Source organism: Nostoc sp., assembly GCF_036917375.1.
Lineage (GTDB): Bacteria > Cyanobacteriota > Cyanobacteriia > Cyanobacteriales > Nostocaceae > Nostoc.
Genome location: NZ_JBALDN010000051.1, coordinates 1 through 46,727 on the forward strand (window position 1 = coordinate 1; position 46,727 = coordinate 46,727).

38 protein-coding genes are annotated in these 46,727 nt (G+C 41.8%); 13 read left to right on the forward strand and 25 right to left on the reverse strand.

What is annotated here, in order from left to right:
• The first annotated feature begins 625 nt into the window (after window positions 1–625).
• Window positions 626–1,456, forward strand: a complete 831-nt coding sequence (locus V7K45_RS13450) for a lectin OAA family protein (RefSeq protein ID WP_335004109.1) — start codon at window positions 626–628, stop codon at window positions 1,454–1,456.
• Window positions 1,457–1,641: 185 nt separating this feature from the next.
• On the opposite strand, the gene V7K45_RS13455 is transcribed toward V7K45_RS13450, so the two are convergent.
• On the reverse strand, window positions 1,642–1,998 hold the full coding sequence (locus tag V7K45_RS13455; RefSeq protein ID WP_335004111.1) for a Spx/MgsR family RNA polymerase-binding regulatory protein: 357 nt from the start codon (window positions 1,996–1,998) through the stop codon (window positions 1,642–1,644).
• A gap of 208 nt (window positions 1,999–2,206) precedes the next feature.
• Entirely contained in the window at window positions 2,207–2,884 is a 678-nt protein-coding gene (locus tag V7K45_RS13460) for a class I SAM-dependent methyltransferase (RefSeq protein WP_335004113.1), read from the reverse strand.
• 238 nt (window positions 2,885–3,122) lie between these two features.
• Between V7K45_RS13460 and V7K45_RS13465 the strand changes: the two genes are divergently transcribed.
• On the forward strand, window positions 3,123–5,297 hold the full coding sequence (locus V7K45_RS13465) for a DEAD/DEAH box helicase (RefSeq protein ID WP_335004115.1): 2,175 nt from the start codon (window positions 3,123–3,125) through the stop codon (window positions 5,295–5,297).
• 321 nt (window positions 5,298–5,618) lie between these two features.
• Here V7K45_RS13465 and V7K45_RS13470 read toward each other — a convergent pair whose 3' ends face one another.
• The 4 genes from V7K45_RS13470 to V7K45_RS13485 form a co-directional block, all read right to left on the reverse strand.
• Window positions 5,619–8,312, reverse strand: a complete 2,694-nt coding sequence (locus V7K45_RS13470) for a PAS domain S-box protein (RefSeq protein WP_335004117.1) — start codon at window positions 8,310–8,312, stop codon at window positions 5,619–5,621.
• Window positions 8,313–8,903: 591 nt separating this feature from the next.
• Entirely contained in the window at window positions 8,904–10,082 is a 1,179-nt protein-coding gene (locus V7K45_RS13475) for a DNA double-strand break repair nuclease NurA (protein WP_335004119.1), read from the reverse strand.
• Window positions 10,083–10,545: 463 nt separating this feature from the next.
• On the reverse strand, window positions 10,546–11,331 hold the full coding sequence (locus V7K45_RS13480) for an HAD family hydrolase (protein WP_335004121.1): 786 nt from the start codon (window positions 11,329–11,331) through the stop codon (window positions 10,546–10,548).
• A gap of 138 nt (window positions 11,332–11,469) precedes the next feature.
• Window positions 11,470–12,036: a Rieske 2Fe-2S domain-containing protein gene (locus tag V7K45_RS13485; RefSeq protein ID WP_335004123.1), complete on the reverse strand. Its 567-nt coding sequence runs from the start codon at window positions 12,034–12,036 to the stop codon at window positions 11,470–11,472.
• 326 nt (window positions 12,037–12,362) lie between these two features.
• Here V7K45_RS13485 and V7K45_RS13490 point away from each other — a divergent pair, with 326 nt between their 5' ends.
• Complete coding sequence (locus V7K45_RS13490) at window positions 12,363–12,692, forward strand: hypothetical protein (protein WP_335004125.1); 330 nt, start codon at window positions 12,363–12,365, stop codon at window positions 12,690–12,692.
• 1,179 nt (window positions 12,693–13,871) lie between these two features.
• On the opposite strand, the gene V7K45_RS13495 is transcribed toward V7K45_RS13490, so the two are convergent.
• Complete coding sequence (locus V7K45_RS13495; protein WP_335004127.1) at window positions 13,872–15,311, reverse strand: RtcB family protein; 1,440 nt, start codon at window positions 15,309–15,311, stop codon at window positions 13,872–13,874.
• 419 nt (window positions 15,312–15,730) lie between these two features.
• Here V7K45_RS13495 and V7K45_RS13500 point away from each other — a divergent pair, with 419 nt between their 5' ends.
• The 3 genes from V7K45_RS13500 to V7K45_RS13510 all read left to right on the forward strand — a co-directional run bounded on the left by V7K45_RS13500 (window position 15,731) and on the right by V7K45_RS13510 (window position 18,798).
• Window positions 15,731–15,925: a heavy-metal-associated domain-containing protein gene (locus V7K45_RS13500; protein WP_094350009.1), complete on the forward strand. Its 195-nt coding sequence runs from the start codon at window positions 15,731–15,733 to the stop codon at window positions 15,923–15,925.
• Between the two features lie 328 nt (window positions 15,926–16,253).
• A complete protein-coding gene (locus V7K45_RS13505; protein ID WP_335004129.1) occupies window positions 16,254–18,551 on the forward strand; it encodes a heavy metal translocating P-type ATPase in 2,298 nt (765 codons plus the stop codon).
• Between the two features lie 19 nt (window positions 18,552–18,570).
• Window positions 18,571–18,798, forward strand: a complete 228-nt coding sequence (locus V7K45_RS13510) for a hypothetical protein (RefSeq protein ID WP_335004131.1) — start codon at window positions 18,571–18,573, stop codon at window positions 18,796–18,798.
• 6 nt (window positions 18,799–18,804) lie between these two features.
• Here V7K45_RS13510 and V7K45_RS13515 read toward each other — a convergent pair whose 3' ends face one another.
• On the reverse strand, window positions 18,805–19,230 hold the full coding sequence (locus V7K45_RS13515; protein ID WP_334716486.1) for a heavy metal-responsive transcriptional regulator: 426 nt from the start codon (window positions 19,228–19,230) through the stop codon (window positions 18,805–18,807).
• 346 nt (window positions 19,231–19,576) lie between these two features.
• Between V7K45_RS13515 and V7K45_RS13520 the strand changes: the two genes are divergently transcribed.
• Window positions 19,577–20,665 carry an aromatic ring-hydroxylating dioxygenase subunit alpha gene (locus V7K45_RS13520; RefSeq protein ID WP_335004132.1) on the forward strand — a complete coding sequence of 363 codons (1,089 nt, stop codon included), beginning with the start codon at window positions 19,577–19,579 and terminating at the stop codon, window positions 20,663–20,665.
• Between the two features lie 409 nt (window positions 20,666–21,074).
• Here the strand turns inward: V7K45_RS13520 and V7K45_RS13525 are convergent, their stop codons facing one another.
• From V7K45_RS13525 to V7K45_RS13535, 3 genes are all read right to left on the reverse strand, one after another.
• On the reverse strand, window positions 21,075–21,278 hold the full coding sequence (locus V7K45_RS13525; protein WP_335004134.1) for a hypothetical protein: 204 nt from the start codon (window positions 21,276–21,278) through the stop codon (window positions 21,075–21,077).
• A gap of 142 nt (window positions 21,279–21,420) precedes the next feature.
• On the reverse strand, window positions 21,421–22,098 hold the full coding sequence (locus V7K45_RS13530; protein ID WP_335004136.1) for a hypothetical protein: 678 nt from the start codon (window positions 22,096–22,098) through the stop codon (window positions 21,421–21,423).
• 95 nt (window positions 22,099–22,193) lie between these two features.
• Window positions 22,194–24,188, reverse strand: coding sequence for a heavy metal translocating P-type ATPase (locus V7K45_RS13535; RefSeq protein ID WP_335004138.1), 1,995 nt, complete (start codon window positions 24,186–24,188; stop codon window positions 22,194–22,196).
• A gap of 570 nt (window positions 24,189–24,758) precedes the next feature.
• Between V7K45_RS13535 and V7K45_RS13540 the strand changes: the two genes are divergently transcribed.
• Window positions 24,759–25,142 carry a hypothetical protein gene (locus V7K45_RS13540; RefSeq protein ID WP_335004140.1) on the forward strand — a complete coding sequence of 128 codons (384 nt, stop codon included), beginning with the start codon at window positions 24,759–24,761 and terminating at the stop codon, window positions 25,140–25,142.
• 241 nt (window positions 25,143–25,383) lie between these two features.
• On the opposite strand, the gene V7K45_RS13545 is transcribed toward V7K45_RS13540, so the two are convergent.
• From V7K45_RS13545 to pipX, 5 genes are all read right to left on the reverse strand, one after another.
• On the reverse strand, window positions 25,384–28,059 hold the full coding sequence (locus tag V7K45_RS13545; protein WP_335004142.1) for a DEAD/DEAH box helicase: 2,676 nt from the start codon (window positions 28,057–28,059) through the stop codon (window positions 25,384–25,386).
• Window positions 28,060–28,300: 241 nt separating this feature from the next.
• Window positions 28,301–29,119 carry a pyrroline-5-carboxylate reductase gene (proC, locus tag V7K45_RS13550; protein WP_335004145.1) on the reverse strand — a complete coding sequence of 273 codons (819 nt, stop codon included), beginning with the start codon at window positions 29,117–29,119 and terminating at the stop codon, window positions 28,301–28,303.
• Window positions 29,120–29,239: 120 nt separating this feature from the next.
• Complete coding sequence (locus V7K45_RS13555) at window positions 29,240–29,848, reverse strand: cell division protein SepF (protein ID WP_334842184.1); 609 nt, start codon at window positions 29,846–29,848, stop codon at window positions 29,240–29,242.
• 367 nt (window positions 29,849–30,215) lie between these two features.
• Complete coding sequence (locus V7K45_RS13560) at window positions 30,216–30,884, reverse strand: YggS family pyridoxal phosphate-dependent enzyme (RefSeq protein WP_335004147.1); 669 nt, start codon at window positions 30,882–30,884, stop codon at window positions 30,216–30,218.
• Window positions 30,881–31,159, reverse strand: coding sequence for a transcriptional coactivator PipX (gene pipX, locus V7K45_RS13565; RefSeq protein ID WP_069068710.1), 279 nt, complete (start codon window positions 31,157–31,159; stop codon window positions 30,881–30,883). Before pipX ends, V7K45_RS13560 begins: the two co-directional genes overlap by 4 nt.
• Before the next feature lie 177 nt (window positions 31,160–31,336).
• Here pipX and V7K45_RS13570 point away from each other — a divergent pair, with 177 nt between their 5' ends.
• Window positions 31,337–31,576 (forward strand): hypothetical protein, encoded by a 240-nt coding sequence (locus V7K45_RS13570; RefSeq protein WP_335004149.1) that lies wholly within the window; start codon window positions 31,337–31,339, stop codon window positions 31,574–31,576.
• 511 nt (window positions 31,577–32,087) lie between these two features.
• Here V7K45_RS13570 and V7K45_RS13575 read toward each other — a convergent pair.
• From V7K45_RS13575 to psaK, 4 genes are all read right to left on the reverse strand, one after another.
• On the reverse strand, window positions 32,088–33,005 hold the full coding sequence (locus V7K45_RS13575) for an energy-coupling factor transporter transmembrane component T family protein (protein ID WP_335004151.1): 918 nt from the start codon (window positions 33,003–33,005) through the stop codon (window positions 32,088–32,090).
• Between the two features lie 186 nt (window positions 33,006–33,191).
• Window positions 33,192–34,562: a ribosome biogenesis GTPase Der gene (der, locus tag V7K45_RS13580; protein ID WP_335004153.1), complete on the reverse strand. Its 1,371-nt coding sequence runs from the start codon at window positions 34,560–34,562 to the stop codon at window positions 33,192–33,194.
• A gap of 380 nt (window positions 34,563–34,942) precedes the next feature.
• Window positions 34,943–36,139, reverse strand: coding sequence for a site-2 protease family protein (locus tag V7K45_RS13585; protein ID WP_335004156.1), 1,197 nt, complete (start codon window positions 36,137–36,139; stop codon window positions 34,943–34,945).
• 276 nt (window positions 36,140–36,415) lie between these two features.
• On the reverse strand, window positions 36,416–36,670 hold the full coding sequence (gene psaK / locus V7K45_RS13590; RefSeq protein WP_335004158.1) for a photosystem I reaction center subunit PsaK: 255 nt from the start codon (window positions 36,668–36,670) through the stop codon (window positions 36,416–36,418).
• Between the two features lie 110 nt (window positions 36,671–36,780).
• On the opposite strand from psaK, the gene V7K45_RS13595 reads away from it, so the two are divergent.
• Window positions 36,781–37,425 carry a phosphoribosylanthranilate isomerase gene (locus V7K45_RS13595; RefSeq protein ID WP_335004160.1) on the forward strand — a complete coding sequence of 215 codons (645 nt, stop codon included), beginning with the start codon at window positions 36,781–36,783 and terminating at the stop codon, window positions 37,423–37,425.
• Window positions 37,426–37,503: 78 nt separating this feature from the next.
• On the opposite strand, the gene folE is transcribed toward V7K45_RS13595, so the two are convergent.
• The 5 genes from folE to V7K45_RS13620 form a co-directional block, all read right to left on the reverse strand.
• Window positions 37,504–38,211 carry a GTP cyclohydrolase I FolE gene (gene folE, locus V7K45_RS13600; protein WP_335004163.1) on the reverse strand — a complete coding sequence of 236 codons (708 nt, stop codon included), beginning with the start codon at window positions 38,209–38,211 and terminating at the stop codon, window positions 37,504–37,506.
• A gap of 100 nt (window positions 38,212–38,311) precedes the next feature.
• Window positions 38,312–39,037, reverse strand: a complete 726-nt coding sequence (locus V7K45_RS13605) for an SDR family oxidoreductase (RefSeq protein WP_335004165.1) — start codon at window positions 39,035–39,037, stop codon at window positions 38,312–38,314.
• A gap of 355 nt (window positions 39,038–39,392) precedes the next feature.
• Window positions 39,393–40,373, reverse strand: a complete 981-nt coding sequence (locus V7K45_RS13610; RefSeq protein ID WP_094349744.1) for an acetyl-CoA carboxylase carboxyltransferase subunit alpha — start codon at window positions 40,371–40,373, stop codon at window positions 39,393–39,395.
• A gap of 119 nt (window positions 40,374–40,492) precedes the next feature.
• A complete protein-coding gene (locus V7K45_RS13615; RefSeq protein WP_335004167.1) occupies window positions 40,493–41,512 on the reverse strand; it encodes a long-chain acyl-[acyl-carrier-protein] reductase in 1,020 nt (339 codons plus the stop codon).
• 162 nt (window positions 41,513–41,674) lie between these two features.
• Window positions 41,675–42,373, reverse strand: a complete 699-nt coding sequence (locus V7K45_RS13620) for an aldehyde oxygenase (deformylating) (protein ID WP_335004169.1) — start codon at window positions 42,371–42,373, stop codon at window positions 41,675–41,677.
• Window positions 42,374–42,555: 182 nt separating this feature from the next.
• Here V7K45_RS13620 and V7K45_RS13625 point away from each other — a divergent pair, with 182 nt between their 5' ends.
• The 3 genes from V7K45_RS13625 (at window position 42,556) to V7K45_RS13635 (ending at window position 46,552) form a co-directional block, all read left to right on the forward strand.
• Window positions 42,556–43,383: a carbohydrate ABC transporter permease gene (locus V7K45_RS13625; protein WP_335004171.1), complete on the forward strand. Its 828-nt coding sequence runs from the start codon at window positions 42,556–42,558 to the stop codon at window positions 43,381–43,383.
• 204 nt (window positions 43,384–43,587) lie between these two features.
• A complete protein-coding gene (locus V7K45_RS13630) occupies window positions 43,588–43,914 on the forward strand; it encodes a hypothetical protein (protein ID WP_335004175.1) in 327 nt (108 codons plus the stop codon).
• 175 nt (window positions 43,915–44,089) lie between these two features.
• Complete coding sequence (locus V7K45_RS13635; protein ID WP_335004177.1) at window positions 44,090–46,552, forward strand: two-partner secretion domain-containing protein; 2,463 nt, start codon at window positions 44,090–44,092, stop codon at window positions 46,550–46,552.
• The last annotated feature ends 175 nt before the right edge of the window (window positions 46,553–46,727 follow it).

Consider the following 46,727-nt stretch of genomic DNA (forward strand, 5'->3'; position numbering starts at 1 on the left):
CAAACACCAAATCATTGAGGAGCCGTGTGATGGGAAACCTTCAAGCACGGTTTTGAAGACCAACGGGATTGGTGACAATCTCGTTGAGTTTAATAACTTAGGCTATAAGGTTATCTTTTGTAACCCAAGTTACTAGCTGTCCAAATCTGCTGATGCTGCTATGGAGTTGGGCAGCATGAGTTGGCTTGTTGGAATTTACAAAATATTTACAAAAGTAATCGCAAGGCCTTGTGCCCTTACCGCGTGGTCTATTTACCTGAAAATAGCTGTAAAAGACCAATCATCTACACCAATAACCCTTAACCCAAGAGTATTACGGACTGTACCAAGGGATTTACTAAGTATCTCACGGCTCGGTTAGTAAAACAAAACAACATTTTTATGAAAATTTCCTTAAGTGTACTTGTCATCTTAACTACGATAGTACTAGTATAATGACGGCAGTACAAAACACTAATACTTGCTGCTTAATAACACTTTTGCCAAGGGTTTGCGATCTAGGCTTGTTCTGTGTCAAGCTTTGTACATTGGCAAAGGTAGTGTTAATTGTGCGTACTTTTTTCCGCAATCAAATCAGATTGCTACAGATTCACTTTGATTAAACGATCAAAACTTGGAGGAAAAAATGACAACGACAACAACAGCCAATACTAATAATCTATACAACATACAAAATCAGTGGGGTGGTGCTTCTGCTCCGTGGAATCCTGGTGGAGTATGGGTAATTGGAGCTAGAGCAGATCAGCGCATTGTCGAACTCAAAGTTTCATCCAATGACAACGGCAAGACACTTACTGGAACCACGACATATTCTGGTGAAGGGCCCATCGGTTTTAAGGCTACCTTAACTGGGAGCGACACCTACAACGTAGAAAATCAGTGGGGAGGCTCATCTGCACCGTGGAATCCCGGCGGGACTTGGGTACTTGGCGCTCGCGGAAATCAAAATGTTGTTGCGATTGATGTTACATCGAGCGACGGCGGTAAAACCTTGACTGGAACTATCACTTATGATGGTGAAGGCCCCATCGGTTTTAAGAGTGCTGCTGTTGATGGCCGTATCTATAGTGTTGAAAACCAGTGGGGAGGCTCATCTGCACCGTGGAATCCTGGCGGGACTTGGGTACTTGGCTCTCGGTCAAATCAAAATGTTGTTGCAATTGATATTACATCGAACGACGGCGGTAAAACTCTGACTGGAACTATCACTTATGCTGGTGAAGGGCCCATCGGTTTTAAAGGTAACATTGTCGGCAGCAACAACTACACAGTAGAAAACCAGTGGGGTGGTAATACAGCGCCGTGGAATCCTGGTGGAACTTGGCTAATCGGTAGTCGTGTGGGACAGAATGTAGTGGCGCTCAACGTCACATCTAGTGATGGTGGGAAGACCCTAACTGGAACCACAACTTATGCTGGTGAAGGCCCTATCGGCTTCCGATCGCACCAAATTTAAAAAGGCGATCGCCCTATACCGATTATCGGTTAAGTAGGTACTGAAGCCAACCCTCAACCCCCTCCCTGTTGTCTTGTGGGAGGGGGCTATGATGTAACTTGTTTTATTAGGAAACGCTATAATAATCGCCAATAATATAGTTTCCCCTAGTTTTAACTATCGGGGAACTCAACGCTTAGAACTCTTTAAGCTAAATCTAATTTTTCTCGAACTATTCCCTCATCTCTAAAGCCAACCAGCACAGCTGTTCCATCTTTGACGAAAAGTGGACGTTTGAGCAGCATTGCATCGTGAGTGAATGCATCAACCCACTGTTCATCAGTCCAAGTCTTCTTTTCATCTCCTAAAGCGCGGTAGGATTGACCAGAGGTGTTTCGCATCGGAGCAAAACCCAAAGACTTTACCCAGTTTTGAATCATCTCACGAGTCGGCGGAGTATCTTTGGTGTTGATAAATTCATGGTCAATGTTGTTGTGTTGGAGCCATGTCAAAGCTTTTTTGCAAGTACTGCAATTGGGAATTCCGTAGACTTGAATAGACATAAAATAATTAAGCAACAATCTCCATATATGACATAGCAGGTGGAACTTCTGCTACCAATGCTCTTGTTGTAGAATTTCTATGGCAGAAATTTAAGAGTAGCGATCGCTAGAAAGCAACTAAGTCCCCATTATCTACAGCACAGCTGGGTGACTGAAGTCAAGCAGTTGTAGGACAGCAGATAGTGGGAGAATAAATCTGCTTAATACTTTACTGGCGCTCAAAGACAAAAATAATTGAAATTGGTTTATTCGTCTTGGGATGACACGGCTCATATAAATTTAGCAATCGGTAATTCCAAGCATGAAACTCGTTAATCCATGATTCGAGGGTTCTAAAATACCAAGGAGTAGGGGAAAACGGCCGATCTGAAATTGCTTGCCATGAAGTTTCGCGCCACCCATTGGAATATGTAGAGTCACCGCAAGCAATTATTGGATGAAGTGTTTGAATAATTATTTTGCCTTTGTCTTCTAACAGGCTATGACCTGCCTTTGCGATCTCATCAAGAGCGGATTCGCCTAGAATTGAAAAGTTGCAGATAAAGCAAGAGAAATAGTTAATAGTACTAAATCTTTGTGATGCCAGATCCGAGTAGGAACAGACAACAAAGCGAGAATCACCACTATGCCTTGCTGCCTCAATGAGATCGGCACAAAAATCAACACCCCAGCCATCAATTCCTAAAGAAAAAAGCTGTCGAGATAACCATCCCTCACCGCATCCAATATCTAAGAATGTTCTTGGATTAAGTTGGCTTACTGTTTTGACTATAGCGGCATCAGTGGCGATCGCACGGCTTTCAATTTGCTGCTGTCGAATTGCTTGTGTCCATAACAAAGCATTCATCTGCCATGAGTCAAGGATTCGTTTTTCATTCTCGTCCATACAACGCTGCTCAAATAGCATGAACATTTTTATACTTTAAAAATATAATGACCAAATACTCAAGATACGTATATTTCTTATCCAGCGATCGCAAATTAATCGTCCTGCGTAAGTCATCCAGAGGTTTCTGAAGCTTGTTAGGGTTTAAGAGTAGCTATGTTTCCAGAACATACGGTATAGCAATGATCCTTGATAATATCCTTGATTACCTGTTACTAACGCTTTATCCATAAAAAATATGAGCGATGCCTTTAGCCGATTTGCACCCTTCATCCAAGAATATATTTATCATCACCAGTGGACTGAATTACGTCCAGTTCAAATTGCCGCTTGTCAAGTTATATTTGACACTGATGCTCACTTACTAGTTACTGCTGCAACTGCTGCGGGTAAAACAGAAGCAGCTTTTCTGCCAGTTTTGACTCTATTACATACCAATCCTGCTGCCACAATTGGCGCATTATATATTAGTCCAATCAAAGCTTTAATTAACGATCAATTTGAGCGTCTTAACGACTTACTCAAAGAAGCAGATATTCCAGTTTGGCACTGGCACGGCGATGTTTCGCAAACTCGAAAAAACAAGCTTTTAAAGAATCCTCAAGGCATTCTCCAAATTACCCCAGAATCTCTAGAAAGTTTGTTAATTAATAAAAATAACGACCTACTTCGCTTATTTGGTGATTTAAGGTTTGTCATTATTGATGAAATTCACGCTTTTATGGGTTCAGAACGCGGTTGTCAAATTATTTGCCAATTACAACGTTTAGCAACCTTGACGCAAAAACAACCGCGTCGTATTGGTCTGTCGGCAACTCTTGGTGATTACTCAATAGCTGAAAATTGGTTGCGTTCAGGAACAGATAAGCCAGTAATTACACCCAAAATTGATGGCATAAAACGGCAAATAAAACTAGCTGTAGAACATTTTTATATTACTGATGAAGTAGATGAATCAGAGGCGACAGCTGATGAACAATATATTTTTAACCTCAGCAAGTCTCGCAAATGCCTGATATTTGCTAATAATCGCACACGTACCGAATCTGTAATTGCTTCTTTACGACAAATTGCCACAGAACAAGGACTACCAGATATATATCATGTGCATCATGGGAGTATATCTGCTAGTTTGCGGCAAGCTGCTGAAAATGCAATGCGTGAACCCAACAATCCAGCTGTTACTGCCGCCACTTTGACTCTAGAATTAGGCATAGATATTGGTTATCTAGAGCGAGTGATTCAGTTAGAATCCCCTTTGTCAGTAGCTAGCTTTTTACAGCGTTTGGGACGCAGTGGTAGAAGAGGAGAAGCTGCTGATATGCGTTTTGTCTGCGCTGAAGATAAGCCATTATTAGAAGCTTCTCTGCCAGAACAAATCCCCTGGCAACTTTTACAGTGTATCGCGATTATTCAACTTTATTTAGAGGAACAATGGATTGAACCAATTAGAGCAATTAAATATCCTTTGAGTTTGCTTTATCACCAAATAATGAGTATTTTAACAGCAGCAGGAGAAATTTCAGCTAATGCCCTAGCTAAACAAATTTTTAGTCTGCCACCTTTTGCTGCAATTTTCAAAGAAGACTTACAATTATTGCTCCACTATCTAATTGATATTGGTCATATTCAGCAGACTGAACAAGGTAAATTAATCCTTGGTTTGGCAGGAGAAAAGGTGGTGAGGAAATTTCAGTTTTATGCTGTATTTGCTGAACAGAAAGAATATATTGTTAAGCAAGGCGCAACAGAAATTGGCAGTATTGTCACGCCACTTCCTGTTGGTAATCAATTTGCTTTAGCTGGTAGAACTTGGGAAGTTGTAGAAGTTGACTTTAAAAAAAAGGCTATTTTTGTTAAACAAGCTGAGGGTAAATCTAGTATTTATTGGCGTGGTGGTGGTGGTACTATTCATACTAAAGTTTTGCAAAGAATGCAGCAAGTTTTATTTGAGAATGTCGAGTATAGTTACTTGCAACCAAATGCTTTGCAACGTTTAAGTCAAGTTCGGCAGTTAGCACAGCAAGTTGGATTAAATAAACAGAATATTTTGCAATTGGAAAAAGGTAAATGCTGCATTTTTCCTTGGATGGGTACGGTTGCTTATCGCACCTTAGAAAGATTACTCAACTCCTACTGCCGAGAATCATTGGAAATTACAAGTATTGGCGGTGTAAATCCCTATTATTTGACAATTAAATTAGGCAAGGACAAATTTAAATATCTTTATCGTGAAATTGCTTCATTGTGCGAACAAAGAATTACTTCAGAAGATTTAGTCAGTACTTCAGAAGCACCGGAAATTCAAAAATATGATAGTTTTATTCCTCATCCACTTTTATGGAAAGCTTTTGCTAATGATTATTTGGATATGAGCGAACTCAAACAGCAAGTGGCATTGTGGAGAGAATAAAAACATTACCAGTAATATCAGTTCGCATAATTATTTATGATTTCCACAGTCAATCATTGCACCCCACCCCTTAATCCCCTCCGGTGTACACACAAGTCAAATTACCCCCCTTAATCCCCCCTTATAAAGGCAGGGCTGTTTCATTCCACAAGGGCAAGAAGTTTGTCAATATCATGGGAGAGAAATCTTTGAGCATTTGTGATGGAAGCATGACCATTTCGACGGAGTATATTAAGAGCGATCGCTTTCATATCCTAGCGCTAAAGAAATGTCAAAGTACAGCTTTGCATAAAATCGTGGTGTTTTTAAACCTAGAGTATTTTAAATGGGAATTTGAATGCAGAATTCTGTGCCTTTTCCTGGTTCTGATAGACAATTCAAAATTCCCCCGTGTTTTTCTACTACAATTTGGTAGCTAATTGACAATCCTAGACCTGTTCCTTTACCTACCTGTTTTGTGGTGAAAAATGGATCGAATAACCGCTTTTGAGTGTCTTCTCCCATTCCTAATCCGTTGTCAGCAATTCGGATAACAACAAATTTACTCTCTAAAACTTCAGTACGAATTACAATTTGCGGTTTATAATTTGTTTTTATCTTGACCATTGACTCTTCTAAGGCATCGATCGCATTAGTTAAAATATTCATAAAGACTTGATTAAGCTGCCCAGCATAACAATCAACTAGAGGCAGATCGCCATATTCTTTAACTATAGATATATCTAAGCCAATTCCATTGTTTTTCCAGCGATGATGCAAAATTAATAACGTATTCTCAATTCCTTCATGAATGTTAACTAATTTTTTATCTGCTTCATCATGGCGAGAAAAATTTCGCAATCCCAATACAATTTCACGGATACGATTAGTACCCATATTCATCGAGGATAGTAGTTGAGAAAGGTCACTAGTAAGGAATTCCAAATCAATTTTTTTCGTGAAATCTTCAATTTCTACTTCCGGTTGGGGATAGTATTGCTGATAAAGGTGCAAGAGAGTCAACATCTCTTGAAAGTATTCGTTAGCATAGGTTAAGTTACCATGAATAAAATTAACTGGGTTGTTGATTTCATGAGCAACTCCAGCAACTAATTGTCCTAAGCTAGACATTTTTTCGTTTTGGATCAGTTGAGATTGAGTTTGTTGCAATTTATGCAAGGTTTCGGTGAGTTTTTCAGCTTGAGTTTGAGCTTCTAAAGTAGCAGTGCGACTTTGGGTATAAAGTTGTGCATGATCGATGGCGATCGCTAGTTGATCGCAAACAGCTTGTAGTAGGCTAATTTCACTGTTATTCCAAATGCGATCGCCACTACAATGACTACAGACAATTGCCCCAATCTCTCCAGAATTACTCTTAACTGGTAGCATTAGTTGAGATGTAATCCCAAACTCAGTTAAAAGTTCTTGCATATCATAATCAAGTGGTGATTTATTATTAATATTTTCTATACAAATTAGCTCTTGAGAGAGAAGTGTTTGGGTCAAAAAATTGCTTTTTTGCAGTGGAATACTGCCTAACATACTTGCCAAATTAGGGTTTCGCGCTTCATAGGTAATAGTCAAGCTTGGTTGGGATGGATGCGGTAAGTAAGAAAGAAAGTAGCAACGATCAATTTGTAATAAGCTGCGAATTTCGTTTACAGCTGTTTCTAAGATCATATCTAGGTTAAGAGAACTGCGAATTTGGCTAGCTAAACGCAGTAATAAGGCTTCCCTACGGCTGAGGAGTTCTTCTCGCGCCCAGATTCGGTCAATAGCTACAGCAATATTATTAGCAATCCAATTTAATAGGTTATGAGTTGGTTCGGTAAATAATTGCTTGCTGAATAAAGCAATTATGCCGATTAATTGCTGCTCTACTATCAGAGGATAAGCAGAAAATCGAGAAATTGAAAATGTAGATTCTATAAGCTTTACTGAATGATTAATTGATAATTCTTGGTTAAAAATAGCTTGATGGTTTTGAATCATTAAGCCAATAGTATTATTAACTAAAGCGATATGATCTGGGAAATCTTGGGTATCGCTCAAAGCACTACAAGTAATCTCTGTGCAATGAACGCCAGCTTGTAATTGTAGCTGGTTTGTCTGGCGTTCAAATGTCCAGATACAAACAAAGCCGATATCAAGGTATTGGGAAATAGTATTTGTACAATTTTGCAGAATTTCTGGAAGTGTGCCACTTTGAGATAAAGCTAAACTGACTTCTGCACTCAAAACTGACAAGCGCGATCGCTCCAATAAAGCTAACTCTGAAAGCTTACGCTGTGTAATATCTGTACGAATAGATACATATTGATAGGGCTTTCCATCTTGTCCCAACATTGGGGCGATCAAAGTATCAACCCAATAAAAAGTTCCATCCTTGGCTTTATTTTGAATTTCTCCCTTCCATATTTTCCCTTGGGCAATAGTTTTCCATAAACTTGCAAAAAATTCTTTTGTGTGATGTCCAGAATTGATAATCCGATGATCTTGCCCTAGAAGTTCTTCTGAAGAATATTTAGAAATTTCACAAAATTTTTCATTAACATAAGTTATTCTTCCAGTTCTATCAGTAATAGCTACCAGTGAATGAGCATTTAAGGCAAATCTAAAAGCTTCTAATTCTTTGATAGATTTTTGTAGCGCTATCTCGTTCTCTTTATTAATAGTTATGTCACGAGCTACTGCATAAATCAATTGTTCTTCACTGAAAGCAGTCGCATTCCATGACAGCCATTTGTAAGAACCATCCTGACAAAGATAGCGGTTTTCAAAGCTGACTGCATCTACAGATTGTGCAATTTTCTGAGCTGCAAAAATAGTGGATTCACGGTCTTCAGGATGAACAAATTCGATAAACGGTTGAGCAACAAGTTCCTGAATTGACCAACCTAGTATTTTTGTCCATACCGGATTTAAATACTTAAAATAACCCTCAAAGTTAGCAATGCAAAATAAATCTAGAGAAAGTGAGAAAAAGCGGGAGTATTTTTCTTTAGATTTGTTGAACTCATATTTAACTAGTTTCATCAGCTTTTTAGGTATTAATCTTTTTGGAAAAATGTTAAATAAGTTAATACGTTTTTTTATTGAAGTTGAATTACCATTTTGATGTAATATATCAACCTAAAGACTCACGTAATGCCAGTTCTAACCAAGACTGTTGAGCTTACCAATAAATGGGAAAAGGTTAAAGGGTAAAGGGGAAAGGGCAAAGGGATGATGATTGTCGCGCCACAAGAGGCGAGGTTTTTACCTTCCCCATAAAATTTGGATTATTTCGCGCCACTTGCGGGCGAGGTTTTTACCTTTCCCCCTTCCCCTTTCCCCCTTCCCCTTTTTTATAAAAACGTAATTAACTTGATGTAGAGCCAATAAGTATCTAGTAATTTCTACTGAGTAAATTAGCTAGCTATTGAGTTAATTCTCTACTAAATAAAGGTTTCCCTAAAAAGCTGTAAAGTAAACATTTATATTTAAAATTTAAAATAACAAGTGTTACGTAAACTGAATTAATCAGAACTTTTATCTGTAATTGTCCTTAAGTAGCTAAGGTATTAGTACCGCAAAGCGTAATTCGTAGTTAAGAATTCAATTACGAATTATGAATTACAAATTATTTTAAGCAATACTCCCGCGCTTTCTAGCTTCTTTGTAGGAAGTTCCCACATTTTTCAAACCAGCTTTAATCATTTGTTGTTCGAGAAGAGCAAAGAAACGCGCTCGATCGCCACCTTTTACCACTGCTTGATTATGCGCTTCCGCGATCGCTACAGGATAGCCATATCCTTTTTGCACTTGTGCTAACATCAATCCCAGTGCTTGATCTAACATGGTTGTATTCTCGGCTACCCATGCCGGAACTTCAATCCGGGCAATTTCAGTGCCAACGTGGACGTAGCAAAAGTAAATTGTTTGATCGCCGTAGAGTTCGAGAATGGGGGAATTGCTGCGCCACAAGGTACTGCGTTGTCCTGGTTTGAGTCGGTTTGCCCAAACAGAAGTATCTCGCAATTGTTCAAAAATTTTACAAGGTACTTTTTCTAGCTGATTTGGGCAATGACTTTTACAGTCTGGCGCTGGATGGGGACAAGCTAATAACCGTAAAAAGTTCATTGTTTCGATGCTGCGAGAGGCGCTAAGATAGCCCATTAAAGGAATTCCAGCATCACGCATCTGCTGCCAAGCTTCTAAGATGGGGGGTAAAATGCGATCGCGTGCATCCATCGGCAATTGTTCTAAAAACCAGTAAATTAGCGAACCATCTACCATCGCTAGCGCTGGCGTTTCCTTTTGCGCTGCATCACACGCCAGTTCTGCCAACACCGTTGCTTCTGAAGCAGTACGGCGAAAACTCATCCATTCCTCGGTTCTAATTCCCCACTGCCGAGACATATATAAATCTTCTGGGCGATAAAATACTTCTGGCAAACTATCGAGTAGTGGATGGCGATTTTGTCCGTAGTGTAAGACGACTCTGCCGATATTTAAGAGATAACAGTAAGCAATTTCGTGATGATTGGGGGCAATTTGAGAACCATCGGTAGCGATGACAGTATGAATTTTCGGGGGAACTGGGATATCGATGCAGGTTTCTAGCGGCTCAATTGGGGTAGCATTAGCAAAGAGAATGCGATCGCGCCATTTTTCCTGGCGATCGATTAAATCTTGTTGACACTCGTAAGCATTTTTTAAATGTTGTTGTGCCATTTCTAAACGCTGACGACTGGCAGCAGCTTCTAATGTAAGATGCTGACTTAAACCCTGCATTTGTCGCGCTAGTTTTGTGAGGTCAAGCATAAAAATAAGTGCTAAGTGAAGAATGAATAGTTATGAGTTATTATTTCACCTAAATTTACAAAATACATAGTTTTATTTAATAGATATCTGGCAAAAGTCCCTCACACTTACCCCTTAGTAAGCGGAGGAGAGACAAAGCATAGCTTTGGCAAGGTGAGATTCAAATTTTGTGATTTATAAAGAAGGGGAAGGGGGACTGGGGTTGGGGGAAAGGAAAAAACCTCGCCTCTTGTGGGGCGAAATAATCCAAATTTTATGGGGAAGGTAAAAACCTCGCCTCTTGTGGCGCGACAATCATCATCCCTTTCCCCTTTCCCCTTTCCCCTTTCCCCTTTCCCCTTTAACCTTTTCCCTTTTATGCAAAGGGTTTAATAGACATAACCAGAAATCAAATATGCATTATTCAGAACTTTTGTAGAGACGTAGCAGTGCTACGTCTCTTTTTTACTAAATGTTTAATAGATTAAAGCCAAGCTGAGAAATCCTTAGTAAACTGAGAAAGTGATAACAACTGAATTCGCGGATCGTTTTGGGCAAATTCCCGTTCTGCTTGGGTATTATAGCCCCAGTCTGCAAGAAAAAGTTTCACATCCTCAAGGTCTGCTTGCTGTTGGACTAACTGTAACGCCTTGAGTCTATCTTCTACAAACCAGAGACTAACTGGCTTATCACCTGCTGACTGGATTAATTCTCGTAAAATCTCATATTTGGGACGCTTGACTTCTTTGCCAAAAATTACCTCCGGTGGTAAATTCACCCCTTCTTGTTGCAACAACTGTTGCACAAAACGCCCTTCTTTAGTTGTCACAATAAATAGCTTAACTCCACTGTCAACAGTTAATTTGATTTTTTCTACTACACCCGGATAAAATTTATGTAGACTCAGCCAACCACCTAAATCTGTGGTAATCCATTCATCTCGCTGTTGATCTAATTTCGCAGCAATTTCTCTTGCTTGTAGTTTGTCATCTAACAAAAGTTGTGGGGCGATACTTGTCCACTCATGAAGAATCTTATCATCAGGAATTCCATCTAACAAAGCTTTAATTAAAACGGGCATTTCCCAACCAGTTTCAATAACAGGGCGTAGACGATAGAATCTTAAAGCTAAATCATCTGGTGGTGTGTCATTAGTAGGAGACCAAATTTCACAGTAGGTACGCCATGCTACCTCAAAATATTCAATTAGTCCGTCGCAAATCACTCCATCAAAGTCCAGGGCTAAAATTTTGGGACTACTTGCGGTCATTGGTTTGAGAATAAAACTGCTGTTGTCAGCTTACCCGACAAATTTAAATCGTGCAGTAATTTTTGTTAGTGTTTTATAATTCACAAATTTGCTGAAAAAGTATGATGGCATTGTGACATTTGATTGGTTATTAGTAGGTTAACGAGGATCTACAGCAGGTTTGCGATCGACTAAACGAATTTGGTTTTGCTTGACTACTACGGTAATTAGTGGTAGGGAACGTTTAGCTGGGCCATGAACAACTCGACCCTGAGAATCGTATTGAGATCCATGACAAGGACAAATAAAGTGATTCTTCTCAAGATCCCACTTGACTGTACATCCTAAATGGGTGCAGATTGGATTGATAGCGTACTCAGCAATCTGTGGCCCGTCTTGAATAATTAGATAATCAACGCTACGATCTGGCAAGCCTTTTACGAGAATCGGAATTCCTGGCTTTGCGGTTGCTAATAGTGCATTAGCTTCAATTTGTTTGCCGTCTTCAGCCAGTGCCACCGATCCTGGCAGATAATTTTGACAGCGTGAATTCTTGGGATAAAGTGAGCAAAGGGTTTCTAGGTCTATCTCACGACTTTGGCTGACTTTGGGAAATAGATATCCGATAGCTACTGATGCAACTGTAGTACCTAGCATATAGGTCAAAAAATCCCGGCGCGTTTTTATTCTCACTGGAATTTTGCCATTAGTAGAAGAATGTTCCATGATGATTCGATTTATCAAGAAAGGTCTACTAATATACTACGGTGCGATCGCATTAGGATTAATGAAAATTTGTGTTTGCTATGGGTTCATTTTCATAAAATTGCTTTTTTAAGAGCTGTTCCTGAACTGTAATTTTTATTTATTATTTATTTCTGGAGTGGGAGGTTATTTATAAACCTCAGAGCTAGGCTATAACCTAAGATATGTTCCTCACAAAATCTCTTCAAAATATATTCTCAAACTCTCCCCAGAGAAAGAACTCTTTATACCCTTGATTTTTTAAGCTGTTGTTAGTCGAGTTCCATTTTTTAATAACTGAAAGCGCCATGAGTAATAAAAATCAAGAAAATCAAATCGATCAACCAGTAACTGAAGACCGGGATTCTCGTGAGTTAGACGTGAACAAAGAAAATTTAACCGCGAATCCAGGAGATAGAATTTCTGATAAGCCTCAATCAGTTGAAGAGAAGGCTAAACAGGCAGCTGTTGATGATGTACCAGATATTACAGGCGATCGAATCACAGTCCCGACTTACTTCGTTGTGGATGAACCCGACGGCGAAAAGAAGGCACTCCATCACGTTAAAGACGCTGAAGAAATCTCCGACGTAATTCGGCAGGCAAGACTTGACGAAAATGGAAATCGAATTTGGTAGTAGTTGTTTATTAAAGACGCAGAGACGCGGAGAAGTTATTAAATACTCTCTCCGTTTCTTTGTGTCTCTTACCCACTGTATCTTCTTTGTGCAAGCACAAATTTCTCATCTGGATGGGCTTCGGCAAATGCCCGCACATACTTGAAGTTGCGAACCGGAATCCCTTCATCTCTGGAAAAGCTTTCTGCGAGTCATCTGCGCCCCAACCCTGCTGCTATTGTTGATTAAAAATATTTCGAAATCATGGTTTCCATGCTCAAAGGCTGCGACGGGAACTAAAATTTACTCTTTATCAGAAGGCATCGCAATAATCCAAATGAGTTAAATTTGCCAGTATTTACACAAAAGCAAGTGCCACAACTTCAAGATATTTTCATGTAAAACATTTTTTTGCGCCCAAAAATTAAAAATTATAAGAAGTCGCCACTTCTACCTTTGACATCAGAGTGTATAGCTTGAATAATGTTCTTACGTAAAAATCCATACTTATATAAGACTTATATTTGATTTTTGCTATATAGACTCAGAGCAAAACCCGATCCGGCTTGCTCTCAGTTAACTTGGCTTTTAAAAATCAAATGTGATTGTTATATAAACTGGTATTAATAGGGTTGCATTATGCATTTCTCGAATTCAAGAACCAGCTTAAAAACTCGTCAAAAAAACAAGAAAATAGGTACATTTATTTTGACTCATAGCAACATTGTACTGCTTACTGCATATTTAATCACTCTACCGATTTGTACATTAATAATTTTATCTTTATTATTACCCTTATTCAGTGCTAGCTTATTCGCTTCCATTGGAAACTCGTATCACTCTACATCGATTCCTTGGATAGATAATGCATCTGAATGCGAACATACTGGCAGAAATTGGAGCGATCGCAAGTGTTGGGATAATGAACACAATCCCATGTTTTGAATGAAGATTGTACTCAGAAGGTATACAAACAATTAGAACTATTGCCTAATTTGACAAAAAAGCGTATGCGTAGACATCGCTCTCATCGATGAAACTAAGTAAATTCCTAATCTAACTCGCAAATTGCAAAATAATCATCGCCAATATGCAATTATTGCATTAATACGGATTTACTATAGCTTCATAGATGCGATTCTAAATGAGGGAATAAAGATGGATACCCCTGGTGTTTACCAGGGGCTTTTTATTTGGCAGCTACGCCTTAAACGTCAACACCGGACTCAACCGCGCCACAACGTCTACCATTTCTGCTTCAACTTGCACATCAATCACAGACTGAATCGGTTTGTAGGCAGCAGGTGCTTCCTCAATTCGGCGTTCTTCACGCAGGGTGATGCAGTCTACTCCAGTTAATCCCAGTTCTGTCTCACTTTGAGATGCACCTTTGCGACTGAGATCGAAGCGAGAACGAATTCTTCCCGCCCCATGTGACGCTGAATTACAAAATGCTGTATTGCCTCTACCCACCATCAGATAAGAATAAGCACCCATTGAACCAGGGATAATCACTGGTTGTCCTATATGGGCAGGACAAGCGCCCTTGCGTGTTACCCATCCCTGACCTTCTGCTAAGGTGATGTTATGGGGCAAGTCATAAACTAGAGGTGCTTCCACATCTTTGTATACTTCCCGCAAACGCAGACGTAGCAATTCTGCTAACAACAGGCGATTGACAAAAGCGTAGTTAGCAGCAGTGGCCTCAGCTTGCAGGTAACTGGCAACTAGTTCAGGGTGAGAATAAGTAGAGAGAGGAAAAATCTGAGAATCAGGGTACTTCAGACCTTTTTGCCAAGTCGCCTTAGCTTTATCTCGCCACATTCCCCCAATATACTTACCCACGTTTCGAGAACCAGAGTGAATCATAAAAGCTAGCTGTCCCTCGCGCACTCCCCAAGCGTGGGCAAGTGGGCGATTTTCGACTTTATCAATCCGTTGCACTTCGACAAAATGATTGCCGCCGCCAATGGTTGCCAGTCCGCCATCGCGTACTAATCCAGCATCGGGAACCAATTCTTCAGGTGCAAGTTTCCAGTGACCATCCATTGAACCACCTAAGAAAATGCGTTCGCTCTCTTGGGCAAGTTGTTGTAAATCAGATTTAACTACACTCCCCGTAGGCTTATCTAGCATGGCATCCAACCAACCGGGAACTCCGTACTGAAATAGCGATCGCATTGCTTGAGCAGTCATCGTCACATCACGCGTACCGAAGAAGTAATCCCCCTTCATCCGTTCTACGAATTGGTCGCGCTTTGCCAGGAATTCCTCAATTGTCAAATCAACAACATGCAGGCGCATCCCACAATTGATGTCAGAACCGACAGCACCAGGAATGACTTGACCGACAGTTTCTACGACTGAACCAATGGCAACACCCGCATCACCTGGGTGAAAGTCAGGCGTAGCACAGGCACGACAAACGCATCCACCTGACGGGTGACGGACGCTTGCTAAATTGGCTAACTGCTTCAGTGCCTTAGCTTCTACGGGGAAGTCTTCTGGCAGCAACACTTCCGCTATAGGGGCATCAGGAGAATTAACTAAACGAACTGAATAAGTGCGATTGTTATAAGTGACATCTAAACCTTGCCGCTCTAAAGCACGCAGGAGACGTTTGAGATTTTTTGGCTGCATGAAAACTCCAAATAAGGTCTTAAAGAAGACCCTTTGTTGTGAAGAGAGGAGGAGACTTGGTTCAGCAGCCGCGTCTCAATTAGTGCAGAAGGTCATTTTTCCAGAACTGTGGGCAAAACAACAGGTTAATTCTGACTAATGTGGTTATATAGCCTTAATAACACACAGTTTCATCGGATGACAAGTGTTTTGTAGTACGTTGTATTTTTGATGGGCAACGCTTACTCAGTCAAACCAAGGTTGTAAAGAAATTTGAAGTTTAACGAAAAACTTTTAAAAATCTCTAGACTCTCCAGCCGGCTAGAGAGTCTAGGATAAATTCAAGGCGGCTCTCTTTCCAGTTATTTCTAATGTGTGAGGGATACGTCTTAATCATCCAGCCCGATCTGGCTAAGTTGTTCATTTTATCCCGTAAATCTATGACTCTCCAACTCACAGTTCCCAACATGGCTTGTTCTGCTTGTGCAAGCACCATCACCAAAACACTTCAGGCAGTCGATGCCAATGCTAGCGTTCAGGCCGATCCAACAACCAAGCTTGTCAGTGTTGAAACTCAAGCATCAGAAACAGCAATTAAGGAAGCATTAGCTGCTGCGGGTTATCCAGTTGCTTAATTTTTAGAAAGGCAGGAGGCAGAGGTAGGAGGCAGGAGGAATAATTCTCTGGAGCTTCCTGCCGCGATCGCAGCGAGCTTGTGGTTTAAGTCCCCTACCAAAATGTATGATTTGGTGGCTTGAAATTAAACGGAGTGAGAGCAACAGATAATATACCTGCCTCCTACCTCTTACCTCTTACCTCTTACCTCCTGCCTCCTGCCCCCTCAATTTTGGATTTGTGATTTTGGATTTTAGATTGTTTAATCCAAAATCTAAAATCTAAAATTCTTCTGCCTCCTGCCTCCTTCACGCTCCTCTCCCACCAATCACAGGGGTTCATCTAGTTATGGATACTCTCACACTCAAACTTCGAGGCATGAGTTGCGCCGCTTGCGCCAACAATATCGAAAAGGCAATTCGCTCTGTTTCTGGGGTAATTGACTGCAACGTTAACTTTGGAGCAGAGCAAGCTACCATCAAATACGATCGCTCTCTAGCGAATTTAGAGAAAATCCAAGGTGCGATCGCAGCTGCGGGATACTCTTCTGACTCACTCCAGGAAGAATTGCTTTCCGAAGAAGATGATGCAGAGATTGCGAGTAGGCAAGCATTACAACGCCAACTCTTCCTCAAGGTAGTGGTGGGAGGTGTAATCAGCATTTTCCTACTTTTGGGGTCGTTGCCCATGATGACTGGGCTGAACTTACCCTTAATTCCCAGCTTCCTGCAAAATCCTTGGATGCAGTTAGTGCTGACAACCCCCGTCGTGTTCTGGTGTGGTGGATCTTTTTACCGCAATGGCTGGAAATCCCTCAAGCGGAATACGGCGACGATGGACACGTTAATTGCTTTGGGTACAAATGCAGCGTATCTATATTCTTTGTTTGTCACCATTTTCCCGAAATTTTTTATTGCTCAGGGCTTGATACCTCATATTTATTATGAAGTTGCCGCCATTGTCATTACCTTAATTTTATTGGGGCGGTTGTTAGAAAATCGCGCTAGGGGACAAACTTCTGAAGCCATCCGCAAACTCATCGGATTGCAAGCTAGAGATGCCAGAGTTATCCGTGATGGTAAGGAAATTGATGTTCCCATCGCCGAAGTCAGAATCAACGATGTGATTTTGGTGCGTCCTGGTGAAAAGATTCCGGTAGATGGCGAGGTGATTGCAGGCGCTTCGACAGTAGACGAAGCGATGGTGACGGGTGAAAGTTTGCCAGTCAAAAAGCAGCCAGGAGATGAGGTGATTGGGGCGACGATTAACGGTGCGGGTGCATTTCAGTTTCGGGTGACACGAGTTGGAAATGATACATTTTTGGCTCAAATTGTCAAATTAGTGCAACAAGCCCAAGGTTCTAAAGCACCCATTCAGCGCTTGGCAGATCGAGTTACAGGATGGTTTGTACCAGCTGTGATTGCCGTTGCGATCGCCACTTTCATCATTTGGTTTAATTTCACTGGCAACCTTACCCTAGCCACAATGACAACGGTGGGTGTATTGATTATCGCTTGTCCTTGTGCTTTGGGTTTAGCTACTCCCACTTCTGTAATGGTGGGGACGGGCAAAGGTGCAGAAAATGGCATTTTGATTAAGGGTGCGGATAGCTTAGAACTAGCACACAAAATTCAAACCATCGTTCTAGATAAAACTGGCACTTTGACTCAGGGTAAACCGACAGTTACAGACTTTGTAACAGTCAACGGCACGGCTAATGGTAATGAAATCCAGCTTTTACAGTTAGCAGCAACGGTAGAACGCAATTCTGAGCATCCTTTAGCTGAAGCGGTGGTAAAATACGCCCAGTCTCAAGAAGTAAGTTTAATAGATGCAAAAAACTTCGTAGCTAACGCAGGTAGTGGTGTCCAAGCAGTTGTTTCAAATCAGCTTGTGCAAATTGGTACACAACGTTGGTTAACCGAACTTGGAATTAACACCATCACTCTTCAGCAATATAAAGATGCCTGGGAAGCGGCTGGTAAAACAGTTATTTTGATTGCTGTAGATGGCGAACTACAAGGAATAATGGGTATTGCCGATGCCCTAAAACCTTCATCAGCAGCAGTGGTGAAAGCCTTACAGAAATTAGGTTTAGAAGTAGTAATGCTTACCGGAGACAATCGTAAAACTGCTGATGCGATCGCAAGACAAGTTGGCATCCAGCGAATCTTTGCCGAAGTGCGTCCAGATCAGAAAGCGGCGATTATCCAATCTTTGCAAGGGGAGATAAATAAATTTTCCAAATCCCAAATCCAAAATCCAAAATCTAAAATTGTCGCAATGGTAGGCGATGGTATAAATGATGCCCCAGCCTTAGCACAGGCTGATGTAGGAATTGCGATTGGGACGGGAACAGATGTGGCGATCGCAGCTAGCGATATCACCCTAATTTCTGGAGATTTGCAAGGAATTGTCACAGCTATTCAACTCAGCCGCGCCACCATCAACAATATCAAGCAAAATCTCTTCTTTGCCTTTATTTACAACGTCATTGGTATTCCTATTGCGGCAGGAATTTTGTTCCCCATTTTTGGTTGGTTACTCAATCCAATTATCGCCGGAGGTGCGATGGCTCTTTCTTCGCTGTCTGTTGTTAGCAATGCCCTCAGATTGCGTAACTTTCAACCAAAAATTAGCTCATAATTGCACGGGAATTTAAGAAATGTTCAGAAAAAAAATACTTTGCGGAAGCCTGATAGCTATAGTGTTTCTCACTGCAACATCAGGCGTAGCATTAGCAGAAATGCCAGCCCATTCACCAGAGCAAAACAGCCAATTTCATAGTATTGAGCAACCTTTGAGCTTGAAAGTTGGTGTTGCGATCGCAGGTTTAGCTTTAATTGGACTAGAGTTGTGGTGGTTTCTTCTCTATAAAAGTCGTGATTCCTGATTAGTGTCAGTCCTGAGAGGTGTTTTGAATAATCGGACAAATTGTTTTCTCATGATGATCGCTGATATTCTTCCAGCCTGAAAGTAATCCCTTGATTTCAGAGCGCAAAGTTAACAGCTGATCGATTTGGCGATCGATCTGCAAAACTTTATCTTCAAGCTTTTCTTTGATTTCACCACAGGGAGTTTGCCCTTGGTCATAAACCTGAAGAATATTTCCAATCTCTTCTAGGCTAAGACCAAGATTTTGTGCCCTTTTAATAAATGCTAGACGAGTCAGCACATCCAATGAAAACTGGCGAAAGCCTCCCTCGGTTCGTCTTAATGAATTGATTAAACCTAAACTCTCGTAATAACGAATTGTCCTGATGGGTATTCCAGTTAAATCTGTTACCTGACCAATTAAAAGCAGTTTTTTATCTTGAGTTAACATGGTAGATTTTCCCGACTCTTGTAATTATTATTACATATTTTGCTAAATATCAAGTGGTTTGAGAGTTAAGTGAAATATTAGCATTAGTGTTGGAAGTTTTTATCTAATTAGAGATTTTACTAAATTGTAAATTTTCAAATATTTATTCTAAATATCCATTAAGAATTTAGCTGATATTAAATTGACCTAATTTTGACATTTTTTATAATATTTTTTCAAGATTTTACCTGATGAATTTTATCTATTTATTGGGTAGCTGTTTCTCATGGTACTGAAAGTAACTGTTTTTTTGAAGTTCCCATGTTATTTCTAGATCAACTGCTTCACTTCAAGTGAAACTATACAAATGAATCTCAACTCGCAGACTTTTAGCTCAATCCGTAAACCTAAAATTTTCAATAATCCAGAGCGTTTTATTGAGGGATGGTATTGGGTAATACCCTCTCAAAATCTGCGGGTGGGTGAAGTAAAACCTGTCACGATTTTGGGTAGAGAATTAGTAATTTACCGTGGGAAAGATAAAAGAGTAGTTACCTTAGATGCCTACTGTCCACACATGGGCGCTCACCTTGCTGAAGGCAAAGTTGAGGGTAATGCACTACGTTGTTTTTTCCACCACTGGAAGTTTGATGCTGAGGGGATGTGTATTGATATCCCATGTTTAGATGTACCACCTTCCCTAAAATTACAAACTTGGCCCACTGCTGAAAAATATGGGATGATTTGGGTTTGGACTGGAGAAATACCACAACAACCTCTACCTTTTGTTCCAGAGTTAGAGCAAAAAGAGTGTGATATCGCCATCCATTCCCACTTCTTGCTGAACTGTCACCCCAATGTGGTGATGATTAATGCGATTGATGCTCAACACCTCAATACAGTTCACAAATTGCCACTAGAAATTATTTTTGAAAGACAGGAACTTAACGAAAATGCAATTATTTTCAGTAACACTACACCCATCAAAGACAATTTCTTTTTGATTAAGCTCATCCGTCTTTTCTATAAAAATGTCATAACTTACAGTATTTGCTATTGGTACGGTAGCATTGGCATTGTGACACTTGGCCCTGATTTCTTTCATATCCACATGATGGTTGCAGTTCGCCTCTACGAAGGAGGAAAAACTGAAGGTCAAGTTCTGTTGATGACTAAAAAACGTAAAGGAATTTTTGGTTGGTTATGCAATCGAGTTGTGCTATGGCTGACTAAGATCGCGGCTAAGTACTTTCTGATGGGTGATATCAAGATTCTTCAAACAATTCAGTTTGATTTGAAAACTCCCATCAAAGCAGATTACTCAATTATGCAGTTTATTAACCATGTTGAAAAACAGCAATCCCTAATGTGGGGGACTTGGCAAGAAATGCGATCGCGCGATGTGGAGAGCAAGCCCAGGCGCGAGAGATGGCAAGATACAATGAGTAATGACTAACATCATGTCTATATGACCAAAATTCCGTCAGACTGCTTGGCCAATTAAACACACGCGATATCATAATTATTGTCAACAATCATTGTAACAAATGAATCGTTGTAGGGGCGTACATTTATACGCCCCTACCAATGTATGTCTAGCAAATATTTTCCGAAATGATATAACGATTAATAAAAATTAAAAGTTTAACAAAATTACTTTTTTACTCGATTACTAGATAAATAAAAAGAAGTGGCATAAGCCACTTCCTAATTCCCAGGTAGAACCTAAGTTATGAGTATAACGACTACAAAAAAATGAAATAGTATAAACAAACACCAATTAACTGAATATCTCTATTTTTCGTGTTTCTAGATGAGTAAATCCTGATTTTCATGTACCAAATAACTGTATATTTACATAAGTCTCATGATTGTAATGCAGAATCAAGTTTATCAAGTTCATCGTTAAGATATGCTAGTTTTGCCTCTTCATCAAGAACTTGATGTTCTAATTGAAACTTGACTGCCGTACCAGCCTCAATAGCCAAAGCTTTCTTCATCTGCTTTAACTTCTCGCTGCGGATGTCAAATTCTGCCTGAAGTGCGTCTAGTTTTTGTTGCGATCGCACTGTAAAAATGCCATTATTTACGCAGGTTTAAGATATTGGTTACAACGTAATATTTATGAAAACCAATGAGCAACCAGCAAGAGTGAGTTTTTTTCATTATTTGTAATACTTTCAGAAAGCTAAACTGATGTTTAACATACCACTACTCACTTGAATTCAATACAACGATAATTTCTGCTAGCCTAATTCCTAAAGGTTTCCAATGGCGATCGCTGGAGGAAAAAGTACCATCCCCTGACACTGCTTGGTAGTCATTGGGATATTTCTCAGAAGCATTGGGAGCAGCGTCTACTCGGAAAATGATTTTGCCTTGATAATGAGATAATTTACTACTATCTAACAAAATCGTGCCGCCGTAATCCCAACCCAATCCATAGAGTTTAAAATTACCTAATTTTTTACGTAACTCGCTCAAAGGGGTTCCTACTCCAATACCTTCGCGGGTTTTCCAAGCCCAACCCAGGTTACGCACATCTAAAGGTTTGGTACGAGTATTATCACTCCAAACGACTAAGAGCGATCGCCCCTGATTTAGATTTACCTGAGTAGCTGCAAAACTACCGATTCCTTCAGCACCAGAAATAGTTTTATCAACAAGATGGGATGCACCAAATAGTTTGACTAAATCCTGCTTGGTGGTTGTGCGTGTTATCGGGCCAACTCTTTCCCCAGGAATAATCAAGGTATCTTTTGAGGGTTGCGATTTAGCAACAGTAATTGGATGATTGATTTTCTGCGGTAGTGCAAAGGCTGAGTTTGCTGAATAGTTTAGTAGTAAAGCTAAAGTAGCTATAGCAATCCCTTTGATTGATGAATTCATAGGTTCTATTATTGGGTAGCAGAATATGAGTGAAAAGCGCTCATAGTTTAACTACTACAATTTTCCAATTATGAATTCCCGATTTCCCAATAAATTTATTTCATCGCTCTAGTTGCATTTAAAATTGCTAGCATTGCTACTCCAACATCAGCAAAGACAGCTTCCCACATTGTTGCTATACCAAAAATACCCAATCCAATGAATACACCTTTAATTGCTAACGCAAACCCAATATTCTGCCAAACAATTCTACGGGTTTTTCTGGCGATTTGTATTGCTTCTGCCACTTTTGAGGGTGCATCTGTCATAATCACAATATCAGCAGTTTCTATAGCTGCATCTGAGCCTAACCCACCCATTGCTATACCAACATCAGCTCTAGCAATCACTGGTGCATCATTAATCCCATCTCCAACAAAAGCAACTTTACCATGCTTGCCTGCGGTGCTGAGTAACTTTTCAATGGCATTAACTTTTTCTTCAGGTAATAACTCTGCTTCGTAGGTATGTATGCCAAGCTGTTGAGCAATTTGGGAAGCGATCGCTTGATTATCTCCTGTCAACATGACTGTTCTCTCTACACCCATTCGCTTGAGTGCTTGAATAGCAAGTCTCGCATCTTCTTTAAGTTCATCAGCAATCACAATATATCCAGCGTAAATATTATCTACTGCTAGGTGAATCACTGTTCCCTCTAACTGGCAATTATCGTGATAAATCTTCTCTCTATGTAATAGGCGATCGCTTCCCGCTATCACTATCTTATTTTCAATCTTGGCTCTAATTCCATAACCTGCTATCTCTTCATAATCTCTCACTTCAAATTCATCTATTTTTCCACCATAAGCCTTGTGTATCGATTGAGCAATGGGATGATTTGAGTGTGATTCTACTTTGGCAGCTAATTGCAGCAATTCTTGCTCATTCCAACCATTTAATGGTACTATCTTAGCTACTTGAAATACACCTTTGGTCAATGTTCCAGTTTTATCAAAAACAACTGTATTAACTGCATTTAAAGTATCTAAAAAAGTAGAGCCTTTAACCAAAATCCCACGTCTGGCTGCACCTCCCACACCTCCAAAGTAACCTAAGGGAATACTGATAACGAGTCCACACGGACAGGAGATAACTAGTAAAATTAGGGCGCGATAAACCCATTCGGAAGAAGTTGCACCCGAAATGAATAACGGAGGTAATATTGCAACTGCTAGAGATGTAAAAACTACGATGGGCGTATAATATCGGGCAAATACAGTAATAAACTTTTCTGTTTCTGCTTTTTTACTTTTGGCATTTTGCACCAAATCTAAAATCTTAGCAATGGAAGATTCATCAAATAGTTTTGTTACTTTAATAGTGAGAACACCTATTTTATTAATCGTCCCAGCCAAAACTGCCTCTCCCAGTTTCACCGTTCGTGGTACAGATTCTCCAGTTAATGCAGATGTATCAACTTGTGAATTACCATCGATAATTTCGCCATCTAAGGGAATCTTTTCCCCAGGCTTTACAACGATAATATCCCCAATATTTACTGTTTCTGGCGATACTTTCTTGAGTTCTCCATCTATTTGGATATTTGCATAATCTGGGCGGACTTCCAATAATGCTTTGATGGAATTACGGGAACGACTGACAGCAACATCTTGGAACAATTCTCCAATTTTGTAAAATAACATTACCCCGACAGCTTCAGGTAATTTATGAATTGCGATCGCTCCTAATGTCGCGACTGTCATTAAAAAGGTTTCATCAAATATTCTGCCTCTAAGTATATTACGCCCAGCAGTTTTTAATACACTCCATCCGCTTAATAAATAAGCAGGAATGAAAAGCAGATATTCTCCTATTGAGTAGAATGTATTGTGTAATTGATTTTCAAAAATTACACCAGGTGCATATAAACTTAAAATTCCTACCAAAGGCAATATCTCATTTTTGAGATTGAATTCTCCACCGTGTTCGTGATTGTGGTCATGGTTATGATTCTCATCATGATTGTGATTATGAACATGGTTATGATTCTCGTGATGGTCATGTCCACAACTGCAACAATCTGAAGATTCCGAATGTACTTTCTGCTTCATTTTTCTATGCAGGCTAGTAAATTAGTTGATATATGAGCCTTTTTACAAATGTAATGAAAAAAAGAAATTTTTACAAGTTGATATTTTAAGAACGAGAATCTATCTCAAAAATATTGCTAAATATATGTATTATCTTTGGATTAAAATTAAAATTTATAAACTTGTAAAGATAGCAATAGTGGTTCTGAATTATATAAAACAATCTCAAATGTAACTTTTGTTCGTAGTGAGTGATTTATCGCTCTGTATAAGAATTTAGAGGGTTACGTCCGCTAATTACGAGCTTTAATTTAATTAAGCTCTTATACTTACATCAAGCGAACAATCACCCTCTTGGGAATATTAGCGGATTTAAATTTGCTGAAGTACTCTAATTGCCTCTCAAAGCTAGACATCGAGTATGTTTGATTGCTGAATTATGCTGTAACAAATAATTGCGATCGAACTAGGTAGATATGGAACTTTCCTGAGCAACAAGTGTCTATCTAGCTATTCTTAGGGAAAATTCACTTGAAGTTTGAAAGTTAATGGAATACCCTAAGCTAATAGACAATTTTCTCAAGGAAATCTATGAACAAAAAAATTCTTCTGAATTTGCTTTCCAGTTCCTCAATCTTTGTGTCGATGATGTCTACGCTAGTGACATTCCATCCTGCTCATGCAAGTGGTAGTATTACACAGCGATTGATGCACACACAAGACGGTCGTACCTGTATCACTAACCCACATGGTGGAAACGATTTTGTGTGCATTCGAGATTCAGAGAGAAAGAAACCCTATACCTCATCTGGACGTTCCTCAACCATTGTTACATCAGTATCAGATCAGAATGTCGCCATGTTGAACTTTACTGAAGAGGAAAGCGATGCGGCAATTAAGGTATTTGGCTGCGACTGTCCATTATGTGTAAATTCTTTGCGTCAGTTGCGCGGTACTGGAAACTTGGTCTACTAACATTCAATAGCGCTGATAGCGACTATAAGTTTTGTTAGATACAAGTGATTAATCACGTATAGAAGATATACAAAACCAAAAAGGCATTTTTAACTACGTACCACTATTATTTGGGTAACATTTAAATTCCTTGTTGGGGCAATTCATGAATTGCCCCAACAACATCTAATTTTCCCTAAGTCCTAAGAGAAAAATACGCAGATAAATTATCAAATACTCTGTGTGCGTCAGAGCATTCTATTTATTCAACCACCTCATTCACAGGGAATCTATCAATCAACTGCATCGCTCGATAGGCATTGCGTTGGAAAGAATCTGGCAAATGGGGAACGTGGGGTATCTGTGATAACAAATCCAACGTCCGCCGTAAAATTCTCACCACATCGCCTTCATCCAAAGTGGTGTTTTCGCAGAGTTCTATCCACTCCATTCCTAGCGCCCATTGTTCCACTATGGCAATTAACTCAAATTCCAACCAGATAGGCAACGCCACATTATAACGCCGTTGTAGTTGGAACATTTGGCGGCGGATTCCCCGCAATTTTGCCAAGGCTTCTGCAACTTCATTACTGAGGTCAAAGTTAACCTTGCTATCTGGACGGGGCGTTTCCATCACTAAAGCGGCGGCGGCGGCGGCTAAATGATGCGGATCTAAGTTATCCAATTCGCCACTAGCGAATACTAAACCTAGCCATAATTCATTCTCGCCTCGAATGGCGGCAGCAATTCGCCCTAATTGTGTGGGGACTAAGTTATCTAAAGCGCCAAAGTGTTGCAGAATTGCGATTAAATTCAGAAACTCTTCCCAATGACGTTGTGACTGTTGCTCTACTTGCCCTTGCAACTGTTCGAGTTCAGCTTCTAGTTCGACATAGCGGGCGCGGCGCTTGAAAAGCGTTGCCGCATTGCCTGATTGATGTAGGGGATGAGCTTCTAATTGCTCTTGGACGGCGGTAGTGCGACTGAGTTGTTCTGCTACTTCTGGTGCTAGATGCAAAGATTCTATCGGATTGGGAATACGCACAGCGATCGCAAAGCTTTCTTCGTTACCACGGCGCGATTGTCCTGGCTTCAAAGGCATCTCTGGCGGTGGTAGTACATTAGGCGGCACTTCAATTCGCGGTAGTTCGGCATACAAATCAACTACATCTCCTGTGGTTGCCACATACCAGCGATTATCGTGCCCCAAGCATACCAAGTAAGGAGCTTGACCAGAACCAGGTGATTTACCCACTAAAACTGCCGTTACGGGTGAAGACACCATGATATTTTTGCCCTTGAGACTCAACAGAGTCCCTGACACTGCAAAGCCCAACATCATCACCAATTCTTCTTGGCGGTCTTCTTGTGCTTGCTCTTGCAAGGTTTTCAATATCTGGCGTTCCACCTTCAGGCGTTGCCGCAATTTTTCATAAATAGCCAGTTCATTTTCATCAACTGCGGCAATTTGCTCATGTAATTGAGCTAATTGTGTTTGCAACTCGGCAATCTCATCGTATTCTGGCCGTAAATGCAAGGTCGCCATGTATTGCCCAAAACTGCGCTCTATCAGTTCCCTGGTTTGCTCTAGGGTGTGGGTTTGCAGCAAGTTGAGTACCATGCCGTAACTAGGCGTAAACTGGCTTACTAGAGGGTCTGGCTTGGATGTTCCCAAATACGCCGCTTCTTTGGCTCCTTCAAAGGGAGTTTGGACTGTCACCACATGACCTTGTTTATCCATCCCCCGGCGGCCTGCTCGTCCCGCCATTTGTAAGAATTCGGAAGCGTTTAACAGGCGGTGTCCGGTGTCAGTCCGTTTGGAAAGGGTAGAAATTACCGTTGTCCGGGCGGGCATATTAATTCCCGCCGCTAGTGTCTCGGTGGCAAATACGACTTTAATCAGCCCTTGCTGAAATAGTTCTTCTACCAGTGCTTTCCAAGCAGGTAAAATCCCAGCGTGGTGAGCAGCAATTCCTCGGTACAGGGGGGCAATTTGTCCAGAACGTCCTGCTTCGGGATTGCGGGCTAAAAAGTCATCAATCTGTTGCCGTAAAATTTGGGACTCTTCATTATTTACCAGCCATAAATCACCCACTTCCGCCACCGCTTTATCACATCCCCGGCGGCTGAAGATAAAGTAAATTGCTGGTAGCATATCCCGTTGCTCTAATTGGCTAAGGAGAAAAATTATACCTGGAGCTTCAGGCCTACCATTTCTGCCCCTATCCCTTTCTCCCCCTTTCCCTTTTTTCTTTTGAAGTCTGGGGTTAATTTTGGTTTTGCTATCATTCAGCAGGGGGAATAGCCCTTTAGGATTGCAAAAGTGAAATTCTAAGGGAACTGGGCGAAAATCGGAGTAAATCAGGTCAGTTGGGCCGTGAACGCGATTTAGCCAATCGGTGAGTTGATCGCTATTGGCAACCGTTGCTGAGAGGGCTGCCAGTTGCACTTCACGAGGACAATAGATGATTGATTCTTCCCAAACTGTACCGCGCTGGCGATCGTTCATGTAGTGGCACTCATCAAGTATCACCGCTTCAACGTCTACTAATGAGATGCCGATTTGCCCAATGGGTGTGCCATAGAGCATATTTCGGAAAATTTCTGTGGTCATCACCAAAATCGGTGCATCTCTGTTAATGGAAGCATCTCCAGTTAACAGCCCGACTCGATCGAACCCGAATTTTTCTCGAAAGTCACGTAATTTTTGATTCGACAGCGCCTTCAGGGGAGTAGTATAAAATACGCGTTTTCCTCGCGCTAGGGCGCGATAAATGGCGTATTCTCCGACTAATGTTTTGCCCGAACCTGTGGGGGCACATACAACTACGGAGCGCCCAGCGTTCAGGGACGCGATCGCTTCTTTTTGAAACTGATCCAGTTCAAAGGGAAATATAAACCCTAAGTCAAGTTCTGGAGACGGTGCAGGATAATTCACTCAATCACATTTGCAACCAGATTGTTTACTATACTAACGAGTCTTTTGTCAACTTCGTTAGAGATTGGGCATTGGGCATGGGGCAGAAGAGGCAGAGGGGCAGAGGGGCGGAGGGGCAGAGGGGAAAGGCTTACTGCTACTTCTCCCCTGCTCCCCTGCTCCTCTGCTCCCCTGCTCCCCTGCTTCTTTATCCCTTTCATCTCTTCTATGCCCTATGCCCTATGCCCCATTCCCTAGTGTCTCATTTTCCCAGCTCTTGCGATCGCTCTGTGGCAGCTTTGACTGCTTCAATTAAAGCGGAACGAAATCCTGCCTGTTCTAGCTTGGCAATCCCCGCAATGGTTGTACCGCCGGGACTAGTAACGCGATCTTTGAGTTCTGCTGGGTGTATTTTGGTTTCTTGCAACAGTTTTGCTGTTCCCAGTACGGTTTGCAAGGCTAGTTGATTGGCAATTGCTCTAGGTAAACCTGCGGCTACTCCGCCATCTGCAAGTGCTTCTACCATGAGCGCCACGTAAGCGGGGCCGCTACCAGATAGCCCTGTCACTGCATCCATCAGCCCTTCTGAAACTTCCACAACTTCACCCACAGCAGAAAAAACTTGCTGTGCTATTTGGTAATGCTTGACATTGGTATATGCACCTGAACAAATCGCGGTAACTCCCGCTCCCACTGTGGCCGGGGTGTTGGGCATTGCTCTAATCACTGGCAATTGCACAAATGCAGCTTCTAGCTGACTTAAGGGCACACCCGCCAAAATAGAAATGATTAGAGGTGAGTGTTCTCTATTAAGAATATCAATATCTGCTAATTCTTGGGCGATCGCGCTAAACACCTGCGGTTTCACTGCCAAAAATAGAACTTCTTTTGCTTCGGTGAAAACCTGGCTATTATCTGTCGTTACAGCAACACCGTATTGCTGCTTTAAAAAATCTAGGCGTGAAGATAGCGGTTCGCTAACTATGACTTCTGATGATTGATAAATTCCACGCGCGATAAGGCGGGATAAGAGCGCTTCTCCCATTACCCCACCACCAATTAAGCCAAATTTTTTAGTCATTAGTCATTAGTCATTAGTCATTGGTCATTAGTCATTAATCGTTTGTCATTTGTCACCATGAGCAAAACCCAGGACAAATGACAAAGGACAAAGGACAAAGGACTAAATACTAATTTAGCTTTATTGTGCCATCCGGTTAGTTTCGTTGCCCCAGGTTTGATTTGGAGTACCTGTTGTCGGACGAGAGGGACGTACTGGTGGTTGTGGTACTTCATGAAGAACGCCACCTTGGGTGCTAACTTGGACACAACTTGGTGTAAACAAAAAGATGCTCTCACCGATGCGTTCTTGATGTCCATCTAGTGCGTAAGTACCACCTGCAACAAAATCTACTGCTCGTTGAGCTTGATCTGGGTCCATGATTGTCAGATTTAATACCACTGACTTGCGTTCGCGCAACGCTTGAATTGCCTGGGGCATTTCTTCAAAGGTGCGTGGTTCGAGTACCAAAACTTCCGAAATTCCGTTAATTGCTCCTGGCATACCAATCACATTCCCCATTGGCTTTGAACCTGCTGTCATATCATCTCCCATTGTAGGCACTGGTTCCCGCCAGCGTCGATTTTGAGCGGCTGGACTCTCTTGTGGCGCTGGTTGGGGATTTTCTTGCTGATACAGATTTTGGTAATTATTATTATTATCTGTCTCTGGTTCTTCTTCGTAATACTCGTATTCTACTTGCTCATTTAGACCCACAAAGTCTCTGAGTTTGGAAAAAATGTTGTTCATTGTGTGTGTACTCTCCTGGTGCGAATAGCCTGTCTTGACTTGGCTGAGGATTAGTTGAAATAGGAGCGTTCGCTACATCGGTGGATACTTCAGCAACTGTATTGCTAGTTGTAGCCCATACTACGAGTTTTGGCGATGAACTGACACTTATTGGAAAGGTCTGTGCATCGCCTAAACATAATAATGAGTAAAGATTATATCCTATGGTTTATCCGAAGGACACTTCTTTATACCCCATTTTGCCTTGGCGATTGCTCTTGTCAATACTATATCCTTTGTTTCCGATTGCACCAGTCTGTTACAAAATTCTTGTCATCAAATCCTTAGCTTCTATTAATACTGCCCTGCAAGACTGATGATTAATCGGCTAAGAGCGATCGCCAAACAATATGGTTCCTAATCGTACCATCGTTGCGCCTGCTTGCACTGCCAGTTCGTAGTCGCCTGACATACCCATAGATAGGTGCTGCATTTTAATATGCGACCAGTTTTGCTCTTGGATTTCTTTGGCTAGCTCACGATTGCGATTAAACACACTGAGAATTTCAGAATCATTTAATCCTGAAGGCGGAATTGTCATCAAACCTTGAATTTGTAAATTTTTGTAAGAATTGAGTGTGGGTAAATCAGCCAAAAGTTCTGGCACACTCCAACCAGACTTGTTGGGATCGGGGAGAATTTTCACTTGCAGGCAAACCTGGGGACTCACTCCTAGCTGTTGCGCCAATTGGTCTAAACGCTGTGCCAGCTTCAAATTATCCACGGAGTGAATCCAAGGGAAATGCTCAATGGCTTTTTTGGCTTTATTACTTTGCAAATGTCCAATAAAGTGCCAGGTAATATCCGGTAAATCTTGCAACTCGGCTTGTTTACTGGCAGCTTCTTGGATACGACTTTCCCCGAAATCACGAATTCCTGCGTTGTATGCAGACCGAATGGCCTGGGCAGAAACTTGCTTGCTAACAGCAATCAATTTGATTGAAGTTGGTAGTGAGGAACGAATGGAAAGAATACGTTCGGAAATCGAACTGTTCATTGGAAGGTGCGCTGGAAAACACTCTGAAGCTGATCGTACTCCTGAGAATGCCCACTGCGCCGCAGGGTACGTAAGCGATTTTCCAACATCATTCTCGCCTCAGTACGTCCTAGAGACTGGAATTTAACACCTTTAACGTCATTTGCCACCAAAAAAAATAAGCGCTGGGCATAAAGTGTGGTGAACAAATCCTGGTTCTCATCAACCATACAGATTTTGTAGAGTAAACCCCAAGTTGGATGGTTTATGTAAGTTTCTGCGTTTTCTGGATTCATTTAAGAGTCAAGGTGTAGTCAAGGTGGAAGTATATATATCTTTTCGCAGTGAATTCCAAACATTCAGACGATAATACCAACATTCGTCAGAATATTTGGTTAAAATGCGAAGCTGCGGTTACGAAGACCTCGATCTAGTTCCTAATGGGCAGATGAAGCTAGTGGTAGTGAAGCGCAATGGTACAACAGAAGCCGCGAAGCGTAGATTCAAAGAGTAGAGGCTGGTCAAATGTCACCATCTGCTTTGGTGACTTCAATTTAGCAATCTGTAGGGACAAGGCACAAAATATTGCCGATCCTCTGGTTGAAAGTTCGACGTGGGAAGGAAAAACACCCTTTGAAGTTCCCAACGGCAACGGCGAATTTTTCAACTTCTTTCCATACTGCCACAACTGGCGCTCAATGGCACAAAATTGAGTACTGGAAAGAAAACTACTATAGACTTCTTGCATAAGTCGGGAAAAGGGGAAGGGGGAAGGGGAAAAAGTTCTGTATTGTCCCCTTCCCCTTTAACCTTTACCCTTTTCCCCAAGAATGCAAAAAGCACTTTTGCAAGAGGTCTTATTTATGCAAAAGGTCTATTGATTATCCAGTATTTTCAGTGGTGCAATTTGTACCTGAGCATTGTGCAGAGATTCATAAGGGTACTTGGTCAAAAATATTGAGATTAGTTTGTAGTGTTCGCGTGACGTTGGTTAATAGCTAAAATCTACAGGAAATGGTAGGGGATCAATTTTATGGGTGAATAACTGTTCAATTTACCCTACCATATCGTTACTTATAGCTCAATCCGGTTCGGTTAAGGCAGGAGACGCGATGAATCGCCGTCTCTACAATAATCGGTCTTTGGTATTGACTGCGATTTAATGTTTTACTTCTAACTTTTGAATTCTGCTGTATTACCTTTTACCATTTTCTCGATGTAAAATTACGCCTGAGTTCCTATAGCTAGTCGTATTCCCCAGAATAATATTAAAGTTGCGATCGCCAGCCAGTCACGACCTTTTAATCGTAAATCGTGCCACTGGACTCGATGCTCATTGGGACTGGTAAAACCCCGCACCATCATGGCATTCGCCATTTGATCGGCTCGTAAGAGCAGATTTTCCAAAAGTCTCTCTGCGACTGTCATCCAAACCTTGAATGCTCCTTTTAATCCCAGCTTTTTCCAATTAATTGCCCTTGTCATCACGGAGCGAAATAAGTTTTGCACTTCTTCTAAAACTAAGGGAATGAAGCGCAAGGACAAAGTTAAAGTTAAAGCAATTTCTGTGACGGGCAACTTGAAGCGTCGCAAGGGTTGCATTAGGCTTTCTATGCCAGATGTGATTTCTTCTGGTGCGGTTGTCAGCAGATAGAGGTTGGTGCTGTAAATAACGGTGAATATAAGTGTACTTAGGCGTACCGCCAAACTCAAGGAGTAGCGAGTTACTTTAACCGGGCCTTTGTGAAATAGCACGTAGCTGTATGCTTTTTTCTCGGCTGGTGGCTCTTGAATATTATTAGAGTTTGCTTGCTGGGTTAAGATTTGTTCATTAGCTGGCAGACGTGACTGATAATCTACACCCAGTCCATCAGGACTGATGGCTGCGATCGCTAGCACAAAAAACGATAGCATTAATAGCCAACCCATTTGCTGCTGCCATACGCGTCGAGGAATTCTGGCAATCAAAGTGGCAATAATCAAAATTACCACCAGCAGCACCCGCCAAAAGTTGTTGGCTAAAACATAGCTTGTTAAAAAGCTCATCAACCAAGCGAACTTGACACGCGGATCGATTTTATGCAGCCAAGTTTGGGGTTGTTCTAAATAAAGTCCAAGTGGCAGCGATCGCAATAAATCCATTTTAGAGTTACGAGTGAAAAATGAAGAGTTAGGAGTTTTGACTTTAACTCATAACTTTTACCTTGTGCCGCTATCAAACTCAAGTCGATAGGGTTCTGTAGTTAGTAATTTTGGCTTTAACTCATAACTCTTGTACAGACGCAATTAATCACATCTTTCTTGTACAGACGCGATTCATCGCGTCTCCTAACTTATTTTGACGCGAGTTGCTCTATTAACATTACCACTTTCGGCATCACGGACTTTCTTGCTCCGCCACAGTAAGATAATTGGCGTACCTTTAAATCCTAGCTGTTGCCGGAATTGGCGTTCAATGTAGCGGCGGTAGTTGTCGTTGAAGCGTTTCGAGTCGTTGACAAATAGGGCGATCGTTGGTGGTTGGCTACTTACTTGTGTACCATAATAAATCTTCCCTTGACGCCCACCACGGGATGCCGGCGGTGAATGCCAACTGACGGCATCTGTTAAGACTTCGTTAATCACTGATGTACTGACACGGCGTTTGTGTGATTCAGCCGCCGTTTTCACCAATTCTAAAATCTTTTCGACCCGTTGTCCTGACAAGGCACTTACAAAAATTGTTTCTGCCCATTCGGTAAAATGTAACCGTGATTGCAGAGTTTTTTCGTAGTCGTAGATTGTGTAAGAGTCTTTTTCGACGGCATCCCACTTATTAACGACGATGATGCAAGCTCGACCTTCTTCGATAATCCGCCCAGCTAATTTTTGGTCTTGCTCGGTGACTCCATCTACAGCGTCTATTACTAATAAAACCACGTCAGCGCGACGAATCGCTTTAAAAGCCCGGTTAATACTAAAGAATTCTGTGCCGTATTCGATATGTTTCTTTTTACGAATGCCGGCAGTATCAATCAAGCGGTAGGTTTGTCCGGCTCGTTCAATGACGGTATCAATAGCATCGCGGGTAGTACCGGAAATTGGGCTGACAATTGCCCTTTCTTCGCCAACAAAAGAGTTGAGTAAGCTCGATTTGCCCACATTCGGGCGTCCCACAATTGCTACTTTGATTTCATTCGTCTCTGGGATGTCTTCAATAGCAGGGATGTGATTAACTAACTCGTCGAGTAACTCCCCTGTACCACTGCCATGAATCGCGGAGATGGGGTAAGGTTCGCCCAATCCCAATTCCCAAAAGTCGGCAGCTTGCATTAAGCCTTGTTCTGGCGATTCACATTTATTTACAGCTAGTAGCACAGGTACGGGTTGTTGGCGCATCCATTCGGCGATTTCTAAATCTGCCGATGTGGGGCCTGTTTGACCATCGACTACAAAAATAGCGCCACACGCTTCTGCAAGGGCTGTCATTGCCTGTTGGCGAATCAGTGGTAAAAATTCGGTATCATCATTAAAAACTAAACCACCAGTGTCTACCACTAAAAATTCGCGACCATTCCAGAAAGCTGGTAGATAAGTGCGATCGCGTGTCACTCCCGGTTCATCATGGACAATCGCCGTTTGTTCCCCGGCGAGTCGATTAACCAGGGTGGATTTGCCCACATTCGGGCGTCCGATAATTGCAACAATTGGCAGTGCCATAAAACCAGGGTAAGTGAGAGACGTAGTATATCACGTTCCTCCATTTTACTCGCTTTAAACTTGAAGTTTTAATAATTTCCCATCATCTGAGGCGATGTCTACGATGGGCTGTTTGGTAAGGGACTTCCAGAAAATAAATTATCCAATTTACTCAGATAATATTTTTCTTTCTCCCCCTGCCCCCTGCTCCCTGCCCCCCTGCCTACACCGCGATAGGATATTTTTTTAGTTGGAAGTCTCTAATGCCATACTTGGAAAAATAAAAAAGGTAGGAAGTCCTACCTTTTACCCAAAAAAAGCATTTTGTAACCAAATACCATATTCAATATCACACACGCTTTTGACGTATCTATTGCAAACCTATGACAAGGGTGTGACGTTTAATTTGTAGCTGATTTCGCGATTACTCCCAGTTGCAACCCAGGCGGATAGCTACCTTCTTCCTTGATGCGCTTAATTTCAGCATCACTTATCTGCAAATTTAACTTTTGTACCAGCGATCGCACAATATCTCCCCGATCTATTACACCAGCTACAGCACCAGCAGGAGAAAGGACGGTAATTCTCGGTAACTGCTCATTTTCTAGCTTGTTAATTACCTCAGCGATCGCTGTTGATTCTGCAACGGTAGGTATTTCTGTCAGTGGACGCACTATGCTGTGTAAAGTTTCGGTTTCCCATTCACTCCTTTGGGTTAAACGGAAATCGTCAATGGAAACTAGACCCCGGTAACGTCCATCAGAAGCGGCAAAATAAACTTGTGAGGGAGTGGTTTCTAAGAGGTATAAATCGGCAAAGGAACGCAATGTCTGATCGGCATCAATTACGCGAAAGTCACGAGTCATCGCATCGGCTGCCACCACCTTAAGTAGACTTTCTTGCAATGTAGTCATGTTGTCATAGGTGTTAGCGTTGCGGACAGCAAACCAACCCAACAGCGCAATCCACAAGCCAAGTACTAACTCTCTAGTGACGAAATCTACAACAAATCCGAAAACGATCGCAGCATAACCCAATATTTGCCCAGCCCTTGCAGCCCAGTGTACGGCTTGAAAACGATTACCTGTGATTTGCCATAGTGCTGCTTTTAAAACTTGCCCCCCATCTAGAGGTAGTCCAGGAATCAGGTTAAATAAAGCTACTACTAAGTTAATTCTCGCCAAATCTCCAACCATGACACTGAGGGGATTTGTATCAGGTATTACAAAAGCTGCCAGACGGAGCAGGACAAATAAGATGATACTTACCAAAGGGCCAGCGATCGCAACTTGAAAGGCTTTGAAAGGAGTTTTAGATTCTTCTTCAATGGCAGCAATCCCGCCAAACATAAATAGGGTAATTGAATTAACTCTAATACCTTGCGATCGGGCTACCAAGCTATGACCTAATTCATGTAACAAGACTGAACCAAATAGCAGCAGTGCCATAACTATGCCAGCACTCCAAGCTATAACAGGCCCCCATTCCTGATAAGCTACCCCAAAATTCAGGGTTGCCAACCCTAAAATCACAAACCATAACGGGTCTAAAAACAGGGGAATTCCAAATAATGACCCAATTCTCCAATTTGTTTGCATTACACTGCCCTAAAACTAGATATCACCAGTAATTCCTATACTGCAATATTTGCGTATATACTTATACATATACTTCTGAGCATCAATTCGGTAGTGCCGATTTACGAAATGCTCTTATTTCTAGAATAGACAATTAATGCTTGTAAGCAAAATTCTGGAATTGGCAATTGGGCATGGGTCATAAGTTATTTCTTTCCTACTCCCCCTGCCCAAAATCATTTTTAGGAGTTTTGCATTGATAGCGGGGTTACAAGTAACACCTCTGTCATCACAAAACTATAGACGACCGATGTTAGTCAATCCTAAAACGATGCCAACGCCAATAATATGACCAAAAGCCATTGCGGCAACGAATGTTGGAATACTAATCGGCAGAACAGGGAACTTGGGGCCAACTAAGGGTTTTTCAATCCTCGTACTTAGTAAAACTATTACTAAGCTACTGATGCTGATGATGATGCCCACTGTAGGATTCCACGCAGGTGTTGGGGGAACAGTTTCAGCTGCTGCTAGTAAAATAGATGAAATCAAGCTTTTGTCTCCTAAAATATAGACCTACAAGATTATAAAATTACCAAGGCACAAAAGTTTTTCAGATAATTTAGAATTTGTTGATATTATTTTAAATTTGTTAAATTTTTATGCGTGTTAAGATTTGCGGCATTACTCAACCACAGCAGTCTATAGCGATCGCCTCTCTAGGCGCAACGGCACTAGGATTTATTTGCGTGCCAAAGTCACCTCGTTACGTGACTACATCCCAAATTCGGGCAGCAGTGGCAGAACTGCCGGCAAATATTGACACAATAGGGGTTTTTGCCAACGCTAGTATCCCCGAAATTAGTCAGATAGTTGCTGATTCTGGATTGACTGGTGTGCAGTTACACGGAGATGAATCACCAAATTTTTGCTACCAACTACGTCAAGCTTTACCCAATGTTGAAATTCTTAAAGCACTTAGAATTCGTAGTCTTGAGCATCTTGACACAGCAGATGATTACACGAAATATGTAGATACTTTGCTACTTGACGCTTACCATCCACAACAACTGGGTGGTACAGGCAAAACTTTAGATTGGGCGATGCTAGAGCAATTTAGCCCTAGTTGTCCTTGGTTTTTAGCAGGAGGATTAACAGCCGATAATATTGTGGAAGCCCTAAATCAGGTTAATCCTAGCGGCGTTGATTTATCTAGTGGTGTGGAACGGACACCAGGAGATAAAGATTTAGATAAAGTAGCACTCCTATTTCATAGTCTCAAGAATATTGAGTTACTTAGAAGTTAAGAGTCATCAGTTATGAATTAACTCCTAACTCCTAACTCCTAACTCAGCACTCAGCACTCAGCACTCAGCACTCAGCACTCAAAAAAATGCTGGTTGATGGCGAATCAAGTTAAAAAATTCTTCGCGGGTTTTGTGTTCTTCTTGAAACACACCAACCATTGCGCTAGTAACAGTCCAAGAACCTGGTTTCTGAACGCCACGCATTACCATGCACATGTGACTAGCTTCCATCACAACAGCAACGCCTTGAGGTTCTAGAACGGTCTGGATTGCTTCGGCAATTTGACGAGTTAACCTCTCTTGTACTTGTAAGCGACGGGAATACATCTCAACAATCCGGGCTAGCTTACTCAGTCCAACAACTTTTTGGTTGGGAATATAAGCAACGTGCGCTCTACCCATAAATGGCAGCATGTGGTGTTCGCACAGACTAAAGAAGTTAATATCTCTAACAAGTACCATCTCGCTATGCCCTTCATCAAAGATGGCATCGTTAACGAGTTCTTCAAGAGATTGGTTGTAGCCACTGGTAAGAAACCGCATTGCCTCGGCTACTCGTTTGGGTGTTTTCAGGAGTCCTTCGCGTTCGGGATCTTCACCAACTCCCAATATCAGTGTCCGCACGGCATCCTTCATTTCCTCCATCTGTTCCTCTTTTGGCGGGAACACATCCGGTTGTCGCCCGTTATGAGTATTGCGATCTGGTCTAGGAGTTATGGCTTCTGCCAAATCGGGAATCAGAGGCGATTGAGAGCAATTGGAACCGTTGGAACTAGCAATAGTCATGATTCAGTCTTGGTTATAGTTTTAATTTAGTTATGAGTCATGAGTTATAAGTTAAAAATTCTAACTCCTAACTCCTAACTCCTAACTTCTAACTTCGCAATTAGAGTGCGCCAGCACTGGGCATCAGGGTCAATTCATCAATCACTGCCTGTTGTGGTAACAGAACTGTGTAGAGAATTGACTGAGCCACAATTTCCGGGGTTAACATTTTAGAACGGTCTAAGTTGATATGGACTGTTTCTGTATCCCAAAGTTCGGTATTGACTGCGCCGGGACAAATAGCTGTGACACGAATGCCGTGAATGCGTTCTTCTTGTGCCAGGGTTTGAGAGAGGGCTATCAAACCAGCTTTGCTGACGCTGTATGCTCCCCAACCAGGAAAGGGTTGCTTGGCGGCAATTGAGGCGACGTTGATAATTGTGCCTGTGCCTCGATCGCGCATTGAAGGCAAAATCCCCACAATGCACTGAAACACACTGGTGAGATTCAAGTCAATTACCTGCTGCCAGCCCTCTAGCGGGATTTCGCTCAAAGCACCTGTATAAGCGATGCCAGCATTGTTTACCAGAATGTTTATATCACCAAAGTCAAGGGCGATCGCTTGGATCTTGTCTTTGACTTCGGAAATCCGCGCTAAATCTACAGCGTAAGCTTTCGCTTCCACCCCAGTATGCTCTACGGCTTCTCTTACCGCCTCCAACTTATCCAAAGAACGGCTGACTAAGGCAACATCTATTCCCGCTTTTGCAAAGGCTAAAGCCGTTGCTTTCCCAATTCCACTACTTGCCCCAGTAATCAGGGCGCGTCGTTTTTGCTCAACACTCATGGTGTCTCCCAATTTTTTGGCAGTTCCCAAAGCCTATTACCACCCCATTATTCCCACTTCTCGGTTTGGATAGATTAAAGGAATCTAAAAATCTGATGATTCTCATTAGGCAAATGCTATGATGCAGCACAACAGTCCCCATATTGTGGGTTTTAGCAGTGAAGACAACAAATTGTTGCCTGGAAAACCACGCCGTACATTCAAATTAGATTATTTACATAAGACAAAACCCACTCAATCAAATTGAGTAGATTTGCCAAACATGCAAATGCCTATGGCTAGATTGTTAAAAATCTTTAAGCACATAGGCAATTATAGCATTGCTGCTTTACTAATAAATCATTATGCAGTGCCGTTAGTGGGCAACTTCTGTAAAAACACCAATTTTGCGGAATTTTTCATAGCGCAGTTGGCGGCGTTCTGGAGCGGTTAAACGATTGAGTTCGTCTAAATTTTCCATCAGTACTTGCTTGAGAGTGGTAGCGGCTTTTAAGGGGTCAGAATGAGCGCCACCAGTGGGTTCAGGCAGTATTTGGTCGATAATTCCCAACTTTTTCAGGTCATGGGAAATAATTTTTAGCGCCACAGCGGCTTGGGGAGCCTTACCAGCATCTTTCCACAAAATGGCGGCGCAGGCTTCGGGAGTGGCGACGGTATAAACGGAGTGTTCAAACATGAGTAGGCGATCGCCTACACCAATGCCGAGTGCGCCACCGGAACCACCTTCACCGATAACTGTGCAGATAATTGGCACATCCAAACAGAACATTTCCCGTAAGTTATAAGCGATCGCTTCTCCTTGACCTTGGTGTTCTGCTTCTACCCCAGACCAAGCTCCTGGTGTGTCGATAAAAGTTAGTATCGGCATACTAAACTTGTTGGCATGTTCCATCAACCGCATAGCTTTGCGATAGCCGCCAGGGTAAGGCATTCCAAAGTTACGGGCAATATTGTCTTTAGTATCGCGTCCTTTTTGATGACCCAACATCACCACAGGTTGCCCACTCAGACGACCAACACCACCAACTAAAGCCGGATCGTCACCACCACAGCGATCGCCATGCAATTCCATCCATTCATCACTAATTGCCTGAATGTAATCGAGAGTACTAGGGCGACGCGGATGACGAGCGACTTGTAATCGCTGGGACGGGGATAGACTAGTGAAAATTTCCTCACGTAGTTGCATGGCGCGTGCTTCTAGTTGACGAATTTGACCAGAAACATCGACGCCATTTTCTTCTGCAAGTTGCCGAATTTGATCGATTCGGGTTGCGAGTTCTGCTAGGGGCTTTTCAAAATCTAACAGTAGCGGTTTACGCTCGGTAGTTGCCATCGTAGGGGTTATAAGTACGAGTTATAAGTTATCTATCCTTTGTCTTTTGTCCTTTGTCAGTTGTCCTTTGTCCTTTGCAAATAACAAATGACTAATGACTAATAACCAATGACCAATGACTAAACCAGCAGCGGTCTAAATCCATGTTTCACTGATACCTTACCAATCTGCTCCATTTTGTCTACGGTAATCTGATTCCGTCCCCACGAAAAGTTCGTGTATAACTTCTCAAATTCCAACAGCATTGATTCGGCAAAACAAGCAAACAGCTGGCGGGCTGGCACGTCCATATTGACGATTTTCATAATTTTCCAGTCAATATCCAGCGAATGCTCGACAATCCCACCGTTTAACACATATACACCAGGATGCTGAACTTTTGTTGCTAAGTTTTTCGGATAGCCACCATCAATCAATAAACAGGGTTGTTTCAAAGTGGTCGGGTCAATTTCCACGCCTTTGGGCATACTAGCAACCCAAACTACAATGTCAGCTTCAGGTAGTGCTTCTGTCAAACCCATGATTTTCCCTCGCCCCAGTTCGCTTTGCAGTTCTTTGAGGCGTTCTCGATCGCGGGCAATCAACAAAAGTTCTTTGACATCTGTTTTTGCATCTAGCCAGCGGGTAACTGCACTACCAATATCTCCAGTTGCCCCACATATAGCAACAGTGGCTTTTGACAGATCGATTCCCAATTGTTTTGAGGCTTCTTCCACCTGCTTACAAATAATGTAGGCAGTATGTGTGTTTCCTGTGGTGAAGCGTTCAAACTCTAGTTTAATGTTGCGGACTTGGCTAAACTGGTCTAACTTAAAGTTTTCAAAAATAATCGAGGAAAATCCGCCTAAAGCTGTGATATTAATGCCATGCTTCTGTGCATGGGCCATGGCGTTAAGGATTTTGCGCGTTGCAGCTTTGATGCGACGGCTAGCTAGCATCTCCGGTAAAAAGCAAGATTCTACATACCGTCCTTCAATTTGTTGCCCAGTTATACTGGTGACAATAATGGTATCGACAATTTGCGGTGGGGCACTGCACCAAAAATCTAGCCCTTGATCGGCATATTCTGGGTATCCCAATTCTTTAGCAACCGATTGAGCGTGTTCTAAACTAGTCAGATGTCCAATTAGACCAAACATGTAGTGATTATTAGGCTTATGCTGTCTTGAGGGCGTGGAATATTATGTTAAGTGTTTCAGCAGTTCTGAGTCCTAAGTCCTGAGTTCTGAAGTTCTGATAAATTTCAACTACTCAGCACTCTTGTACAGACGCGATTAATCGCGTCTCTACTCAGCACTCTTTTAAGCGGCTATAAGTCCGTAGGCTGACAAGCGCATGATGTCGCGAGTCGTAAAGCCTATGTTACTTAATGCTTCACCGTATTGAATCATAAAGTCTTCTACCAAAGCATCTTTTTCCATTGCCATTGTGTGGGCATCACCTTCTACTTTGTTAAGCATTTTCCAGACGATGGGTAGGTTCTGGCGATTTGCAAGTTCAAGTTCAGCTTTGGATTCTGTAAAATGTTCTTTCAACCAAACTTCTCCAAAGTTGAGGTGGCTATACTCATCTTTTACTACTCCCTCCGTGATTTTGCGGGCAAAAGCATCGGCAACGGGGATGTAAATGTTATATGCTGCGATCGCAAAACACTCGATAATCAAAGACTGAATCAACAGACAAGTGACGACCTTTCCTTCCGCGGCCGCTGTTTGGAAATTCTGGTGTAGTCCAGAGAAAAATTCCTTGGCAAATTGTAAATCTGGGGTGACTTCCAAATTGCGCCCACAAGCTTCAAATCCTTTCTTGTGGCGACTTTCCATCTTGGAGAGGCGAATCAATTCATCGTGAGATTCTGGCAGCAGTTCGGCTAATGTGATGTAATTTTCATGGGCTTCTTGTTCCCCTTCAATCACGATCGCATTAATCCGGCTATAAGCATCTTTGTATGTTTCGCTCTTGAAATCTAATTCTTTAAATTGGTCTGCAAGCTGCTGCATGGTTATGTTTACTCCTGTAAACTGGAATTATTTTGACACCAGGATTGGAATTTACCCTATGAACTGAGGGTAACAATCTCTGTGGTTTAATTTAACTTAACAAGTAGACTATGTTTATAGATTAATGGTTGCTGGGGGCAATGCTCTAGTACTAGCGAAATAAATGCTTTGCGGCTCAAGTTATGTCTAAACCAAATCCGAATCTGAAATCTGGTGATTTTTTGAGCCTAGTAATCTTACTGCTAGGGGCATTTATCGTTCTACTACCGCTGTTTGTGGTCTTTCTCACCTCCTTTGCACCAACGTCCGTCAGCCCAGAAAATTTGTTCAAAAATAACTGGTCTTTAGCAAATTACCGCGTTGCGTGGCAACAAGGAAAATTTTTGCTGGCGTTTGCTAATTCTACCTTGGTAGCGATCGCTGTGACGGCGTTTCAGATTGTCACTTCTGCTTTAGCTGGTTACGCCCTAGCACGATTGAAGTTTAGGGGACGCCAAGCACTGCTATTAGTCGTTTTAGCAACTTTAGTGATTCCCTTTCAGTTATTGGTGATTCCCATCTTTTTGGTATTGAAGTGGGGACACCTGATAAATACATACTGGGCGCTGATTTTACCCACTGCGGTTAGCGGATTTGGGATTTTCTTATTACGTCAGTATTTCCAGACAATTCCTGTGGAGTTAGAGGAAGCCGCAGCGATAGATGGGGCAAACCGACTGCAAATTTTGTGGCGGGTGATGTTACCTTTAGCTCGTCCGGCGTTGGTAACGCTGTTTTTGTTCACCTTCATCGGTGAGTGGAATGATTTGTTTAAGCCTCTGGTATTTACCACAAGACCAGAATTAAGAACGGTGCAACTAGCGTTAGCTGAGTTTCAGGAGCAATTTACGAATAATTGGCCTTTGATGATGGCAGCAGTAACAATAGCCACAGTTCCAGTCATGGTATTATTTCTCATCGGTCAGCGTCAATTTCTTCAGGGTATTGCTGCCACAGGGATTAAGAATTAGTGGGGAAGGCGGTAAGTGGAAGCCCGATTTTAGTTCCTAGACGAGATGCCCACTCGACAATAAATAATTTGAATTGGTATTAGCTAAAAATAGCTGTAAAGAAAATCCCGCAGGAAATTATGAACTTTTATGACACTGAGCGTAATCATTGCTAACTAAACTGAAGCAATAATTATACACATCCCGTCAGGAAAGAAAACACTCATGAGTTCTCAACAAGTCATAGACCCTGAAATATTACAGAAGTTACAAGAAGAGATTCAGCAGAAAATGAATGAAAGCCTAGAAAACGCTGACTTGCACTCAGTGCTTGAAAAGTACGGCTTATTAGAATATAGAGTCTTGAGAATTCATTGGCAGTGCAATCTTGACCCCAATCAACTCAAATCTGATGATGCAATTGATGAACAGCAACCCAATGCATTATTGGCAGAAACTTCAAGACCTTCAATACCAGAAATTGTGTTAGTGAAAAAAGCATTGTGTATCCCTTGCCCATCAACTGGTAGCCCTTTAGGCTGTAACTGCTAAATAGCTAAATAATTTAATCTTCGGACTGCAAAGAGTTTATTCTAGTGAATGTAAAATACTAAACTTTGCTTTTTTGTAGTAGTTAGGTTACAGAGATAACATCAGCGTACTAGCATCACTCAATAGCAAAAAGCAGTATTTTAATAAACTCTGATTTTTTGAGCGCAAGTTTTTCATGTCTCAAAATCGAAGCAGTTGCCACTGGAAGTTAGGAATAGTGAGTACTTTAGTAATTGCTAGAGTGCTCATTTTTGCTGAGAGTTCTGCCTTAGCTCAAATTCAACAAGATGCCACACTTGGATCTGAAAGTTCAATCATTACACCAAAGCTAATCGATGGTCAGCCTATAGACCAGATTGATGGTGGAGCAGTTCGTGGTACAAACTTGCTCCATAGCTTTGAAAAATTTTCTATCTCTGCGGGAAGGACAGCCCATTTCAACAATGCAATCAATATTCAGAACATCATCAGTCGGGTGACAGGCAATTCTGTTTCTAATATAGATGGCATTCTCAAAGCTAACGGCACAGCTAACGTATTTTTGATTAATCCTAATGGCATTATTTTTGGGCCCAATGCTTCTTTAAATATTGGCGGTTCATTTGTGGCTAGTACGGCGAGTAGTTTGAACTTTGCTGATGGTACAAAGTTTAGTGCTACATCTGGTCAAACTGCACCTCTACTCACAGAAAGTGTTCCTATAGGTTTACAATTCGGAACAAATGCGGCGCCCATCCGCAATCAATCCCAAGCAAGTCCCAATAATGCAATTAATATCTTCGGACAAGGTGTTGGTCTACAGGTGCAGCAAGGCAAAACCCTAGCACTGATAGGTGGTGATATAACCCTAGAGGGCGGAAATTTAACGGCAAGTGGGGGAAGAATTGAGTTAGGAAGCGTTGCTGGCAATAGTTTAGTTGGTCTGAATTCAACGAATCAAGGTTGGGCATTAGGATATGAAGGCGTTCAAAATTTTCAGAACATCGAACTCACCCAGCAAAGTAATATTCCATCTACTGTAGATACCAGTGGCAAAGGTGGCGGTAATATCCGCCTGCAAGGACAACGAGTACTGGTAACTGACGGTTCACAAATTTTGGCTCTTAGCCTGGGAACGCAACCAGGAGGAAATTTGACAGTGAACGCTTCCGAGTCTGTAGAACTTGGACTAAATGCGTTCTTGTCTACTGGAACTTTCGGCACTGGAAACTCTGGAGATATAAATATCACTACCAGAAATTTGATTGTCAAAGATGGAGCGCAAGTTGTAATGTTCAATCTGGGGTCGGGATTGGCGGGGCAATTGACCATCAACGCCTCAGATTCCGTAGAACTAATCGCAGGCATCCCCATTTCTCCTTTGCCAGATGGTAGTGATTTAATATCTAGTGGATTATTTAGTGCAACTTATGGCGCTCAAAATGCTGGCAACATAATAATTAATACTGCAAAGTTACGTATTGAGGGAGGGGCAGCGATATCAACAAGTTCTGAGGGTATACTTGGGCGTTTTTCTAACCAATTTATACCAGCTACAGGAAATGGAGGAGATTTGACAGTGAACGCCTCTGAATCCGTAGAATTAATGGGAACCTCAGCAAATGGTTCTAGGCTCAGTAGCTTGTTTGCTGGCACTCAAGGGTCTGGAAATGGCGGCAACTTGACTTTAACTACAGGGCAATTGGTTATCAAAGATGGAGCGGCAATAACTGTGAGCAGTGAAGCTCGAAAAAATGTTAACTATCAAGGGGGTGTACCCAATTTAGGTCTAGCAGGCAAACTCAATATAAGCGCTCGTTCCATCCTGCTCGATAAAGGAAAACTCACATCTAATAGTGAGTCAGGTAAGGGCGGTGACATTGCAGTACAGGTGCAAGACTTATTACTGATGCGTCGCAACAGTCAAATCTCTACTAATGCCGGAGGTGATAAAACTGGCGGTAATATCACCATCAATGCATCTAATGGCTTTCTCGTCGCCACTCCTTTCGGAAATAGCGATATTACCGCTAACGCCAACTTTGGTTCTGGTGGTAAAATCGCGATCGCCGCTAAGAATATCTTTGGGTTTGTGCCACGCACCCGTGCAGAGGTGGAGAAACTCGATCCAAAAGGTATAAACCCGAATAATATACCAACAAGTGACATCACTGCATTTTCTCAGCAAAACCCTTCATTAAGTGGCACTGTACAAATCAACTCACCAGATGCTGACCCCAGTAAAGGATTAGTGGAACTACCTGTAAATCTGGTTGATGCTTCGCAGCAAATCGCTGCTGGTTGTAGTTCTAGTGGAAAAATAGGAAGAAGTTCGTTTTTTACTACTGGGCGTGGAGGAATACAAGCCGATCCTACAGAGCCATTGATAGCTGATGATGCAGTGTTGGCAGATTGGATCGCGCTCCCTCCAGAGAGTCAAAATCGTGCTGGCGGTATTCAGAAAAGAGCCGTTGTTCAGGCGCAGAGAAACACAGAAGAAAAATCACAGAAAGTTAATTCTGTTAATGAGCCTACTCCAATTGTAGAAGCCCAAGGATGGATTCTAGATGGCAATGGGAACGTGGTTCTGGTTGCTGAAGTACCTACTGCATCGCCCCATAACTCGTCGCTTGTCGCTACATCTTGCGGTGCTAATTAAAATTTGAGATTCTCAAACTTTTGTTGGTGCGTTGGCGTAGCCCATCGTAGACATCGCTGCTTTGCAATGAACTTTATATGTCAATACGGTTCAGTTAAGGCTGAAAATCTTGTAAAGTAAGCATTGTCCCAAGAATGAAAATCAGCGTGTGGAGCATCTCAAAGATTTTTCATTA

Bases quoted from the DNA above. Each gene is read 5' to 3' on its own strand.
- V7K45_RS13630 (WP_335004175.1), top strand. From the start codon at position 43,588: ATGAGTTCTCAACAAGTCATAGACCCTGAAATATTACAGAAGTTACAA.
- V7K45_RS13595 (WP_335004160.1), top strand. From the start codon at position 36,781: ATGCGTGTTAAGATTTGCGGCATTACTCAACCACAGCAGTCTATAGCG.
- V7K45_RS13610 (WP_094349744.1), bottom strand. From the start codon at position 40,373: ATGGCAACTACCGAGCGTAAACCGCTACTGTTAGATTTTGAAAAGCCC.
- V7K45_RS13560 (WP_335004147.1), bottom strand. From the start codon at position 30,884: ATGAACAGTTCGATTTCCGAACGTATTCTTTCCATTCGTTCCTCACTA.
- V7K45_RS13530 (WP_335004136.1), bottom strand. From the start codon at position 22,098: ATGAATTCATCAATCAAAGGGATTGCTATAGCTACTTTAGCTTTACTA.
- V7K45_RS13540 (WP_335004140.1), top strand. From the start codon at position 24,759: ATGAACAAAAAAATTCTTCTGAATTTGCTTTCCAGTTCCTCAATCTTT.
- V7K45_RS13470 (WP_335004117.1), bottom strand. From the start codon at position 8,312: ATGAAACTAGTTAAATATGAGTTCAACAAATCTAAAGAAAAATACTCC.
- der (WP_335004153.1), bottom strand. From the start codon at position 34,562: ATGGCACTGCCAATTGTTGCAATTATCGGACGCCCGAATGTGGGCAAA.
- pipX (WP_069068710.1), bottom strand. From the start codon at position 31,159: ATGAATCCAGAAAACGCAGAAACTTACATAAACCATCCAACTTGGGGT.
- V7K45_RS13635 (WP_335004177.1), top strand. From the start codon at position 44,090: ATGTCTCAAAATCGAAGCAGTTGCCACTGGAAGTTAGGAATAGTGAGT.
- V7K45_RS13455 (WP_335004111.1), bottom strand. From the start codon at position 1,998: ATGTCTATTCAAGTCTACGGAATTCCCAATTGCAGTACTTGCAAAAAA.
- V7K45_RS13450 (WP_335004109.1), top strand. From the start codon at position 626: ATGACAACGACAACAACAGCCAATACTAATAATCTATACAACATACAA.
- V7K45_RS13490 (WP_335004125.1), top strand. From the start codon at position 12,363: ATGAGTAATAAAAATCAAGAAAATCAAATCGATCAACCAGTAACTGAA.
- V7K45_RS13505 (WP_335004129.1), top strand. From the start codon at position 16,254: ATGGATACTCTCACACTCAAACTTCGAGGCATGAGTTGCGCCGCTTGC.
- V7K45_RS13555 (WP_334842184.1), bottom strand. From the start codon at position 29,848: ATGAACAACATTTTTTCCAAACTCAGAGACTTTGTGGGTCTAAATGAG.
- V7K45_RS13575 (WP_335004151.1), bottom strand. From the start codon at position 33,005: ATGGATTTATTGCGATCGCTGCCACTTGGACTTTATTTAGAACAACCC.
- V7K45_RS13510 (WP_335004131.1), top strand. From the start codon at position 18,571: ATGTTCAGAAAAAAAATACTTTGCGGAAGCCTGATAGCTATAGTGTTT.
- V7K45_RS13535 (WP_335004138.1), bottom strand. From the start codon at position 24,188: ATGAAGCAGAAAGTACATTCGGAATCTTCAGATTGTTGCAGTTGTGGA.
- V7K45_RS13485 (WP_335004123.1), bottom strand. From the start codon at position 12,036: ATGGAACATTCTTCTACTAATGGCAAAATTCCAGTGAGAATAAAAACG.
- V7K45_RS13570 (WP_335004149.1), top strand. From the start codon at position 31,337: ATGGTACAACAGAAGCCGCGAAGCGTAGATTCAAAGAGTAGAGGCTGG.
- V7K45_RS13475 (WP_335004119.1), bottom strand. From the start codon at position 10,082: ATGCTTGACCTCACAAAACTAGCGCGACAAATGCAGGGTTTAAGTCAG.
- folE (WP_335004163.1), bottom strand. From the start codon at position 38,211: ATGACTATTGCTAGTTCCAACGGTTCCAATTGCTCTCAATCGCCTCTG.
- V7K45_RS13520 (WP_335004132.1), top strand. From the start codon at position 19,577: ATGAATCTCAACTCGCAGACTTTTAGCTCAATCCGTAAACCTAAAATT.
- V7K45_RS13615 (WP_335004167.1), bottom strand. From the start codon at position 41,512: ATGTTTGGTCTAATTGGACATCTGACTAGTTTAGAACACGCTCAATCG.
- V7K45_RS13515 (WP_334716486.1), bottom strand. From the start codon at position 19,230: ATGTTAACTCAAGATAAAAAACTGCTTTTAATTGGTCAGGTAACAGAT.
- V7K45_RS13625 (WP_335004171.1), top strand. From the start codon at position 42,556: ATGTCTAAACCAAATCCGAATCTGAAATCTGGTGATTTTTTGAGCCTA.
- V7K45_RS13460 (WP_335004113.1), bottom strand. From the start codon at position 2,884: ATGGACGAGAATGAAAAACGAATCCTTGACTCATGGCAGATGAATGCT.
- V7K45_RS13620 (WP_335004169.1), bottom strand. From the start codon at position 42,373: ATGCAGCAGCTTGCAGACCAATTTAAAGAATTAGATTTCAAGAGCGAA.
- V7K45_RS13495 (WP_335004127.1), bottom strand. From the start codon at position 15,311: ATGCAGCCAAAAAATCTCAAACGTCTCCTGCGTGCTTTAGAGCGGCAA.
- V7K45_RS13465 (WP_335004115.1), top strand. From the start codon at position 3,123: ATGAGCGATGCCTTTAGCCGATTTGCACCCTTCATCCAAGAATATATT.
- V7K45_RS13500 (WP_094350009.1), top strand. From the start codon at position 15,731: ATGACTCTCCAACTCACAGTTCCCAACATGGCTTGTTCTGCTTGTGCA.
- V7K45_RS13605 (WP_335004165.1), bottom strand. From the start codon at position 39,037: ATGAGTGTTGAGCAAAAACGACGCGCCCTGATTACTGGGGCAAGTAGT.
- proC (WP_335004145.1), bottom strand. From the start codon at position 29,119: ATGACTAAAAAATTTGGCTTAATTGGTGGTGGGGTAATGGGAGAAGCG.
- V7K45_RS13585 (WP_335004156.1), bottom strand. From the start codon at position 36,139: ATGCAAACAAATTGGAGAATTGGGTCATTATTTGGAATTCCCCTGTTT.
- V7K45_RS13480 (WP_335004121.1), bottom strand. From the start codon at position 11,331: ATGACCGCAAGTAGTCCCAAAATTTTAGCCCTGGACTTTGATGGAGTG.